Raw genomic sequence first — 57,671 nt, 5'->3', positions numbered from 1 at the left:
GGCCAGCAGCTTTGCCGAGCGCGAGCGCCTGTTCAATCTGCCGCGCTCGTCGTGGACCGATTACGACACCAGCATCATGTCCGCTGGCGGCGGGATCTTCCCGCGCAGCCTCAAGAGCATCGCCATCACCGAACAGATGAAGGCACGCTTCGACATCAAGGCCGACAAGCTGACCCCGACCGAGCTGCTGCACGCGCTGCTCAAGGCGCCGGTTGATCTGTTGTGGAACGGCGGCATCGGTACGTACGTCAAGTCCAGCGAAGAGTCACATACCGATGTCGGCGACAAGGCCAACGACGCGCTGCGTGTCGACGGCAACGAGCTGCGCTGCAAGGTGGTGGGCGAGGGCGGCAACCTGGGCATGACTCAGTTGGGTCGTGTCGAGTTCGGCCTCAATGGCGGCGCAACCAACACCGACTTCATCGATAACGCCGGCGGCGTGGATTGCTCCGACCACGAAGTGAACATCAAGATCCTGCTCAACGAAGTGGTGCAGGCCGGTGACATGACCGAGAAGCAGCGCAACCAGCTGCTCGAAAGCATGACCGACGAAGTGGGTCATCTGGTGCTCGGCAACAACTACAAGCAGACCCAGGCACTGTCGCTGGCCGCACGCCGTGCGTACGAGCGGATTGCTGAATACAAGCGTCTGATGAACGACCTGGAAGCGCGTGGCAAGCTCGACCGCGCCATCGAGTTTTTGCCTGCCGAAGACCAGATTGCCGAGCGGGTTGCGGCCAAACAGGGCTTGAGCCGGGCCGAGCTGTCGGTGTTGATCTCCTACAGCAAGATCGACCTCAAGGAAGCGTTGCTGGAATCGCGTGTGCCGGATGACGATTATCTGACCCGCGACATGGAAACCGCATTCCCGCCGTCGCTGGGTGCCAGGTTCTCCACGGCCATGCGCAGCCACCGTCTGAAGCGGGAGATCGTCAGCACCCAGATCGCCAACGACCTGGTCAACCACATGGGCATCACCTTTGTGCAGCGCCTCAAGGAGTCGACCGGCATGAGTGCTGCGGCTGTGGCCGGTGCTTATGTGATCGTGCGAGACATCTTCCACCTGCCGCACTGGTTCCGTCAGATCGAGTCGCTGGACTACAAGGTTTCGGCTGAAATCCAGTTGGCGCTGATGGACGAGCTGATGCGTCTGGGGCGTCGTGCCACACGCTGGTTCCTGCGCAGCCGTCGCAACGAGCTGGATGCCGGTCGTGACGTGGCGCACTTCGGTCCGCATCTCGCTGCGTTGGGCCTCAAGCTTGATGAACTGCTGGAAGGTCCGACCCGCGAGATCTGGCAGACGCGTTATCAGGCTTATGTCGAAGCCGGCGTGCCGGAATTGCTGGCGCGCATGGTTGCCGGGACGACTCACCTGTACACACTATTGCCGATCATCGAAGCCTCCGACGTCACCGGGCAGAACGCTGCCGATGTGGCCAAGGCGTACTTCGCCGTAGGCAGCGCGCTGGACATCACCTGGTACTTGCAGCAGATCAGCAGCCTGCCGGTGGAAAACAACTGGCAAGCCCTGGCGCGTGAAGCGTTCCGTGACGATATCGACTGGCAACAGCGGGCGATCACCGTTTCTGTCCTGCAAATGGCTGACGGCCCGTCAGACATCGAAGCGCGTCTGGCCTTGTGGCTGGAGCAGCATTCGCTGATGGTCGAGCGCTGGCGCGCCATGCTGGTCGAGCTGCGTGCAGCCAGCGGCACGGACTACGCCATGTATGCCGTTGCCAACCGCGAACTGCTGGACCTGGCCATGAGCGGGCAGAGCCTCACGGTCTGATCCGCTTGTAACCGGTAGAGCCATAAAAAACCGCATCGAGAGATGCGGTTTTTTTTGTGGTGCGCCAAGCTGGTGACTTGCAAGTGCAAGTCCTCTACACACCCGGCAAGGGGAAGTGTTAGCCGGAGGCAAGGGTGTCGCGGGTGACTGCGAATCTGAAGGAAGCCCGAGGCAAAATGCCGGACTGACGAACAGGAGGCGGATGAGGCGGCACAGTGGGTAGGGCGACCACAATCGTCAAAGCCCGATACTTGCACGGAACGTTGTGACGTAGATCCGACAGGCGCAAGCAGGAAGGTCGCGCGAATCACCCTGGGAGATCTGCACGCTTGCCATTGTGCTACCGAGCGTCGAGAGGCGCCGGGATGAGCGTGCAGGAGTCAGCTGAAGCCTTAGTAAGTGACGAATAACCCCGTCATAAAGAGCTGAACAGGTTATGCCGCCAGTATGCCTTCACTCCATGTCTGGGGCGGTACTGTAAGCGCTTCGTCCATGATCATCTTGGCCGTGACGCTTCCTTTAGGGTGTGGTCTGGGTTCTACTTGGTGGCTGTCGGCTATAAAAGAGGTCGATGGTAATGAATAATCCTGCGTTGCTGCCTGCCTGAAAGCGTCCGGATGGCCGTGGAATCGGTGTCCGGATGGTCGTGGAATACGCCGGCTAACCCAGTGAATTCGGGGCTATGGGCACGCCTCGGGGACCATAACGTTTGACACTTACGGTTCTGGAGTGCCGGTTAAGGTCGGAAGGGGTCTGGTCGCCCCACACACTGTTTCAGACGAGCAATGACGTCAGGCGTCGTTTTGGTTGTGTCAATCCTGCCGATATCATCAAGATAGATGTCTATCGTACTTCCCCATTCAGGCGTGATGTCGATGCACCTCTGAAAACCCTTGTCGGTCCACCAATCGAACATCATGAAAAAGTCCTTGTCAGGGAATATGTAGCTGAACTCTACGGCTGAGCCGCCCCCTTTGGGCATGTCACCCTTATAGATTCGATGCTGCGTGTTCCAGATGTACCGAAATTCTTCCTTTCCTTCATGTGAAAAATTGACAGCTACGACCGGAGATGCCAAGTACCAAAATGCAATTGGGCAGATCAATAAGGCGCCAAGCACCCATCGGCCATATCTGAACTTAGCGTTATTCGCTTTTTTTTTCACTGGTGCCTTCCCCCCCCCCCCGTCCTTCTCGCGTTATTGCAATAAACTCAGTTGTTGCCGTCGTGCGGTAATGTTTCCGTAAGGAAGTCTCGGTTTGCATGGTGGCCGTGCTGATTGTCTTTTTTGTGTTGCTGGCAGGGCGCTTTAGGGCCGAAAGGGGTCAGATTCACCCACGCATTGCTTCAACCGGGCAATAACCTTAGGAGATGTTTTTTCGATATCGACCCTACCAGCCCTATCAAGGTAGATGTCTATCGTTGCCCAGCGCTTAGGTGTGATGTCGATGCATTTTCGTAAACATCTGTCGGTCCACCAAAAGAACACCATGAAGAAGTTCTCATCAGGAAATACATGACCAAACTCCGATGTCGCTTCCCCCGGTAGCATTCGCTGCCGTGTAATCTGGTCGTGAGTGTTCCAAATTAAGCGCAGTTCGTCCGTGGCTTCTTTAGGGTAGTGGACAATTACGCCGGGAGCAGCAAAATACCAAGCCACCAGCGGAGCTATCAATAGGAAAAGGAACAAGTAACAGACCTTAATTTTTTTCATTTGTGCTCAATAACACGTACTCTCCATTCTTGGGCGGCTGGTTGGGCACCTTAAGGCCGGAAAGGATCAGCGTCACCCTCACATCTTTTCAAGCGAGCAATAACGTCAGGGCCAGTTTTAGCAGTTTCGATGCGGCCTTTGCCATCGAGGTAGATGTCTATCACGCCGCCCCATTTTGGCGTAATTGCTATACACCTCCGCAGACTCTTTTCATTCCACCAATCAAAATTCATAAAGAATTTCTCATTGGGGAAAATATGCCCGGTATCGTATGTGCCCTGACCCGGTAGCATTCCTTCTTTATGGATGTTGTGCTGGGTGTTCCAGATCACACGAAGCTCGTTTGTAGCTTCTTTAGAATAATGGACACGAACAACTGGGGTCGCCACGTACCAGAACAGCGCTGGAACAACTATGAATGCCCCAATAAGATACCGGGCCTTAATATTTTTCACAGACATGGACACTGGCGCCATCTCCCCATTCTGACGGTGTGACAACGAGTACTTTGTCCATGATCATTCTTGCCGTGACGCCTCCGTTTGGATTCTCATAGAAGAGTTTAACGCCAATGCTAATAGAAATCCGATCCGGGACGTCATCCCATGCGCGCATCCCTTCTACGCCCTCAGTGGCATGAGGCCCTTTGAATCTCTGATCTTCTTTGGCTTCGAATATCTGCTCTCCCCACCGTCGTAATTGATCTGAAACAATCTGCTCGACACCTGCGCCGTCTAAAAGGACGCTCTCACTGAGCCCACCGGCCATGCCCACATAGCCGTAATGAATGTTGGACCAGATATCGTAGTAGTAGTCGTACTTGCCTTGCCTATGGCGATACCTGCCAAACTTCGCGTGGATCTTTGGTTTGTGGTCCCAATCACGACCTTGGCCTACTCGCTCAGTCCAAAGGATCATGGCTGCCGCCATGTTTGAAGCGCCGATAGCTTGAGGGCTGGTGTTCCCTATTTGGGCGTACCAAGGCAGGTCCATTTTTTTACGAGTCTCTTCCGCAACGTCATAGTTGAGCAGCTTATTCATCTTCAAGACGGAGGAATGGTGGATATTGTTGTTCATCTCGTCTGCGATGTAGGTCGCCAGCTTCTCCATCATGTTCGGATGCGTACAGCCTTCAGGTCCATCATTTGGTACATCTTCCTCTTCAGGTTTCTCATGGGCCGCATTTGGATTTACCAAAGCGTTCGCCGCCAAGGCTTTCTCCGTGAGCTTCGGGTCAGCCAACAAGGTCGCCATCTTCTCGTCGTCCACGGAACCGTCTGGTCGTAAGGCCCCCAGCGCCATGAAGTTAATAATGGTCGCGCCACCAGCGTCACCCATGACGAAGCCGCCACCAACATTATTGGAGCCCGTGATGATTGTCCCGCCGTGACTGGTTGGGCTTCCCAGGTGGGCCATAGGACGGCCATTCACTTGAATAGAGGGGAAACCTGAAGTGATGACCGCCCCGCAACCGCAGGTATCACCCACACGTGCTGCGCCCATGCCGTTGATGTTGACGTCACCGGATGCAGAAGCGATAGGCGTTGTACCGTGACCCGGCAATGGGCAGGCGTGCTTGTCGCCCAATCGAGCTGAAAAAATCATTGCAGGCCGTCCTTATGTCTTTGATCCGTAAACAATAACCAGCGTTTAGTTGACGCATGGGAGGCTATCGGAAGCGTGAAAGGCGGTCTGTAGGAGAAGTCTTGATTTTCGCGAAGTGCCCTGAGAATCTGATCGGGATGTCATCTATATTTCTGGCTGTGGTGGGTGACATCGTCGTAGTGGTAACAAATCTTAGTGCCTGAAAGGGTCTGGCCTGCCGGGGGGGGGCGGTGGTGTGAGAGGACGGCGGGTGTGAACCCGCCCCCTACTCGATTCTGCGTTTATAGGTCTCGGGCCGTCAATCAGGCCGCTGCAGACAAGTGCTCATAAAGAATCGTTGCGCCGACCACGATCAGCACGATACCGCCAACGATTTCAGCGCGCTTGCCGACTATCGTGCCGAGTACCCGTCCCAGCATTACGCCAATGGTGACCATTACGGTGGTGGCCAGGCCGATGGCCAGCGCAGCGACCATGATATTGACGTCGACAAACGCCAGGCCCACGCCGACCGCCAGTGCATCGATACTGGTGGCGAAGGCGGTGACTGCCAGAATCCAGAAAGAATGTGAGCCAGGTTTTTTCTGCTCTTCTTCGTCGTCATGCTTGAGGCCGTTGTAGATCATGTGCAGGCCTAGCACCAGCAGCAGCGTGAAGGCGATCCAGTGGTCCCAGCTCTCGGCGAAGCGCGCAGCCACCTGGCCGATGCCCCAGCCGATGACCGGGGTGATGGTTTCGATGGCACCGAATATCAGGCCGGTACGTAACGCTTCGATAAAGCGCGGTTTGTGCAGGCTTGCTCCTTTACCAAGGGCCGCAGCAAAGGCGTCCGTGGACATGGCAAGCGCAAGAAAGAGGAGGGAAATCGGGTTCACGGTTATATCCAGTCGGGCTATGAGTCAACGACGCAACCACACGCCCGACTTTAGGCATGGATGCATCGTTGGTCTCGCCAACCGGAAGGTGTTCGTACCACGGCATGCTGCCGAGAATGTTGATACGAACGCTCTGTGACCAGGGTCACGAGCAGGCTACTCCCCAACAAGGGCGGTCACTATAGCCATCCAAATGTGAAAAATATAGGTAAGCGCAGGCTTTTAATCCAAAAAAAAACCCATCACGAGGATGGGGTTCTTTTAACGCTTTGTGCGGTGATTACACTTGCAGTGCCGGGATGTTGGCGTTTGCAGCGGCTTCACGGAACTCGGCGATCTGATCGAAGCTCAGGTAGCGGTACACGTCCGCGGCCATTGTGTCGATCTGGTTGGCGTAGCCCATGTACTCTTCGACGGTCGGCAGACGACCCAGAATCGAAGCAACGGACGCCAGTTCGGCCGAAGCCAGGTAGACGTTCGCGCCGTCACCCAGACGGTTCGGGAAGTTACGGGTCGATGTCGAAACAACGGTGGAGTTCGGCTCGACGCGTGCCTGGTTACCCATGCACAGCGAGCAGCCCGGCATTTCCATGCGTGCGCCAGCTTTGCCGTAGATGCCGTAGTAGCCTTCTTCGGTCAACTGGTGAGCATCCATCTTGGTCGGCGGCGACAGCCACAGACGCGTCGGCAACTGGCCTTTGACCTGTTCCAGCAACTTGCCCGCAGCGCGGAAGTGGCCGATGTTGGTCATGCACGAACCGATGAACACTTCGTCGATTTTCTCGCCCTGTACAGAAGACAGCAGGCGGGCATCGTCCGGGTCGTTCGGCGCGCAGAGCACAGGCTCCTTGACGTCGGCCAGGTCGATTTCGATGATTTCAGCGTACTCGGCGTCTGCGTCGGCTTCGAGCAGCTCAGGATTGGCCACCCAGGCTTCCATCGCCTGAGCACGACGCTCCAGGGTGCGCGGATCGCCGTAACCCTGTTCGATCATCCAGCGCAGCAGGGTGATGTTCGAGTTCAGGTATTCGATGATTGGCTCTTTGGCCAGCTTGATGGTGCAACCGGCAGCCGAACGTTCGGCCGATGCGTCGGACAGCTCGAAAGCCTGCTCGATGCTCAGGTTATCAAGGCCTTCGATCTCCAGAATGCGACCGGAGAAGGCGTTCTTCTTGCCTTTCTTCTCTACGGTCAGCAGGCCAGCCTGAATCGCGTAGTAAGGAATGGCGTGAACCAGGTCACGCAGGGTGATGCCAGGTTGCAGCTTGCCCTTGAAGCGAACCAGAATCGACTCGGGCATGTCCAGCGGCATGACGCCAGTGGCCGCGGCGAATGCAACCAGACCGGAGCCGGCCGGGAACGAGATGCCGATCGGGAAGCGGGTGTGCGAGTCGCCACCTGTGCCGACGGTGTCCGGCAACAGCATGCGGTTCAACCAGCTGTGGATGATGCCGTCACCCGGACGCAGCGATACTCCGCCACGGGTCATGATGAAGTCAGGCAGCGTGTGGTGCGTCTTGACGTCGATCGGCTTCGGATAGGCAGCGGTGTGGCAGAACGACTGCATGACCAGATCGGTCGAGAAGCCCAGGCACGCGAGGTCTTTGAGCTCGTCGCGGGTCATCGGGCCAGTGGTGTCCTGGGAACCGACGGTGGTCATTTTCGGTTCGCAGTAAGTGCCCGGACGGATACCGGCTACGCCGCACGCCTTGCCAACCATCTTCTGCGCCAGGGTGAAACCCTTGGTGCTTTCAGCTGGCTGGTCTGGGGTCTTGAACAGGTCGAACGCAGGCAGGCCCAGTTCGGCGCGCGCCTTGCTGGTCAGCCCGCGACCGATGATCAGCGGGATACGGCCGCCAGCGCGAACTTCGTCGAGCAGCACCGGGGTCTTCATTTCGAAGGTGGTGATGACTTCGTCGCTGTCGTGCTTGCAGACCTTGCCTTCGTACGGGTAAACGTCGATCACGTCGCCCATGTTGATGTTCGAGACATCGAATTCGATTGGCAGAGCGCCAGCATCTTCCATGGTGTTATAGAAGATCGGGGCGATTTTGGTGCCAAAGCAGAAACCACCGGCACGCTTGTTCGGCACGTAAGGAACGTCGTCGCCGAAGAACCACAGCACCGAGTTGGTTGCCGATTTACGCGAAGAACCTGTACCGACCACGTCACCGACGTAGGCGATAGGGAAGCCCTGGTCGCGCATTTCTTCGATCTGCTTCATCGGGCCGATGGAGCCCTGTACGTCCGGAACGATGCCGTCACGGGCCATTTTCAGCATGGCCAGGGCGTGCAGCGGGATGTCCGGGCGCGACCAGGCATCAGGTGCCGGGGACAGGTCGTCGGTGTTGGTTTCGCCCGTCACCTTGAAGACGCGCAGGCTGATCTTGTCGGCCAGGGTCGGACGCTTCTTGAACCACTCGCCGTCAGCCCAGGACTGCACGACAGCCTTGGCGTGAGCGTTGCCGCTCTTGGCTTTTTCGGCGACGTCGTGGAAGGCATCGAACATCAGCAGAGTGTGCTTGAGTTGTTCGGCAGCGACCGGGGCCAGGGTGGCGTCGTCGAGCAGTTCGACCAGCGTGACGATGTTGTAGCCGCCCTGCATGGTGCCCAGCAGCTCGGTTGCGCGTTTTTTGTCGATCAAAGGAGAAGTGGCTTCGCCCTTGGCCAGGGCGGACAGGAAGCCGGCCTTGACGTAGGCAGCTTCGTCAACACCCGGTGGAATGCGATTGGTGATCAGGTCGACAAGGAAAGCTTCTTCGCCAGCCGGGGGATTTTTCAGCAGCTCGACCAGGCCTGCGGTTTGTTCGGCGTTAAGCGGCTGGGGCACGATACCCTGGGCGGCACGCTCTTCGATGTGTTTACGGTAGGCTTCAAGCACAGTATTAACCCTCATCAGTGGTCCCAAATGGGTGTCCGGGACGCTCATCCAGAAATCGTACGCACCCACGCAAGGCTTATTGAGCCTTGTTGGCAGGGTGTCGGCGATTCCTAACAGAAGCTGTTTTCAAAGTTTTACGCCTGCAGAACGGGGGGAGGGACGGTCGACACGGCCATTCTTGATGAGGGAATGGCCCGTCGACGCCGCAATGCGGGGTTAACCTGACTGTGCTCGTGACGCTTTGAAAACAGCTTCCAACGGACATTGGCGCCTTTAAAAGGCTCGCTGATTCTACGCCAAAACTTCGCTAAAGGTAAGTTAGCCCCTACATCTTCGGGGGTGAACTTGCTTAGACAAAGGGCTAACATACGCGCTTGTTTCGCCTTCCCCAGTCCTGCCTGACATGCCCGATTACATCATCAAGACACCCTGCGTCGGCCTATGCTCCACTGTTTACGGGGATCTGGTGTGCCGTGGCTGCAAACGGTTCCACCACGAGGTCATCCACTGGAACGGCTACAACGAAGACGAAAAAAGAGCCGTCTGGTTGCGTCTGGAACAATTGCTGGTTCAGGTGATGACCGCCAAGCTTGAAATTTTCGATGCTGGCAAGCTGCGTGCGCAGCTCACCCAGCGCAAAATCCGCTTCGTGCCGCATCAGTCCGAATATTGCTGGGCCTATCAGTTGATCGCACGCGGCGCGCGGGTCATCAGCCAGGTCGAGGCCTACGGGTTTGTGTTGTTGCCGGAGTTTCGCAACTGGACGCTGCCAGAACTGCGCGACGCGATCGACCGCGAATTCTTCCTGCTGTCCGAGGCGCACTACCAGCGCTACATCGCGCCGGGCTTTCTGAAGGATGCATTCGGCGCCTGACCGGGTGTTTGTGCTTTTGTGTCGCGAGTCCCTGTTGCTGCTCGTATAATGCCGGGCTTTGCCTCTCTGTCATCTGTGAGCTTATGTACCCGATCCCTGAAATCGAAGCCTTTCTGCTCTGCCGCACGCCCGACAGTTGGGTCCAGGCTGCACTGCGCAACCTGGACATCCTGCTGATCGATCATGCGAACAACGAGAAGAAGGCCGCAGGGGCGGCGTTCCAGTTCATGTTCCAGTACAATGACAAGTTCGATCTGTTGAGCAAGATGTCGCGCCTGGCCCGCGAAGAGCTGCGCCATTTCGAGCAGGTGATCAGCATCATCAGAAAGCGCCAGATCCCGATGGCCAACATCAGCTCGGCGCGTTACGCCGGAGCGCTGCGCAAACTTGTGCGCAATCACAACCCGTACCGGCTGACCGACGCGTTGATCGTGGGCGCCATCGTCGAAGCGCGTTCTTGCGAGCGTTTTGCTGCCCTGGTGCCGCATCTGGATGAAGAGCTGGCCAAGTTCTACGGCGGCCTGCTCAAGTCCGAAGCGCGGCACTTTCAGGATTATCTGAAGCTGGCTTACAGCTATGGCGACAAGGCGGACGTAGACGCCAAGATCGAGGAAATCCGCTTGGCCGAGCGCGAGCTGATCGAGAGCCCGGACGAAGAATTCCGCTTTCACAGTGGCGTACCTGCTGGCGTACCTGCCGCCGCCTGATGCTCGTAGCGCATAAAAAACGACCGCCTCACCAGCGGTCGTTTTTTTATGCGCATTTAGTAAGCAAGCTAATAAATGCTTTGACAATGGCTGCCTAGGCAGTAATATTTTTCAATCACTGCCTAGGCAGCTATCTGGGTGAAACCTTGAAACATTTCAGCTCCGAGAATTTCGATTCCAGCCTGATCGGGCTGCTGGTCGGCCGCACCAACGCGCTGAAGGATCGCATGCTGGACAAGTACCTGCTGCCTTATGACGTGACATTTGCGCAGTTCAAGGTGCTGATCATCATTTCCCAGTTTTCCAGCGACACGCCGGTGGAATTGTGTCGGCACCTGTCGCTGGACAGCGGTTCGATGACCCGCATGCTGGATCGTCTGGAGCAAAAGGGCCTGATTGCGCGGACGCGCTCGGCGACCGATCGTCGTCAGGTACGTCTGGTGCTCACCGAACAAGGGCAGACCCTCAGCGACCTGTTGCCGCAGATCGGTGTCGATGCCATGAACGAGATTTTCGCCACGCTGGACACGGAGGAGGTTGCGACCCTGCAACGGATTCTGACCAAAGTGCTGGTGGCCGCAGATGACCACATCACGCTGACTCGCTTGAGCTTCACCCCCAAAGCCAAAAGCTGAACGGTACGACACGGCGAGCCTGCTCGCTGACCACGGCCCTGAACGGGCATTGGCAACTGTCCCACCGTCGCTGACTACAAGGTAATCGTCATGGCCACTGCCGCCACTGAAAACACATCTGCAGCGTCACAGGAAAAAAAACCGAATTCCGGCAAGCGCAAATTGCTGCTCACCGGGCTGGCGATCATCGTTGTGCTGTGCGGTCTGGCCATCTGGGGCTGGTACCATTTTTATGGCCAGTGGAATGAAGAGACTGACGACGCCTACGTGAATGGCAACGTGGTCGAGATCACGCCGTTGGTCACCGGCACGGTCATCAGTATCGGCGCCGATGATGGCGATCTGGTCCACGAAGGGCAGGTTCTGCTGCAATTTGACCCGAGCGACGCAGCGGTTTCGCTGCAAAGTGCCGAGGCCAATCTGGGCAAGGTCGTGCGGCAGGTGCGTGGCCTTTACAGCAATGTCGATGGTATGAAAGCGCAACTGGCCGCACAGCGCACTGCCGTGCAGACCGCGCAGGACAATTACAACCGTCGTCGCAGCCTGGCAGCGGGCGGTGCGATTTCGCAGGAAGAGCTGTCTCACGCCCGAGACAGCCTGACCAGCGCGCAAAGTGCATTGAACAACATTCAGCAGCAGTTGAGCACCAGCGTGGCGCTGGTCGATGACACGGTGGTGTCCTCACACCCTGACGTCAAGGCGGCTGCCGCCCAGTTGCGTCAGGCCTTTCTGGCCAATGCACGCAGTACGCTGGTAGCGCCGGTCACCGGTTACGTCGCCAAGCGCAGCGTGCAACTGGGCCAGCGCATTCAGCCGGGCACCGCGACCATGGCCGTCATCCCGCTGGATCAGTTGTGGATCGACGCCAACTTCAAGGAAACCCAACTGGGCAAAATGCGCATCGGCCAGCCCGTGGAAATCAGCTCCGACCTGTATGGCAGCGATGTGAAATACAGCGGCACCATCGACAGTCTGGGCGCTGGCACCGGCAGTGCCTTCGCGCTGTTGCCTGCACAGAATGCGACGGGTAACTGGATCAAGATCGTCCAGCGTGTACCGGTCCGGGTGCACATCAATCCTGAAGAGTTGGCTCAGCATCCGTTGCGCATTGGCCTGTCGACCACGGTCGAGGTCAATCTGCACGATCAGAGCGGTCCGGTACTGGCGCAGCAATCGCGCAAACAGGCGGCGTTCAGCACCCAGGTGTACGCCGAGCAACTGGCCGACGCCGATGCGCTGATCACTCGCCTGATTCACGAAAACAGTGCTGCCAGCGGCAAGACTTCCGCGCAGCGCTGAACCGCACTTGTTTTCAGGAATTTGCGATGAGCAACAATGCCCCCGCTTCTTTTACGCCGCCCAGCTTGTTGCTCTGCACCATCGGCCTGTCGCTGGCGACCTTCATGCAGGTGCTCGACACCACGATTGCCAACGTGGCGCTGCCGACCATCGCCGGTAATCTGGGGGTCAGTTCGGAGCAGAGCACCTGGGTGATCACCTCGTTCGCGGTCAGCAACGCCATTGCCTTGCCGTTGACCGGCTGGCTCAGCCGTCGCTTTGGTGAGGTCAAGCTGTTCCTGTGGGCCACCATTCTGTTCGTGCTTGCGTCGTTTCTGTGCGGGGTCTCTCGGTCCATGCCAGAACTGGTGGGGTTTCGGGCTTTGCAGGGCATGGTTGCCGGGCCGCTCTATCCGATGACCCAGACCCTGCTGATAGCGGTGTATCCGCCTGCAAAGCGGGGGATGGCGCTGGCGTTGCTGGCGATGGTTACGGTGGTTGCGCCCATCGCCGGGCCGATTCTCGGTGGCTGGATCACCGACAGTTACAGTTGGCCGTGGATCTTTTTCATCAACATCCCGATCGGCCTGTTCGCCGTGCTGGTGGTGCGCTCGCAGATGGCTAAACGGCCGGTCAGCACCGCGCGTCAACCGCTGGACTACATCGGCTTGCTTGCCCTGATCGTCGGCGTCGGGTCGTTGCAAGTGGTGCTCGACAAAGGCAATGATCTGGATTGGTTCGAGTCGAATTTCATCCTGTTCGGCTCGTTGATTTCGCTGGTCGCACTGACGTTTTTCGTGATCTGGGAAATGACCGACAAGCATCCGATCGTCAACTTGAGGCTGTTTGCCTACCGCAACTTCCGGATCGGCACGCTGGTCATGATCGGCGGTTATTCGGGTTTTTTCGGCATCAACCTGATTCTGCCGCAGTGGTTGCAAACACAAATGGGTTACACCGCCACCTGGGCGGGTCTGGCCGTGGCACCCATCGGTATCCTGCCGGTCCTGATGTCGCCGTTTGTCGGCAAATATGCGCATAAGTTCGACCTGCGGCTGCTGGCAGGGCTGGCTTTTTTTGCCATGGGCTTGAGCTGCTTCATGCGCGCCGGGTTCAATACCGACGTGGATTTCGAGCACGTGGCGATGGTGCAACTGTTTATGGGTATTGGCGTGGCGCTGTTCTTCATGCCGACCCTAAGCATTCTGCCGGATCAGATCGCCGATGGCTCGGGGCTGGCGACATTCCTGCGGACCCTGGGCGGCAGCTTCGCGGCGTCGCTGACCACCTGGATCTGGATCCGTCGCGCCAACCAGCATCATGCCTACCTGAGCGAAAATATCAGCACATTCGACCCCACCACCCGCCACGCCCTCGACAGCCTTGGCGGCGCGAGCCCACAGGCCTACGCGCAACTGGAGCGCACCCTAAACGCCCAGGCCTACATGATGTCCACGGTGGACTACTTCTACCTACTGGGCTGGATTTTTGCAGGCCTCATCCTGCTGGTCTGGCTGGCCAAACCCCCGTTCGGCGCCAAGGCCGGGCCAGCGGCGGGGGGCGGGCATTGATAGGTGTTTCTCCCGTGGCAACGAGGTGGCATGCGGTTTGTGACCGCTTTTGATGTGCTTTTTTACGCGATGGCACTGACGACGCCGATTGCGCCGAGGGGCGAAAAGGTGCCTCGAGCCGTAAACAAACATCGCTGACCTCGCCGAACCGCCGTGCGACGCAGAGCGCCACAAACACAAAGAGGACGCAGAGCGTCCAGAACGGCATGCCGACGCGGAGCGTCGGCACGATAGTCAGTTAGATTTGTGTCAGTTAGATTTTTGTCTAACGCTGAGCGCGGTGGAAATAATCATCAAAGCCCACTTTTCGGGCCGTCAATTCAGCAAAGCAACCGTCTCCGGCAAAAAATCGAACGAGCTGAGGCTCATGCCCTGTTCATCGACCTGCAGCACCCAGCCCTGACGGTCCCAGTCGCCCAGCACAATGCGCCTGGCAGCCTGGTCGCCGATCTGCAGCTTGTGAATCGCCGGACGGTGGGTGTGGCCGTGGACCAGCGTGCGGACACCGAACTGCTGCATGATCCTCGGCACTTCGTCCGGGGTCACATCGACAATGTCGTTGGCTTTCATGCGCGTCTGGGCGCGGCTTTCGTTGCGCAGCTTGCGCGCCAGCTTGTGGCGGGTGCTCAACGGCAGATGACGCAAGATGAACAACGTCAACGGGTGGCGCAGGTAGTGGCGCATCCGCATATAACCTTCATCGCGGGTGCACAGGCTGTCGCCGTGCATCAACAGCACCGGCTCACCGTTCAACTGCACGACGCTGGGGTCGCTCAACAGCGTGCAACCTGCTGCCTTGCAGAAACCCTTGCCGATCATGAAGTCGCGGTTGCCGTGCATGAGAAAAATTCGTGTGCCGCTGTCGCTCAGTTCGCGCAGGGCCTTGCAGATCGAAAGCTGGAACGGCGACATGGCATCGTCACCTATCCAGGCTTCAAAGAAATCCCCGAGGATATACAACGCTTCGGCCGTACGGGCACGGCCAGCGAGCAGAGCCAGAAACGCCCGGGTAATGTCCGGGCGCTCCTGCTCAAGGTGCAGATCAGAGATCAGCAGTATCACTCAACGATCTCGGCTTTCTCGATGATCACGTCTTCTACAGGTACGTCCTGGTGACCGGCTTTGCTGGCGGTAGGGACGCGCTTGATCTTGTCGACGACGTCAGTGCCTTCGATCACTTCGGCGAATACCGCATAACCCCAGCCCTGAGTGGTCTTGGCGCTGTGGTTCAGGAAGGCGTTGTCAGCCACGTTGATGAAGAACTGCGCAGAAGCCGAATGCGGCTCCATGGTGCGCGCCATCGCAACGGTGTACTTCTTGTTCGGCAAGCCGTTGTCAGCTTCGTTCTGGATGCTTGGGCGCTTGTCTTTCTTTTCTTTCATGCCAGGCTCGAAACCGCCGCCCTGGACCATGAAGTTACCGATTACACGGTGAAAAACGGTGTTTTCATAGTGGCCGGCGTTAACGTATTCGATGAAGTTGGCTACGGTCAGTGGCGCTTTTTCTGCGTTCAGTTGCAGAACGATGTCGCCGTGGTTGGTGGTCAGCTTTACTTTGGACATGTGGAAAGTCGCTCTCTAGTCATGCATGAGTGGGCATATTATGACCCTGACGCGCAGTTTACAGGCGAGGTAACATTTTTCAGCGTTTTTGCAGCTTTTATGACCTCAAATGTGCAGTCTGTTGTCAGGGGCTTGACAGCTTCGGCTATGATAAGCGCTTTGATTTAGTCGGCCTACCCTGGCCGCGCACGTATGTCCAAGGATCCTATGAGCAAGCCCACTCCAGAACCCGCTGCCCATTCAAAGGCAGGCCCAGCCGTACCGACCAACTTCCTGCGTCCGATCGTGCAGGCAGACCTGGACTCGGGCAAGCACAGTAAAATCATCACGCGCTTTCCGCCCGAGCCCAACGGTTATCTGCACATCGGCCATGCCAAGTCGATCTGCGTGAACTTTGGCCTGGCCAACGAGTTTGGTGGCGACACGCACTTGCGTTTCGATGACACCAACCCGGCCAAGGAAGACCAGGAATACATCGACGCCATCATGAGTGACGTCAAATGGCTGGGCTTCGAGTGGGCCGGTGAAGTGCGCTACGCCTCGCAGTATTTCGACCAGTTGCACGACTGGGCGGTCGAACTGATCAAGGCCGGCAAGGCCTATGTGGACGATCTGACCCCCGAGCAGGCCCGCGAATACCGTGGCACCTTGACCGAGCCGGGCAAGAACAGCCCGTTCCGTGAGCGCAGCGTCGAGGAAAACCTCGACCTGTTTGCGCGCATGAAAGCTGGCGAATTCGAGGACGGCGCCCGTGTACTGCGCGCCAAAATCGACATGGCCTCGCCCAATATGAACCTGCGCGACCCGATTCTGTACCGCATTCGTCATGCACATCACCACCAGACCGGTGACAAGTGGTGCATCTACCCGATCTACGACTTCACCCACGGGCAGTCGGATGCCATCGAGGGGGTCACCCACTCGATCTGCACCCTGGAGTTCGAAAGCCATCGTCCGTTGTATGACTGGTTCCTCGACAACCTGCCGGTGCCGTGCAAACCGCGCCAGTACGAGTTCTCGCGCCTGAACCTGAACTACACCATCACCAGCAAGCGCAAGCTCAAGCAATTGGTTGACGAAAAACACGTCAACGGCTGGGATGACCCGCGCATGTCGACGCTGTCGGGTTTCCGCCGTCGTGGCTACACGCCCAAGTCCATTCGCAATTTCTGCGAAATGATCGGCACCAACCGTTCCGACGGCGTAGTCGATTTCGGCATGCTCGAGTTCAGCATTCGTGACGATCTGGACCACAGCGCCCCGCGTGCCATGTGCGTGCTGCGCCCGCTGAAAGTCGTGATCACCAATTACCCGGAAGGTCAGGTCGAGAAGCTGGAGCTGCCGCGCCACCCGAAAGAAGACTTGGGCATGCGCGAGCTGCCGTTTTCGCGGGAGATCTACATCGATCGCGACGATTACATGGAAGAGCCGCCAAAAGGCTATAAGCGTCTTGAGCCCAACGGCGAAGTGCGTCTGCGTGGCAGCTATGTGATCCGTGCCGACGAAGCGATCAAGGACGCCGACGGCAACATCGTCGAGCTGCGTTGCTCCTACGATCCGGACACCTTGGGCAAGAACCCCGAAGGCCGCAAGGTCAAAGGCGTGGTGCACTGGGTGCCGGCGGCCGAGAGCGTTGAATGCGAAGTGCGTCTGTACGATCGCCTGTTCCGCTCAGCCAACCCGGAAAAAGCCGAAGACGGCGCGAGCTTCCTGGACAACATCAACCCCGATTCCCTGCAAGTGCTGACCGGTTGTCGTGCCGAACCTTCATTGGGTCATGCGCAACCGGAAGACCGTTTCCAGTTCGAACGCGAAGGTTACTTCTGCGCGGACATCAAGGACTCGAAACCCGGTCAACCAGTCTTCAACCGCACGGTCACGTTGCGGGATTCCTGGACCTGAGATGTCCGAGGGGCAGATAGTGCTTTCTATTTACAACACGCTCACCAAGAGCAAAGAAGTTTTCAAGCCGCTGGATGGCAACAAGGTGCGCATGTACGTCTGCGGGATGACCGTGTACGACTACTGCCACCTTGGGCACGGCCGCAGCATGGTGGCGTTCGATCTGGTTACCCGCTGGTTGCGCTTCAGCGGCTATGACCTGACGTATGTGCGCAATATCACCGACATTGACGACAAGATCATCAACCGTGCGCGTGACAACGGCGAGTCGTTCGACGTGCTGACCGCGCGCATGATCGATGCCATGCATGAGGACGAGGCGCGCCTCAACATCCTCAAGCCGGACATGGAACCGCGTGCCACCGACCATATCCCCGGCATGCATGCCATGATCCAGACGCTGATCGACAAGGGCTATGCCTACGCGCCGGGCAACGGCGATGTGTATTACCGGGTCGGCAAGTTTCAGGGTTACGGCAAGCTGTCGCGCAAGAAGATCGAAGACCTGCGCATCGGCGCGCGCATCGAGGTGGACGAGTCCAAGCAGGATCCGCTGGACTTCGTGCTCTGGAAAGGCGTCAAGCCCGGCGAGCCGAGCTGGGAGTCACCGTGGGGTGCGGGTCGCCCGGGCTGGCACATCGAATGCTCGGTGATGTCCACCTGCTGCCTGGGGGATACTTTCGACATTCATGGCGGCGGCAGCGATCTCGAGTTTCCGCACCATGAAAACGAAATCGCCCAGAGCGAAGCGGCCACCGGCAAGCCTTACGCCAACGCCTGGTTGCACTGCGGGATGATCCGCATCAATGGCGAGAAGATGTCCAAGTCCTTGAACAACTTCTTCACCATTCGCGACGTGCTGGAAAAATACCACCCGGAAGTGGTGCGTTACCTGTTGGTGTCGAGCCACTACCGCAGCGCCATCAACTATTCCGAAGACAGCCTGCGTGAGTCCAAGGCAGCTCTGGAGCGCTTCTATCACGCGCTCAAAGGCTTGCCGGCTGCCGAGCCTGCAGGTGGCGAGGCGTTCGTCGAGCGTTTCACTGCCGCGATGAACGATGACTTCGGTACACCGGAAGCCTGCGCTGTGCTGTTCGAGATGGTTCGTGAGATCAACCGCCTGCGTGAAACTGACGTCACGGCAGCGGCGGGTCTGGCGGCGCGTTTGAAGCAACTGGCCAGCGTGCTGGGTGTGTTGCAACTGGAAGCCGACGACTTTTTGCGCGCCGGCGCGCAAGGGCGAGTGGATGCAGCAGAGGTAGAAGCACTTATTCAGGCGCGTCTGGCAGCACGTGCAGCCAAAGACTGGGCCGAGTCCGACCGAATCCGCGACCAGATCACCGCCATGGGCGTGCTGCTGGAAGACGGCAAGGGCGGCACGACCTGGCGTCTGGGAGACTGATTAGATAAGGCAGCCTGAACTCCGCAGTGGCTTGCACTGGGTGACGCGGAGCGTCCAGAACAGCATGCCCACGCGGAGCGTGGGAACGATAAAGGACTATCCCTGAAACACTATCGTGCCCATGCTCCGCGTGGGCATGCTGTTCTGGACGCTCCGCGTCCGATCTTCGATGTGCGGCCTGCCGAGCGTCAAAAGCTAAACAATCCGCTGTTCCCGCAACCGCTTGTACAGCGTATTACGGCTCACCCCCAGCTGTTTGGCCAGCAGTGAAATATTTCCGCCCGCCGCCTGCAGCTGGTGGCTCAGGTCTTCCGTCGATGACTGTCGGTAGGGTGATTGACGGGCTTGCACCGGCTCCCGGCATTCCTCATCCATGCCCATATCCAGCAGAAAGTCCTCCGGTAGGTGTTCGGCACTGATCGGCTGCTCGTCCGCCAATGCCAGTGCCACCTGAATCACGCTGTTGAGCTGGCGAATATTGCCCGGCCAGGGGTGATGTTCAAACAGCTCAAGCACCTCTCGGGAAAACCCCGTCCGTTGATGCGCGTCGCGATGCCGTTCCCAGATACGCTGGATGAGTGCATGTTTGTCGGTGCGCTCGCGCAACGGCGGTAACTCGATGTTGAGCCCGCTGATTCGATAATAAAGGTCCTGACGAAAATGCCCGGCCTGCACCTGATCACGCAGGGTTCGGTTGGTGGCGGATATCAAGCGTATGTCCACCGGATACAACTCGCTGCTGCCCAGTGGTTGAACGCAGCGCTCCTGCAACACCCGCAGCAACCGCGCCTGTACCGGCATCGGCATGTCGCCGACCTCATCGAGAAACAGCGTGCCTTTATGGGCCTTGCGTATCAGCCCGATGCTGCCTTTCTGGTTTGCACCGGTAAACGCGCCCCTCTCGTAGCCAAACAGCTCGGCCTCGACCAGCTCGGCCGGAATTGCCGCGCAGTTCACGGCGATCAGTGGCTCGTTGGCGCGTGAGCCGGCCTGGTGCAGTGCTTTGACGAACACCTCTTTGCCAACCCCGGTTTCCCCGTGGATCAGCAGCGGTATGTCTTTTTCCAACAGGCGCTGCGCCTGGAGCACGGCTTTTTCGATTTTCGCATCGCCAAGGCTGATCGCTTCCAGGTCAAGGCTTCGTGGCGCAACAGGCGCCTGAACGGGCTGAACGCTGTGTAGCTTGAGCGGCTTGCGAGTCGGACGCTTGAGCAGGCATTGAAAGCGGTTGTTGCCAAACGCATGCAGCGCGAACGGACGTGCTTCCGTCTCGCTCAGCAGTTGCAGAATCGGGCACTTGAACAGCGTCTCGATGTTGACCCCTGAAAGCCGGGTGCCCAGTAAATTGTCGGCGCGGCGATTGGCGCAAAGAATCCGGCCGCTTTCGTCGAAAATCAGCAGGCCTGCCCACTGGCTGTCGAGGTTGTTCAGGCCTGTATTGAAGATCAACTGGAAATGCGTGTCGCGGAACTGATCGAGGATCAGGCGGTTTTCCACCGACTGGCTCATCATCTTGACCATGCCTAGCGTGTGCGAGGGGGGCAGGAAGCTGTCACTCGATACATCCAGCACGGCAATGATGCGCCGATCGGCATCGAGGATCGGCGAAGCAGAGCCGGTCATGAACCGGTTGGCTTTGAGAAAGTGTTCGTCCGGCTCGATATGAATCGCCTGCTCGCAGGCCAGCGCCGTGCCGATGGCGTTGGTGCCGGTGCCACGTTCGCTCCAACTGGCCCCGGCCATGAAGCCCTGGGTTTGCGAAGCCTCGACGAAACGCTGATTGCCCCACGATTTGAGCAACTGGCCATGAGTGTCGGCCAGCATGATCAGGCAATTGGAGTTGCTGAGGATGTTTTCATAGACCGGCAACACCTCCTGATGGGTGGTTTGCACCAGCCCGTGATGGCGTTCCAGCAGTCGGGAGACTTCTGCGCCCGGCAACTGGCCGAACGATGGGCGCGTCTGGTGGCTGAGACCGAAGTCCCGGCAGCGAGTCCATGAATCCTGAATGATGATGTCGTGAGCAAGCGAAGCGCTGGGTTGAGACATGAGGATGCCTGCGAATGTGACGTATTGTTTTTGTTTTTAGGTCCCGTCGGCGTGACCATCCTTGCCCGCAACGTCCGCCCAGTGTCGTTCAGATTCGCTCAAAGTCAATGTTCATTTTGTTCAAGTGTTCAATATTTCTGTTCATTTTTGTTCAGCTGCGAAACTCGTTTGACGCCGTAAAACCGGGCGAATGCTCTGGCTCGGGCTTCTGCACCAAAGTGCCAGAACTGGCACGAATGTCGCTATCTGCAAAGTGTCACGCATTTACCCTTATGAAAAAAACAACAAAGGGCACGCCATGTCACTCACGCTGGAGCATGTCAGTCGCACAGTCGATGGCCAGATCTGGATCGACGACGCTTCCCTGAGCTTTGAGCCAGGATCATTTAACGTTCTGCTGGGGCGAACCCTGTCAGGCAAAACCAGCCTGATGCGCCTGATGGCCGGGCTGGACAAGCCCGACAGCGGGCGAGTGCTGATGAACGGGGTCGATGTCACACAACGACCGGTTCGTCTGCGCAACGTCTCGATGGTTTATCAACAGTTCATCAATTACCCCAGCATGACGGTGTTTGAAAACATCGCATCGCCGCTGCGCCAGGCGGGTCTGTCCAGGGACGTGATCCAGAGTCGGGTGCAGGAAACCGCGAAGATGCTGCGCATCGAAAAATTCCTGCAACGCCACCCGCTCGAATTGTCTGGCGGACAGCAACAGCGCACGGCAATGGCCAGGGCGCTGGTCAAGGATGCCGAGCTGATTCTATTCGACGAGCCGTTGGTCAACCTCGACTACAAGCTGCGCGAAGAGCTGCGCCAGGAGATGCGCGAACTGTTTGCAGCTCGCCACACCATTGCCATTTACGCCACCACCGAGCCCAACGAAGCGCTGGCGCTGGGCGGGACCACGACCATCCTGCACGAAGGCCGGGTGGTGCAGAGCGGCAAGACCCCCGAGGTTTATCACCGGCCAGCCACCGTATTGGCGGCCGAGTTGTTCTCCGAGCCGCCGATCAACCTGATGCCGGGGCGCATTGAAGGCAACGAGGTCAGTTTCGCCAACTTCGTGCATTTCCCGCTCAACGTTGATTTGCGTGCCGTTGGCGATGGCGAATACCGCTTCGGCGTGCGCCCCAGCCACCTGAGTCTGGTGCCCTCCAATGATGACGATCTGGAACTGGCCGTTACCGTGGAGCTGGCTGAAATCAGCGGTTCGGAAACCTTCCTGCATGTGCGCAACGAGTTGTTCTCGCTGGTCCTGCATTTGCCCGGCGTGCATGCCTACGACGTTGACGCATCGATTCGGGTGTACATCCCTACTCATAAATTATTTGTATTCGATCAGCAGGGCGGCCTGATTCAGGCACCGGGCCTGCGTATGGCGAGGGTTGCCTGATGGCCGAGATTCGATTGCAGAACCTGGCGCACAGCTACAGCGCCAACCCTGGCCCCGAGGATTACGCGATCCGGGAAATGAGCCACATCTGGGAGCAGGGTGGTGCTTATGCGCTGCTCGGGCCGTCCGGTTGCGGCAAATCGACGTTGCTCAACATCATCTCGGGTTTGCTCAGCCCGTCTCAAGGGCAGGTGCTGTTCGATTCAAAAGTGGTCAACGAGCTGCCGCCGGAGCGCCGCAACATCGCGCAGGTTTTCCAGTTTCCGGTGATCTACGACACCATGACCGTGTTCGATAACCTGGCCTTCCCGCTGCGTAATCAGGGCATGGACGAGGCGCGGATTCTCACCAAGGTCAACGAGATCGCCGACGTACTCGACTTGCAACCGCTGCTTAAAAAGAAAGCGCGCAACCTGAGTGCCGACGAAAAGCAAAAGGTCTCGATGGGCCGCGGCCTGGTGCGTGATGACGTGTCGGCGATCCTTTTCGACGAGCCGTTGACGGTCATCGACCCGCATTTGAAGTGGAAGCTGCGCCGCAAGCTCAAGCAGATTCACGAGCAGTTCAACATCACCATGGTCTACGTCACCCACGATCAACTGGAGGCTTCGACCTTCGCCGACAAGATCGCGGTGATGTATGGCGGGCAGATCGTGCAGTTCGGCACACCTCGCGAACTGTTTGAAAAGCCTTCGCACACCTTTGTCGGTTATTTCATCGGCAGCCCGGGCATGAACCTGATCGACGTCACGCCGCAGCCGGGTGGGGTCGGTTTTGCCGACATCCGTTTGCCGCTGTCTGAATCGCTGCAGCACAAGCTCGCCAATACCTCGTGGAAAAGTCTGAAGGTGGGCATTCGCCCGGAGTTCGTGCACGTCTGGGACGGGCCTTACGACGACGCTATGTGTGCTGACGTGACCTACGTCGAAGACTTGGGAACGTACAAGATCATCACCCTGAAACTGGCCGGCCAGTTGCTGAAAGTGCGTCTGCAGGAAGACAAGCCGGTGCCGCAAGGTCAGGCCTGGATCAGTTTTCCGGGGCAATGGCTGATGCTGTACGCCGACGATTACCTGCTTGAAGCCGGTCCTGCGAGTGAGGTGCCCCATGCGTAAGGTGCAGAACAACAAAGCCTGGTGGCTGGTGATGCCGGTGTTTCTGCTGGTGGCCTTCAGCGCAATCATTCCGATGATGACCGTGGTCAACTATTCGGTGCAGGACATCTTCGATCAGTCCAGCCGCTACTTCGTCGGCACCGACTGGTTCAGGCAGGTCTTGCAGGACCCACGTCTGCACGATTCGCTGTTGCGCCAGTTCATCTACTCAGGCTGCGTGCTGCTGATCGAGATCCCGCTGGGCATCGCGATCGCCCTGACCATGCCCACCAAAGGCCGCTGGTCGTCGCTGTGCCTGATCGTGATGACTATTCCGTTGCTGATTCCGTGGAACGTGGTCGGCACTATCTGGCAGATCTTCGGCCGTGGCGACATCGGTTTACTTGGGTACACGCTGAACAACGTGCTGGGCATCAACTACAACTATGCCGCCAATGCCTCGGACGCCTGGGTGACGGTGCTGGTCATCGACGTCTGGCACTGGACCTCGCTGGTCGCGTTGCTTTGCTATTCGGGGCTGCGGGCCATTCCGGATGTTTACTATCAGGCGGCACGGATCGATCGCGCGTCGGGCTGGGCCATCTTCCGGCATATCCAGTTGCCAAAAATGAAGAGTGTGTTGCTGATCGCGGTGATGCTGCGCTTCATGGACAGCTTCATGATCTACACCGAGCCGTTCGTGCTCACCGGTGGCGGTCCGGGCAACTCCACGACGTTCTTAAGTCAGACCCTGACCACCATGGCGCTCGGTCAGTTCGACCTGGGGCCTGCGGCGGCGTTCTCGCTGGTGTATTTCCTGATCATTCTGTTGGTGTCATGGGTGTTCTACACCGCCATGACTCACAGCGAAAAGAATTGAGGGGCTGGTCATGAGTCTGCGCAAAATAATACCGCTGTGGATTTACCTGCTGTTCCTGCTGGTGCCGATCTACTGGCTGGTCAACATGTCGTTCAAGACCAATACCGAGATTCTCGGCGGGCTGACGTTGTGGCCGCAGGATTTCACCCTGGCCAACTACAAGGTGATTTTCACCGACGAGAGCTGGTACAGCGGCTATCTTAATTCGCTGTATTACGTGTGCCTGAACACGGTGATATCGCTGAGCGTCGCATTACCGGCAGCCTACGCGTTTTCACGCTATCGTTTTCTCGGCGACAAGCACCTGTTCTTCTGGCTGCTGACCAATCGCATGGCACCACCGGCGGTGTTTCTGCTGCCGTTTTTCCAGCTGTATTCGTCCATCGGGCTGTTTGATACGCACATTGCCGTCGCTTTGGCGCATTGCCTGTTCAACGTCCCGCTGGCGGTATGGATTCTGGAGGGCTTCATGTCCGGCGTTCCGAAGGAAATCGACGAAACGGCCTACATCGACGGTTACAGTTTTCCCAAGTTCTTCGTGAAGATTTTCATCCCGTTGATTGGCTCGGGAATCGGTGTCACGGCGTTTTTCTGCTTCATGTTTTCCTGGGTCGAGCTGTTGTTGGCGCGCACCCTGACATCGGTCAACGCCAAACCGATTGCTGCGGTGATGACCCGTACGGTCTCCGCATCCGGTATCGATTGGGGCGTGCTGGCAGCGGCGGGGGTGTTGACCATCCTGCCGGGCATGCTGGTGATCTGGTTTGTTCGCAACCACGTGGTCAAGGGCTTTGCTCTTGGTCGTGTCTGAGGAGTCGAGAAAATGGAGTGGATGTCCTGGACACTGCCGACTGCGGCTTTCTTTATCAGTATCGGGTTGTTGCTGGTGGGTATGACGGTATGGGAATTGCGCTCGGCGAGCATTGAGCGCCGCGGTTTCCTACCGATTGTCACCACGCGTGGCGACCGCTTGTTCATTGGCCTTCTGGGCAGCGCCTACCTGCATTTGCTGGTCATTGGTGTGACTGACTGGAATATCTGGGTCGCTTCAGGGATCTCCCTGGTGTGGCTTGTGGTGGTGATGCGTTGGGGTTAGGCGGCGGTCGGGCGTGATCATCAACGTGATCCGCTCGGCAGTATTCGAAAAGCGGGACTACATAAAAGCAACATTGGAGATGACTATGTTCAATAAGAAAAACAAGCTGCAACATAGCGTGACGCTGGCAACCATGATCATGCTCAGCGGATTGAGTGTTTCAGCCTGGGCGGATCAGTACGAAGATGCGGCGAAGAAGTGGGCGGCCAGTGAGTTCAAGCCGAGTACGCTTTCCGATGCCGAGCAATTGAAAGAGCTTGAGTGGTTCATCAAGGCTGCCGAACCGTTCCGTGGCATGGATATCAAAGTGGTGTCGGAAACCCTGACCACCCACGAGTACGAGTCGAAAACCCTGGCCAAGGCGTTCACTGAAATCACCGGCATCAAAGTCACCCACGACCTGCTGCAGGAAGGTGATGTCATCGAGAAGCTGCAAACGGCCATGCAGTCTGACAAGAGCATCTATGACGGCTGGGTCAACGACTCGGACCTGATCGGTACGCACTTTCGCTACGGCAAGGCCATGTCTCTGACCGATCTGATGGCCAGCCCTGAAGGCAGCAAAGTCACGTCTCCAACCCTGGACCTGAAAGACTTCATCGGCACCTCGTTCACCACCGCGCCGGACGGCAAGCTCTATCAACTGCCCGACCAGCAATTCGCCAACCTGTACTGGTTCCGTGCCGACTGGTTCGAGCGTCCTGACCTGAAAAAGAAATTCAAGGACAAATACGGCTACGAGCTGGGCGTTCCGGTCAACTGGTCGGCTTATGAAGACATCGCCAAATTCTTCAGCGAAGACGTCAAGGAGATCGACGGCAAGAAAGTCTTCGGGCACATGGATTACGGCAAGAAAGACCCGTCGCTGGGCTGGCGTTTCACCGATGCCTGGTTCTCCATGGCGGGCAGCGGCGACAAGGGCTTGCCTAATGGTCTGCCGGTGGACGAGTGGGGCATCCGCGTCGAGGATTGCCATCCGGTCGGCTCCAGCATCACCCGCGGTGGCGACACCAACGGGCCTGCGGCGGTCTTCGCCACTCAGAAATACATCGATTGGCTGAAAGCCTATGCACCGCCGGAAGCGGCAGGCATGACCTTCTCCGAATCCGGCCCGGTGCCTTCGCAGGGTAACGTTGCGCAGCAGATCTTCTGGTACACCGCCTTCACTGCCGACATGACCAAGCCGGGTCTGCCGGTCATGAACGCCGATGGCACGCCGAAATGGCGCATGGCACCGTCGCCAAAAGGCCCTTACTGGAAAGAAGGCATGAAGCTGGGCTATCAGGACGTGGGTTCGTGGACCTTCCTGAAGTCTTCCGACGAGAAAAAACGTCTGGCGGCCTGGCTGTATGCGCAGTTCGTGACATCGAAAAGCGTTTCGTTGAAGAAAACCATCGTCGGCCTGACGCCGATTCGCGAGTCGGACATCAACTCCAAGGAGATGACCGCACTGGCACCGAAACTGGGTGGTCTGGTGGAATTCTATCGCAGCCCGGCGCGCATTCAGTGGTCGCCAACCGGCACCAACGTGCCTGACTATCCGAAGCTGGCGCAACTGTGGTGGAGCCACGTTGCCGAGGCGGTCACTGGCGAGAAGACCGCGCAGCAGGCGCTGGACGGTCTGGCCAAGGATCAGGATGCAATCATGACGCGCATCGAGCGTTCCAAGGTGCAGGAAGCCAGCAAATGTGCACCGAAGATGAATCCTGAGACGTCGGCCGAAGAATGGTATTCCAAGGCTGAGAAAAGCGGTGGCAAGTTCCTCGCGCCACAACGCAAGCTGGCCAACGAGAAACCGAAGGGCGAAACCATCGCCTACTCCGACCTGCTGAAAAGCTGGGAAGCCGGCAAGAAGTAAGGTGTTGAAGAGGTAACAAAAACGGCACCCTTGAGGTGCCGTTTTTTTTGCAGCCAACAGGCTGATCAGTCGTGCAGGGTTTCGGCTGCGTACAGCGTGTTTTCCAGCAGGCAGGCGCGGGTCATCGGGCCAACGCCGCCAGGGACCGGAGTAATCCAGCCAGCGCGGGGCAGGGCGGTCTCGTAAACCACGTCGCCGACCAGCTTGCCATCGTCCTGACGGTTGATGCCCACGTCAATCACGATAGCGCCGGGCTTGATCCATTCGCCCTTGACCAGGCCGGGCTTGCCCGCGGCAACCACCACCAGATCGGCGCGGCTCACATGGCCTGCCAGATCCTTGGTGAAGCGGTGGGTGACAGTGACGGTGCAGCCCGCCAGCAGCAATTCCATCGCCATCGGGCGGCCGACAATGTTCGACGCGCCCACCACCACGGCATCCAGGCCATACAGATCGACACCGGTACTTTCCAGCAGGGCAATGATGCCTTTTGGCGTGCACGGACGCAGCAGCGGAATACGCTGAGCCAGACGCCCGACGTTATAAGGATGGAAACCGTCCACGTCCTTGTCCGGGCGAATGCGCTCCAGCAGCAGCGACGCGTCCAGGTGAGCAGGCAAAGGCAACTGCAGCAGGATGCCGTCGACAGCCGCGTCTTCATTGAGGCGGTCGATCAGATCAGTCAGCGCCACCTGGGTGGTCTCGGCGGGCAAGTCGTAGGCCTGGGAGATAAAGCCGACTTCCTCGCAGTCCTTGCGCTTGTGAGAAACGTACACCTGGGAGGCGGGATCGCTGCCGACCAGAATCACCGCGAGGCCCGGCGTGCGCAGACCTTGCTGGCTACGTTCGGCGACGCGTTTGGCGATCTGCTGGCGCAGGCTGGCGGCGATCGCCTTGCCGTCGATTAGTTTTGCAGTCATGACGCGTGATTAACCATCGAGAGGAAATAAAATGAGCGCGCATTCTCGCATGACATGGCGCGAGGGCAAAGGCGCTTGCTCTGCATATTCAGCTAACTCCTTTATCTAGCTGAATTTTTTTCAAAAAAAGGTTGACGACCCCAGGGGCCGTCTATAAGATTCGTCGCACTTGCCGGGCAGAGCCCAGCACTGGTTAAGCTAGCACTGGTTGATTAGGTCAGGCAGAGTTGCAAATCAGCTCGGTGTGATTGAAAGCCCTTTAGTTTGTTATCGCAAGAATACAAATTATATAAGTGCCCGTAGCTCAGCTGGATAGAGCATCCGCCTTCTAAGCGGATGGTCGCAGGTTCGAGTCCTGCCGGGTGCGCCATTAAAGGCAGCTTTGGCACAGCAAGTAAGATGCACCGTCACATGCAATATGGTGGGCGTAGCTCAGTTGGTAGAGCACAGGATTGTGACTCCTGCGGTCGTGGGTTCGAACCCCATCGTCCACCCCATATTAAGAAGGGCGCCAGATTCATAATCTGGCGCCTTTGCTTTAAAAGTCTGAAATGCGGATGTGGTGGAATTGGTAGACACACTGGATTTAGGTTCCAGCGCCGCAAGGTGTGAGAGTTCGAGTCTCTCCGTCCGCACCAGATGTACTTTCGCCGGGTTCCACTGAAGGCCGCGAAAGCCAAGAGAAGCCCGCCAAGTGCGGGCTTTTTGTTGTGTTGAGTTTCATGAGTATTCACCGGTGTCTGGATTTTTTAAGTACGTTAATAAGTACATCCTGAATTGGCTTGCTGGCGATGTACCCATGCTTCCCTTTCACTGACCTGCCGTCTGGCAATCGAAACGCACTGACAAAGGCAGGAGCGCTGGGGCGGGGTGTTCGCGAGAGACTAATGAATGCGGCAGCTGCTTGGCAGTAGTGGGTCATCAAGACGTCATTTAGCCATTACTCCCTTTGTGCATGCGTAGGAAAGGGGGCAAAAAAACCGGCCATCGCGTCGGTTTTCTGGTTGGCGAGTCAATAAGGACATCGTAATGCGGGCTGTCACTTTCGTAACTTTTTTTGCTGTAGCGCTTACTGGTTGCTCCGGAATACCTTCAGTACCCTACGAAGAGCCTGCTCAGTCAGGAGACTTGGCACGTGTTCGCGTTATCACGAACTCCAGTGTGTATGGCGATAGCATTACGGGTAGTTGTGCCCCTGCTACCCGCCATAAGATGGCTGATGCTGGACGTTTCGGGCGAGACGGCACGGTAAATATCAACTATCCGCAGTACCCCCTGACATCGGCAAGCGTTGGCATGCCGAAGCGAGTTGCCCCCACGCTTACTGAATACGTCCCGGCCACCCGGATGGGTGAAGGTGTCTATAAAGAGGTTGTGACCGAGTATCGCGTCAGGACTGATCTCCCTTTTCAAATTGCAACCCTGGGCGCGACGATTGGTGGCAATGGCAGCACTTACTTGTCCTGTGTTGGCCAAGCGGTCGTTTACAAGCTGGAACCAGGGAAGGACTACGAGGCTTTAGTAGGGGTACGTAGCAGATCAAGCAACGATGGTGAGCAAGCGCTTCATTGCATGTTTGGAGTCATCGAGCTCGTGTCTCTGCCCGGAACTTCAATCGTGATTCCCCAAAAGCTGACACCTGCGGCACCTCCGCAGGTGGTCTGCAAGAACTGACCAGCACCGCCCGTCATTGGGTGGTTTTTGCATCTGTCAGAAACCAAAAAGCCCCAGCGGCCGGGGCTTTTGCGTTGAAGTGGAAAAGAGAGCTAACAGATTGTCGAGGCTCAGTCTCGCCGTCAGGCTTTCTGGCTATTCGATAACAAGCAGCACCTTGGCCTGACACAGAAGAGACGAGTTCGCTCCGGGGATCTCGAGCACTACGTTGTAGCCGCCGGATTCCATTGACGATAAATCTGCGGTGAACGAAAAACCTGACTTCAGGAGTTTTTCGTTGTTGTACGTCTTCACCAGGTCAATGCGATCAACGATGGCGGGGTCCTTGAACGTAGTAGGCTTCCCTTTGTAGCCGGTCAGGCGAAGTCTGATTTCTTTCGGAGCGTCCTGATTCGCAGTGTCGATCACCCAGCCGTTGAACACTGCGACGCCCCGCGGTACGTAAATGCTTGCTCCTGTCCCCGGGCTGATCTTTCCGGCAATTGAGTCAATGTTGCATTTGTCGGAAGAATAATAAGTGGTTTTAGTGGCTGCTGCGTTTTCCGTGCTCCCCTCTTTGTCGTTGCACCCCGTCAGTGTTGCTGAAGTGATGGCGAGAAAAGTAAGTGCAGCAATCATCTTGTACATGGTTTTTCCTGACGGGTTTCAATGTTTAAGGGCATTGATTTCTTGGCGTGTAAGAGCTCGGGCGATGCTGCTGGCGTGGTGCGAAAACAGTGCAGTTCATTCGTGGCGCAGGCTTCATTATTGTTGCCGGCAGCGGTGAAATCAGTGGTCGGATTATGTAGCGGATGGCTAAGCAGTACAAGGGTGCGGCGGGGGTGCCGGCTCTCGTCAGGCCTTGCTGTGCCGCAAGGTTGGCGGGTGCCGGAGGCCGGTATGGTCACGCGGAAGATGGTCGGTTTTCGGCGTTGTGTCTGTTTTAAGGTGAGGCGTCATGGTCTGGCGTTGGCAGGTCCGCATGATTGCGGTCGTGCCGAGTGTGTCGCTGTGGTGTTTGCTTCTTCAGTCATTAATCTTTTTTAATCATGGCGTCGTGCAGAGTTGCAGGTCAGAAGCGCTGCCTCGGTAAGTTGCAATGCCTTTCCGTGGCGCGCAGTGTGGCTGCTACCGCAAGGTGTTTGAGCGTACGCCAGCTTTTGCCTCTGGTGGGTGACAAGTTGTAGGACTTATCCGAGAGTAAAATTGTCAGGCGCGTCAATTGCTTGCAATGGGTGGCGCGCGTGGGTTGCGTTGTGTACGATGCGCGCCGGATTGAATAAGGCTGCAAGCAGCCCGGCGCTATGGAATCAGCAGCGCAAAATGTGCGTTGATTCATCAGGCTTCGAGGTTGAAGCCTTGCATGGCAGGTGTGCGGAGATTTCTTTGTGCGCTCTCCGTTCGCCAGAGCAGAAGTGATTCAAGCGAAAGCCCGGGTCGCTGCAAGCCGCGTGAAGCGGTTTTTTTGTTTCAGCGTATTCGCTTTACCGCCTCGCGGGTCCGGTGGCTTGCCGCCGTCGGTCGAGTGGGGCGTGCTACGTGGATGGAGTCGGTCGTCTCCGGCGCTGATGCTTCTTTATATAGAGGCCGTGCCAGACGCGTCGCCGAGGGTGTGAGGCTTTTTTCTTCCTTGCGCTGCAGCGCTCCGCTTTCGTCCTATAAATCCACCCTTTTTCAGTAGGGTGACTTCTTGAGTTTGACCCACTAGAATGCATGCCCTTGATTCTGGGGTCGGAAACGGCCGGCTAACGTCTGTGCAACGAGGAATATCCATGCAAGTTTCTGTTGAAAATACTTCCGCTCTTGAGCGCCGCATGACCATTGGCGTGCCTGCCGAACGCATCGAGACTGAAGTCAACAAGCGTCTGCAGCAGACTGCACGTAAAGCCAAGATCCCGGGCTTCCGCCCTGGCAAGGTGCCGATGAGCGTGATTCGTCAGCGTTACGAAGACGGCGCGCGCCAGGAAGCACTGGGCGATCTGATTCAGGCTACGTTCTACGAAGCTGTCGTCGAGCAAAAGCTGAACCCGGCGGGCGCTCCTGCTGTAGAGCCAAAATCGTTCGAAAAAGGCAAAGATCTGGAATACGTGGCTACTTTCGAAGTATTCCCGGAATTCACCGTTGCCGGTTTCGACACCATCGCCGTAGAGCGTCTGTCCGCCGACGTCGCTGACAGCGATCTGGACAACATGCTGGAAGTGCTTCGCAAGCAGAACGTTCGCTTCGAAGTGGCCGACCGTGCCGCCCAGAACGAAGACCAGTTGAACATCGATTTCGTGGGCAAGGTCGACGGCGAAGTATTCGCTGGCGGTTCCGCCACCGCCACCCAGCTGGTTCTGGGTTCCGGCCGCATGATCCCTGGTTTCGAAGACGGTCTGGTTGGCGCCAAGGCCGGTGAAGAGCGCGTTCTGAACGTGACCTTCCCCGAGGACTATCAGAACCTCGACCTGGCCGGCAAGGCTGCCGAGTTCACTGTCACCGTCAACACCGTTTCCGAGCCAAAGCTGCCTGAGCTGAACGAAGAGTTCTTCAAGCAGTTCGGCATCAAAGAAACCGGTATCGAAGGCTTCCGCACCGAAGTTCGCAAGAACATGGAGCGCGAGCTGCGTCAGGCGATCAAGTCCAAGGTCAAGAATCAGGTCATGGACGGTCTGCTGGCCGCCAACTCGATCGAAGTGCCTAAAGCGCTGCTGGAAAACGAAGTCAACCGTCTGCGCGTCCAGGCTGTTCAGCAGTTCGGCGGCAACATCAAGCCAGACCAGCTGCCTGCAGAGCTGTTTGAAGAGCAGGCCAAGCGTCGCGTAGAGCTGGGTCTGATCGTTGCCGAGGTGGTCAAGCAGTTCGACCTGAAGCCTGACGATGCTCGCGTTCGTGAAATGATCCAGGAAATGGCGTCCGCCTATCAGGAACCTGAACAGGTTGTTGCCTGGTACTACAAGAACGAGCAGCAAATGAACGAGGTACGTTCTGTTGTGCTTGAAGAGCAAGTTGTAGATACTGTTTTGCAGAAAGCTAGCGTGACCGACAAATCGGTCTCCTACGAAGAAGCTGTCAAGCCGGTGGAAGCTGCAAAAGCCGACTGATTCTCTTTTTCGTGCGAAAACACCCACAAGCCAGCCTTCGCGCTGGCTTGTGCGTATTCAAGACTCGACTATTTGGGAGTGAATGCAGGACATGTCCCGCAATTCTTATATTCAGCAGAACTCTGACATCCAGGCCGCTGGCGGCCTGGTCCCGATGGTTATCGAGCAGTCCGCCCGTGGCGAACGCGCCTATGACATCTATTCGCGCCTTCTCAAGGAGCGAGTCATCTTTATGGTTGGTCCGGTAGAGGACTACATGGCCAACCTTATCGCAGCGCAACTGCTTTTCCTTGAAGCGGAAAACCCGGACAAGGATATCCATCTCTACATAAACTCACCGGGCGGTTCGGTCACTGCAGGCATGTCGATCTACGACACCATGCAGTTCATCAAGCCGGACGTTTCGACCATCTGTATCGGTCAGGCGTGCAGCATGGGTGCATTCCTGCTGGCTGGCGGCGCAGAGGGCAAGCGTCACTGCCTGCCCAACTCGCGGATGATGATTCACCAGCCGTTGGGCGGTTTCCAGGGTCAGGCGTCGGACATCGACATCCATGCCAAGGAAATCCTGCACATTCGTCATCGCCTGAACTCGTTGCTGGCGCATCACACCGGTCAGAGCCTCGAAACCATCGAGCGTGATACCGAGCGTGACAACTTCATGAGCGCAGAGCGTGCGGCGGAATACGGCCTGATCGACTCCGTGATCAACAAGCGTCAAATGCCTGCCTAAGCGACTCAAAATGTAGGGGGTCGGCACAACCGACCGCCTGCGGACTTGAAAAAGCCCGCAATAGCCTTCATCTTGTGTTGCAAGCCTACCGGATTGGATCGATCGAATGACTGACACCCGCAACGGCGAGGACAACGGCAAATTGCTCTATTGCTCCTTCTGTGGCAAAAGCCAGCATGAAGTGCGCAAATTGATTGCCGGCCCCTCGGTCTTTATCTGCGACGAGTGCGTCGACCTGTGCAATGACATCATCCGCGAGGAGGTGCAGGAAGCACAGGCAGAAAGCAGCGCGCATAAATTGCCTTCGCCTAAAGAAATCAGCGGCATCCTTGACCAGTATGTAATCGGTCAGGAACGTGCCAAAAAGGTTCTCGCAGTAGCGGTGTACAACCACTACAAGCGTCTGAATCAGCGTGACAAGAAGAACGACGATGTCGAGTTGGGCAAGAGCAACATCCTGCTGATCGGCCCTACGGGCTCCGGCAAGACGCTGCTGGCTGAAACACTGGCCCGCCTGCTTAATGTGCCGTTTACCATTGCCGACGCCACCACCCTGACCGAAGCCGGTTACGTGGGTGAGGACGTCGAAAACATTATCCAGAAGCTGTTGCAGAAATGTGATTACGATGTCGAGAAGGCCCAGATGGGTATTGTCTACATCGATGAAATCGACAAGATTTCGCGCAAATCCGACAACCCTTCGATCACTCGTGACGTTTCCGGTGAGGGCGTGCAACAAGCCTTGCTGAAGCTGATCGAGGGCACTGTGGCTTCCGTTCCGCCTCAAGGTGGTCGCAAGCATCCGCAGCAGGAATTCCTGCAGGTGGACACGCGCAACATCCTCTTTATATGCGGTGGCGCCTTCTCGGGCCTGGAAAAGGTCATTCAGAACCGTTCCACCCGTGGCGGCATCGGCTTCAACGCTGAAGTTCGCAGCAAGGAGGAGGGCAAGAAGGTGGGCGAGTCCCTGCGTGAAGTCGAGCCTGACGATCTGGTCAAGTTCGGTCTGATCCCGGAATTCGTCGGTCGTCTGCCGGTGCTTGCAACGCTGGACGAGCTGGATGAGGTTGCTTTGATTCAGATCCTCACCGAGCCGAAAAACGCTCTGACCAAGCAGTATGCCAAGCTGTTCGAAATGGAAGGTGTGGACCTCGAGTTCCGCACCGATGCGCTGAAATCGGTTGCCCGTCGTGCGCTGGAGCGCAAGACCGGTGCCCGTGGCCTGCGCTCCATCCTCGAAGGCGTGCTGCTCGACACCATGTACGAGATCCCGTCGCAAAGCGACGTGAGCAAGGTGGTGATCGACGAGAGCGTGATCGATGGCACGTCCAAACCGTTGCTGATCTACGAAAACAGCGAGCCGCCCGCCAAGGTTGCTCCTGACGCGTAAAGCACTTAGGTGCGTTTGCGTGTGAAGTGACACAAAAGGGGGCCTTTTCGGCCCCCTTTTGCATTTTTGGCCAGTCCATTCGTTCTGTATGAAGAAACTGATCTTGGCGTGGTGCTTCTCTAGAGCTTGTTTTTTTTGAACGCTACCCCCATCTTGGCTTCAAGCTAATTCCATCTGTCCCGGCCAACTGGCCGCCGTAGAGGCGAAATCATGAAGACCACTATTGAATTGCCTCTCTTGCCATTGCGTGATGTCGTGGTTTATCCGCACATGGTTATCCCGCTGTTCGTGGGGCGCGAGAAGTCTATCGAAGCCCTTGAAGCGGCGATGACAGGCGACAAGCAGATCCTGCTGCTCGCGCAAAGAAACCCGGCTGACGACGATCCTGACGAAAAGGCTCTGTACAGCGTCGGCACCATCGCCACCGTACTGCAGCTGCTCAAATTGCCGGATGGCACCGTCAAGGTGCTGGTTGAAGGTGAGCAGCGTGGTTCGGTAGAGCGTTTCATCGAAGTCGATGGCCATTACCGTGCCGACGTGGCGCTGATCGACGAAGTCGATGCCCCAGACCGTGAATCGGAAGTGTTTGTGCGCAGCTTGCTGGCTCAATTCGAGCAGTACGTGCAACTGGGCAAGAAAGTCCCCGCAGAAGTCCTCTCGTCGCTCAACAGCATCGATGAGCCGGGCCGCCTGGTAGACACCATGGCGGCGCATATGGCGCTGAAAATCGAGCAGAAGCAGGAAATCCTCGAGATTATCGACCTGTCAGCCCGTGTCGAACACGTGCTGGCCTTGCTGGATGCCGAAATTGACCTGCTGCAGGTTGAAAAGCGCATCCGCGGTCGCGTGAAAAAGCAAATGGAGCGCAGCCAGCGCGAGTACTACCTGAACGAGCAGATGAAGGCCATTCAGAAAGAACTTGGCGACGGCGACGAAGGCCACAACGAAATCGAAGAGCTGAAAAAGCGCATCGACGCTGCAGGCCTGCCCAAGGACGCTCTGGCCAAGGCAACTGCCGAGCTGAACAAGCTCAAGCAGATGTCGCCTATGTCGGCTGAGGCGACCGTTGTGCGCACCTACATCGACTGGCTGGTTCAGGTGCCGTGGAAGGCGCAGAGCAAAGTTCGTCTGGACCTTGCGCGTGCCGAAGCGATTCTCGACGCCGACCATTATGGTCTGGACGAGGTCAAGGAGCGCATTCTTGAATACCTCGCTGTGCAGAAGCGCGTGAAGAAAATTCGTGGTCCTGTGCTGTGTCTGGTCGGGCCCCCAGGTGTCGGTAAAACCTCCCTGGCCGAGTCCATTGCCAACGCAACCAATCGCAAATTTGTGCGTATGGCGCTGGGTGGCGTGCGTGACGAGGCTGAAATTCGAGGTCATCGCCGGACGTATATCGGTTCGATGCCAGGAAGATTGATACAAAAGATGACAAAGGTGGGCGTTCGCAACCCGCTGTTCCTGCTCGATGAAATCGACAAGATGGGCAGCGACATGCGTGGCGATCCGGCCTCGGCATTGCTTGAGGTCCTGGACCCCGAGCAGAACCACAATTTCAACGACCACTACCTTGAAGTCGACTACGACCTTTCGGATGTGATGTTCCTCTGCACCTCGAACTCGATGAACATCCCGCCAGCCTTGCTGGACCGGATGGAAGTCATTCGTTTGCCGGGCTACACCGAAGACGAAAAGATCAACATCGCCGTCAAATACCTCTCGCCCAAGCAGATTCAGGCCAACGGCTTGAAGAAAGGCGAGGTCCAGTTCGACGAGGAAGCGATCCGCGACATCATCCGTTACTACACCCGGGAAGCGGGCGTGCGCGGGCTCGAGCGCCAGATTGCCAAGGTTTGTCGCAAGGCGGTCAAAGAACACACCATGGAAAAACGCTTCTCCGTGCAGGTCACGGCCGAGATGCTGGAGCACTTCCTGGGAGTGCGTAAATTCCGTTACGGACTGGCCGAGCAGCAGGATCAGATCGGGCAGGTAACCGGTCTGGCGTGGACGCAGGTGGGCGGTGAATTGCTGACCATAGAAGCCGCAGTAGTCTCGGGCAAAGGGCAGTTGATCAAGACCGGTTCGCTGGGCGATGTGATGGTTGAATCGATCACTGCCGCGCAGACCGTGGTACGCAGCAGGGCCCGTAGCCTGGGCATTCCAGCGGATTTCCACGAGAAACACGACACGCATATCCACATGCCTGAGGGCGCTACGCCGAAGGACGGTCCGAGCGCCGGTGTGGGCATGTGTACCGCTCTTGTGTCAGCGCTTACACAGATCCCGGTGCGTGCCGATGTGGCAATGACCGGCGAAATCACCTTGCGCGGGCAGGTTCTGGCGATTGGTGGCCTGAAGGAAAAACTGCTCGCTGCGCATCGCGGTGGCATCAAGACGGTGATCATTCCGGAAGAAAACGTGCGTGATTTGAAGGAGATTCCTGACAACATCAAGCAGGATCTGCAGATCAAGCCCGTTAAATGGATTGACGAAGTCCTGCAAATTGCGCTGCAATACGCGCCGGAGCCGTTGCCGGACGTGGCTGCTGATCTGGTCGCAAAGGAAGAAAAACGCGAATCTGACTCTAAGGATAGAATTAGCACGCATTAAGACTGGCCGGGCTTCCTTGACAGCTTTTTAGAGCCCTTGTTATAAAGCGGCTCTTCAAAGCAATCACCAGCAAGCCTTCCAGCGCTCGTTTTGCTTAACACCTAAAACTTAGAAACATACTCAATATAGAGATAAGGGGACTTAGAGTGAACAAGTCGGAACTGATTGATGCTATCGCTGCATCTGCTGATATCCCGAAAGCTGCTGCTGGCCGTGCGCTGGACGCAGTGATCGAATCCGTCACTGGCGCTCTGAAGGCTGGCGACTCGGTTGTTTTGGTTGGCTTTGGTACGTTCTCCGTGACTGATCGTCCTGCTCGCATCGGTCGCAATCCTAAGACCGGTAAGCCGCTGGAAATCTCTGCTGCTAAAAAACCAGGTTTCAAAGCCGGTAAAGCCCTCAAAGAAGCTGTCAACTAAGCCTTTTGATGCTTTTGCCCGCTGGGTCAGACCCGTTCTGATCCAGTAGCGGAGCGGTGGTGCATTCGGTTGCGACACCGAAGGGTTCGAGCCCTACCGCTTCGTCAGTTACGAGAAGGCGCATCCTCGGATGCGCCTTTCTTCTATCCGCTTTCTACCCACGCTCCGCGGTTGGTTAGTCAGTTCAACCGTTTTGGGGGACGCAATGCTGCAGAACATCAGGGACAATTCACAAGGCTGGATTGCCAAGACAATTATCGGAATCATCATCGCTCTGATGGCCTTCACCGGCATCGAGGCAATGTTTACCGCAACCAGCAACAAACAGAACGCAGCTGAGGTCAACGGCGAGGACATCACTCAGAATGAGTTGAGTCAGGCCGTGGACATGCAGCGCCGCCAGTTGGCTCAGCAGCTCGCGCAGCAGTTGGGCAAGGATTTCGATCCTGCGATGCTCGACGAAAAACTGCTGCGTGAATCGGCCCTCAAAGGCCTGATCGATCGCAAGCTGCTGCTGCAAGGTGCAGGCGATGCCAGGTTCTCGTTTTCCGACGCCGCACTGGATCAACAGCTGTTGCAGACGCCTGAGTTTCAGGTTGATGGCAAGTTCAGTGCTGACCGATTCGACCAGGTGATTCGTCAGCTCGGTTACAGCCGCATGCAATTCCGCCAGATGCTGGGTCAGGAAATGCTCATCGGTCAGGTGCGTGCGGGTGTCGCGGGCAGTGCCTTCGTGACCGACGCACAGGTTGACGCTTTTGCCCGTCTGGAAAAACAGACGCGCGATTTCGCTTCGTTGACGCTGCCGGCCGATCCTACTGCGGTCAAAGTGACCGACGACGAAGTCAAGGCTCACTACGACCAGCATGCCAAGGAGTTCATGAGCCCTGAGCAGGTTGTGCTTGATTACATCGAATTGAAGAAATCGTCTTTCTTCGACAAGGTGACGGTCAAGGACGAAGACTTGCAGGCGGCCTATCAGAAAGAAATCGCCAACCTGTCGGAACAGCGTCGTGCTGCACACATCCTCATCGAAGTGAACGACAAGCTGAACGACGAGCAAGCCAAGGCAAAGGTTGAAGAAATTCAACAGCGTCTGGCCAAGGGTGAGAGTTTCGCGGCGCTGGCCAAAGAGTTCTCGCAGGACCCGGGTTCGTCCAGCAAGGGCGGTGATCTTGGGTTTGCAGGCAAGGGCGTCTACGACCCGGCTTTTGAAGAGGCGCTGTATGCCTTGAACAAGGACCAGGTTTCGCAGCCCGTGCGTACAGACTTCGGCTGGCATTTGATCAAGCTGCTGGGCGTCGAAGCACCGTCGGTGCCGACCTTTGCCAGTTTGAAAGAAAAGCTGAGCAACGATCTGAAATCGCAGCTGGTCGAGCAGAAGTTTGTCGAAGTGACCAAGCAGCTGGAAGATTCTGCGTTTGAATCTTCGGATCTGACTCAACCGGCACAGGACCTGGGCCTGAAGGTTCAGACCACTGCGCCATTCGGTCGTGAAGGCGGTGAAGGCCTGACGGCCAACCGCGCGGTCATCCAGGCTGCCTTCAGCCCGGAAGTTCTGGAAGAAGGTTCCAACAGCAACACGTTGGAGCTGGACCCGGAGACCGTCGTGGTTGTGCGCTCCAAAGAGCACCTGCAACCGCAGCAACTGCCGCTTGAGAGCGTTGCCAGCTCGATTCGCGCTCAACTGGTCAAGGAGCACGCCACGGCTGCTGCGAAGACCAAGGGCGAGGCTCTGCTGGCCGGACTGCGTGATGGCAAGATCCCGTTGGCTGCGAAGCAGGACGGTCGTGACTGGAAATCCATGGAAGCGGTTTCTCGCAGTCAGGAAGGTGTTGATCCTCAAGTTCTGCAGGCGCTGTTTCGCATGCCCAAGCCTGTTGCCAAGGACAAGCCGGAATTTGCCAGCATTACCGCAGCCGATGGCAGCTTTGTGATTGTGCGTCTCAATGGCGTGAATCAGGCCGCTGCACCGACTGATGCGGAAAAGGCGCAATATCGCCGCTTCCTCGCGTCGCGTGCCGGCCAGCAGGATTTCGCGGCCTACCGTGCACAGTTGGAAAGCAAGGCGAAGATCGAGAAGTTCTAAGCTCGAAACCTGCCCAAAAAAGAAGGCCGCTCAGTGAGCGGCCTTCTTATTGAGTGCGGGAAAGTGCCGCTCGCGAGGAGCGGCGCTTGCCGTCTTACTCTTCCATGCTGCCCATCGCGGTGGTGTTGAAGCCGCCGTCGACGTACATGATCTCACCGCTGATGCCCGACGCCAGGTCCGAGCACAGGAACGCGCCGGCATTGCCGACTTCGTCGATGGTCACGTTGCGGCGCAGAGGGGTCTGCGCTTCGTTGGCTGCCAGCATCTTGCGGAAGTTCTTGATGCCCGAAGCGGCCAGGGTGCGGATCGGACCTGCCGATACGGCGTTGACGCGAGTGCCTTCCGGACCGAGGCTGCCAGCCAGGTAACGAACGCCGGCTTCCAGACTGGCCTTGGCCATGCCCATGACGTTGTAGTTAGGCATGGTGCGCTCTGCGCCCAGGTACGACAGGGTCAGCAGGCTGCCATTGCGACCTTTCATCATTTCGCGACCGGCCTTGGCCAGGGCCACGAAGCTGTAGGCGCTGATGTCATGAGCGATGCGGAAACCTTCGCGGGTGGTGGCGTTGGTGAAGTCGCCATCGAGCTGGTCGCCCGGCGCGAAGCCAACCGAGTGAACGATCACGTCCAGGCCGTCCCACTTCTTGCTCAGCTCTTCAAAGACCTTGTTGATCTCTTCGTCGCTGGCCACGTCGCAAGGGAAGCACAGTTCAGGGCCTGAACCCCAGCCTGCGGCGAACTCTTCGACACGACCCTTGAGTTTGTCGTTCTGGTAGGTGAAGGCAAGCTCAGCGCCTTCACGATGCATGGCGGCGGCGATACCGGATGCGATGGACAGTTTACTGGCGACACCGACGATCAGTACGCGCTTACCGGCGAGAAAACCCATATGTTGTTCCTCTTCAGGTTCAGGTTAATCGACAGCTACGGGGGCCAGAAAAGCGGCCTCCAGCAGCTGCTGTGTATAAGGATGTTGCGGTGCGGCGAAGATTTCCCGCGCTGCACCCTGTTCGACCACTTGGCCTTGCTTGACCACCATCAGTTGGTGGCTCAGCGCTTTGACGACAGCCAGGTCATGGCTGATGAACAAATACGTCAGGTTGTACTTGGTTTGCAGCGAGCGAAGCAACTCGACCACCTGGCGCTGCACGGTCCGGTCGAGGGCCGAGGTCGGCTCGTCCAGCAGAATCAGTGCCGGTTTCAAGACCAGCGCACGTGCAATGGCAATTCGCTGCCGTTGACCACCGGAAAACTCATGGGGATAGCGGTGCCGGGTGTCCGGATCCAGGCCAACCTCCCTGAGTGCTTCGATGATCGCCGTCTGCTGCTCGCCTGGCGTACCCATGCCGTGAATGCGCAAGCCTTCGCCGACGATTTCACCCACCGACATGCGCGGGCTCAAACTGCCAAACGGGTCCTGGAACACCACCTGCATCTGCCTGCGCAGCGGACGGATCTGCTGTTGCGACAGAGATTCTAGCGCGTTGCCCTTGAAGCGTATGGTGCCCTGGCTGCCGATCAGTCGAAGAATCGCCAAGCCCAGCGTCGATTTGCCCGACCCGCTTTCACCCACGATACCCAGTGTTTGCCCTTGCGGCAGACTGAAGCGAATGCCGTCCACCGCCTTGACGTGGTCGACCGTGCGCTTGAGCAGGCCTTTCCTGATCGGGAACCAGACTTTCAGGTCCTCGACTTCAAGCAGCGGGGCGCCCGCGGGGTTGGTCGATGGACCGCCGCTGGGCTCTGCGCTAAGCAACACTTTGGTATAAGGATGTTGCGGCGAACGGAACAATTCTTCGCACGATGCCTGTTCGACGATGCAACCGCGCTGCATGACACATACTCGGTTGGCTATTTGCCTCACCACGTTCAGGTCGTGGCTGATCAGCAACAGAGCCATGCCCAGTCGAGCCTGTAATTGCTTGAGCAATTCGAGGATTTTCAGCTGTACCGTGACATCCAGCGCAGTGGTCGGTTCGTCGGCAATCAGCAGCTCGGGTTCGTTGGCCAGCGCCATGGCAATCATGACGCGCTGGCGCTGGCCGCCTGACAGCTCGTGTGGCAGGGCTTTGAGGCGTTTATGTGGCTCGGGGATGCCGACCAGTTCCAGAAGCTCCAGCGTGCGTGCCGTGGCCGCCTTGCCGGTCAGACCCTTGTGCAGGCCCAGCACCTCGTTGATCTGCTTTTCGACCGAATGCAGCGGGTTCAGTGAGGTCATCGGCTCCTGGAAGATCATGGCAATGCGGTTGCCACGGATCGAGCGCAGTTTTTTCTCTTCTACTTTCAGCAGGTCTTCGCCCGCATAGTGAATGGTGCCGCTCGGGTGGCTGGCGATGGGGTAGGGCAGCAGACGCAGAATCGAATGCGCGGTGACGGATTTGCCCGAGCCGCTTTCGCCTACCAGCGCCAGGGTTTCACCGCGACGAATATCGAAGCTGATGTTCTCGACCACCCGTTGCCGCGAGTCGCCCGTCACGAACTCGACCGCCAGATCGCGGATTTCGATCAGATTGTCAGTGTTCATCTTATTTCCTTGGGTCGAATGCATCGCGGGCGGATTCGCCGATAAACACCAGCAAGCTCAGCATGATGGCCAGCACCGCAAACGCGCTGATGCCCAGCCAGGGTGCCTGCAGGTTGGATTTGCCCTGTGCGACCAGCTCGCCCAGCGAGGGTGAACCGGCGGGCAGGCCGAAACCGAGGAAATCCAGTGCCGTCAGGGTGCCGATGGCGCCAGTGAGAATGAACGGCAGGAAGGTCATGGTCGAGACCATGGCGTTGGGCAGAATGTGGCGGAACATGATTGCGCCGTTTTCCATGCCCAGCGCCCGAGCCGCCCGCACGTACTCCAGGTTGCGACCGCGCAGGAACTCGGCACGCACCACGTCCACCAGGCTCATCCAGGAAAACAGCAGCATGATGCCCAGCAGCCACCAGAAGTTGGGCTGCACAAAGCTGGCCAGGATGATCAGCAGGTACAGCACCGGGAGGCCCGACCAGACCTCCAGAAAGCGCTGGCCCAGCAAGTCGACCCAGCCGCCGTAATAGCCCTGCAAGGCACCGGCAATCACACCGATGATCGAACTGAGGATGGTCAGGGTCAGGGCGAACAGCACGGAAATCCTGAAGCCGTAGATCACTCGCGCCAACACGTCGCGGCCCTGATCGTCGGTGCCCAGCAGGTTTTCCCGGGACGGTGGCGCAGGGGCGGGTACTTTCAGGTCGTAATTGATGCTCTGGTAGCTAAACGGGATCGGCGCCCACAGGGTCCAGCCATCTTTCGCAGCCAGCAGCTCCTTGATGTACGGGCTCTTGTAATTGGCTTCCAGCGGGAATTCGCCGCCGAAGGTGGTTTCCGGGTAACGCTCGATCACCGGAAAATACCACTGGCCGTCGTAGCGCACGGCCAGCGGTTTATCGTTGGCGATCAGCTCGGCGCCCAGGCTCAGGCCGAACAGGATCAGGAACAGCCACAGAGACCACCAGCCGCGTCGGTTGGCTTTGAAACGTTCGAAACGGCGGCGATTGAGAGGAGACAACTTCATATCAATGCTTCCTGCTTTCGAAATCGATGCGCGGGTCTACCAGGGTGTAGGTGATGTCGCCGATCAGCTTCACCACCAGCCCCAGCAGGGTAAAGATGAACAACGTGCCAAAGACCACCGGGTAATCGCGGTTGATGGCGGCTTCAAAGCTCATCAGGCCCAGGCCGTCCAGCGAAAAGATCACCTCCACCAGCAGCGAACCGGTGAAGAAAATCCCGATGAATGCCGATGGGAAGCCGGCAATCACCAGCAGCATCGCGTTGCGGAACACGTGACCGTAAAGCACCTTGTGATTGCTCAGGCCTTTGGCTTTGGCGGTGGTGACATACTGTTTGCTGATCTCGTCGAGAAAGCTGTTCTTGGTCAGCAGGGTCATGGTGGCGAAGTTGCCGATCACCAGCGCGGTGACGGGCAGCACCAGGTGCCAGAAGTAATCGAAGATCTTGCCCAGCGTGCTCAGCTCCTCGTAGTTGTTGGAGGTCAGCCCGCGCAACGGGAACCAGTTGAAATAGCTGCCACCGGCAAACACCACGATCAACAGGATTGCAAACAGAAAGGCCGGGATGGCGTAGCCGACGATGATTGCCGAGCTGGTCCAGACGTCGAACTGGCTGCCATGGCGCGTGGCCTTGGCGATGCCCAGCGGGATCGACACCAGGTACATGATCAGCGTGCTCCATAACCCCAGGGATATAGACACGGGCATCTTCTCGACAATCAGGTCGATCACCTTGGCATCCCGAAAGAAGCTGTCGCCGAAATCCAGCGTGGCGTAGTTCTTGATCATGATCCACAGGCGTTCCGGTGCCGATTTGTCGAAACCGTACATCCGTTCGATTTCCTTGATCAGCGCCGGGTCCAGGCCTTGCGCACCCCGATAGTTGGAGCCCGCCACCGAGACTTCCGCGCCACCACCGGCAATCCGGCTGGTGGCCCCGTCGAAGCCTTCGATCTTGGCGATCATCTGTTCCACCGGCCCGCCGGGGGCCGCCTGAATGATGACGAAGTTGATGATCAGGATGCCGAGCAGGGTCGGGATGATCAGCAGCAGCCGCCGCAGAATATAAGCCAGCATGTTATTGCTCCGCGTTCGCAGGCTTGGCCTGATCAGTGGCTGACGGGGTCGCGGTCACGGGTTTGACATCCGGTTTGGCCCACCAGGTTGTCAGGCCGACGTCGGAAAGCGCCTTGGCCTTCGGGTGACCGATGTGATTCCAGTACGCCACCCGCCAGGTCTTGATGTGCCAGTTGGGGGCCACATAGAAACCCCACAGCAATACCCGGTCAAGGGCCTTGGTGTAGTTGATGAGGCTGGCTCGTGAGTCGGCGTTGATCAGGCCGTTGACCAGTGTGTCGACTGCCGGGTCTTTGAGGCCCATGAGGTTGCGACTGCCCGGATTGTCGGCGCTCGACGAATCGAAGTACACACGCTGTTCGTTACCGGGCGAGCTGGACTGCGGGTAGCCGCTGACAATCATGTCGTAGTCCCGCGAGCGCAAACGGTTGATGTATTGCGACACGTCGGCACGGCGGATCACCAGTTCGATACCCAGATCACTCAGGTTGCGCTTGTAGGGCAGCAGAATGCGCTCGAATTCGGTCTGGGCGATCAGGAACTCCAGCTTCACCGGGTTGCCTTGGGTGTCGACCATCTTGTCATCGACGATTTTCCAGCCGGCTTCCTGCAATAGCTGGAACGCCCGACGCTGTTGCGGGCGAATCATGCCGCTGCCGTCGGTAACCGGTAACTGAAAAGCTTCGGTGAATACCCGATCCGGAATCTTGCCGCGCAGCGGTTCGAGGATTTTCAGTTCCTCGGCAGAGGGCAGGCCGCTTGAGGCCATTTCCGAGTTATCGAAATAACTTTTGGTGCGGCTGTAGGCACCGTTGAAGAGCTGTTTGTTGGTCCACTCGAAATCCAGCAACAGGGTCAGCGCTTCGCGCACCCGCACGTCCTGGAATACCGGTTTGCGCAAGTTGAAAACGAACCCCTGCATGCCGGTCGGATTGCCGTTGGGCAGCTCTTCCTTGATCAGTCTGCCGTCCTTGACGGCCGGTGTGTTGTAAGCGGTGGCCCAGTTTTTGGCGCTGGTTTCAATCCAGTAGTCGAACTGTCCGGCCTTGCCGGCTTCCAGCGCAACGGTGTTGTCGCGGTAATAGTCGGTGGCCAGCACATCGAAATTGTAGAAGCCCTTGTTGATGGGCAGGTCCTTGGCCCAGTAGTCCTTGACCCGCTCGTAACGCACCGAGCGCCCGGCCTTTACATCGACCACCTTGTAAGGCCCGCTGCCCAGCGGGAATTCCAGATTGCCCTTGCTAAAGTCGCGGTCCGCCCAGAAATGTTTTGGCAGCACAGGCAACTGGCCAAGAATCAGCGGCATTTCGCGGCTGCCCTTGTGCTTGAACTTGAACAGCACCCGCAGCGGGTCTTCGACGATGACCTGATCGACGTCGGCGTAATAGCCCTTGTACATGGGCGAGCCGTGTTCCATCAGGGTCTTGAAGCTGAACTCCACATCTTCGGCACGGATCGGGTGGCCGTCATGGAAGCGCGCTTCGGGACGCAGGTAGAAGCGCACCCAGCTGTTATCCGGCGCTTTCTCGATTTTACCGGCAACCAGCCCGTATTCACTGAAGGGTTCGTCCAGGCTGGCGCGAGCCAGGGTGTCGTAGATCAAGCCGATATCATCTGCCGGCACGCCCTTGTTGATAAACGGGTTGAGGCTGTCGAAGCCGCCAAAGCCTGCCTGGCGAAACGTGCCGCCTTTGGGCGCATCCGGGTTCACGTAGTCGAAGTGCTTGAAGTCGGCCGGGTATTTAGGCGGTTCGTCGTACAGCGTGACGCCATGCTGAGGCGCCGCCTGTACCGTGCAAGCGAGGCTGGCCAGCAGCAGACCGGCCGCTTGCGCGCGCAGGGAATGCAATGGGTTCATCGGGGCTTCTCCAGAGTCTTGAGCCACCACGCACGCAGCCCCAGGGTGTAGGGCGGGGTAGTGACCATGGCGAATCGGTTGCGATAGGCAAGCCGGTGATTGTTCAGGTACCAATTGGGAATGCTGTAGTGCTGGGACAGCAACACGCGGTCCAGCGCCCGTGCGGCGGCGATCTGTTCGTCACGGGTCTGCGCGGCCAGCAGTTTGTTCAGCAGCGCATCGACCACCGGGTTGGCGATACCGGCGTAGTTCTTGCTGCCATTGATCGTGGCCTGACTGGAGTGAAAGTATTGCCACTGCTCAAGACCTGGGCTCAGCGTCTGTTGCAGGGTCATGAGGATCATGTCGAAGTCGAAGCGGTCCAGGCGCTGTTTGTACTGTGCACGGTCAACGGTGCGAAGGCCGACATTGATGCCCAGACGGCGCAGGTCCTCGATGTAGGGCTGCAGGATGCGCTCAAGGTTGGGGTTGACCAGCAGTATCTCGAAGCGCAGCGGTTGTTTGTTCGCGTTGAGCAACCCTTGATCGGAAAGCGTCCAGCCTGCGTCGGTCAGAAGTTTCAGGGCTTTGCGCAGGGTATCGCGCGGGATGCCGCCGCCATCGGTCTTCGATGGTGCAAACGGTTGGGTGAACAGGCTGGGTGGCAACTGATCGCGGTAAGGGGCGAGCATCAGCCATTCAGCGCCGGTCGGCAGGCCCGTCGCGGAAAATTCGCTGTTGGGGTAGTAACTGAGCGAACGGGCGTAGGCGTCGCTGAACAGCGTGCGGTTGGTCCACTCGAAATTGAACAGCAGCCCCAGCGCTTCACGCACGCGAATGTCGGCGAAGGCCGCGCGCCGGGTGTTCATGAACAGGCCCTGGGTCTGGGTCGGTATGCGGTGCGGGATCTGCGCCTTGATCACCTGGCCGTTGGTGACCGCTGGAAAGTCATAGCCGGTGGTCCAGTTTTTGGCCTGGTGTTCGATGTAGATATCGAACTCGCCCGCCTTGAACGCTTCGAACGCCACGTCACTGTCGCGGTAGAACTCGACCTCGACCCGGTCGAAATTGTATTTGCCGCGATTGACCGGCAAGTCCTTGCCCCAGTAATCCTTGACCCGCTCGAACACCAGTTGGCGTCCGGGCTTTACGCGCGTGATGCGGTAGGGGCCGCTGCCCAGTGGCGGCTCGAAGGTCGTGGCCTTGAAGTCTCTGTCTTTCCAGTAATGCTGGGGCAGCACCGGCAGTTCACCCAGACGCAGGATCAGCAGCGGGTTGCCGGAACGCTTGAAGACGAAGCGGATGCGGTGCCGACTGAGGATGTCGACGCGCTGCACTTCCTGCAGGGCAGTGCGGTACTGAGGGTGACCGTCCTTGAGCAGGGTCCGGTAGGAAAAGGCTACGTCGTAAGCGGTGATCGGCTTGCCGTCGTGAAAGCGAGCTTGCGGGCGCAGGTTGAACACCACCCAGCTGCGGTCCTCGCTGTATTCGACTGACTGGGCAATCAGCCCGTAACTGGACGTCGGCTCGTCGCCGGAAGGGTCGTACTGGCCAGTGCCGACCATGAGCGGTTCGTTCAGCTCACTGACGCCATATTGCAGGAAGTTTCCGGTCGAGACCGGGCTGCTGCCCTTGAAGGTGTAGGGGTTGAGCGTATCGAACGTGCCAAACGCCATCATTCTCAAGGTGCTACCTTTCGGCGCCTCGGGGTTGACCCAGTCGAAATGAGTGAAGCTGGCCGGGTACTTGAGCACACCAAACTGCGCGTAGCCATGACTTTCGGTAATGGCTGCGTTGGCGCAGAAGCTCAAGGCCAGGCTGAGGATTAGCAGGAAGGGACGTATCACTATCCAGACGACCTGGGCTTTCGGGTCGCTAACAGTAACAGCTTGTTCCCGTTGGAAAAAGACCGCTGGTGAGGGCGTGGCCAGGACTGCGCTGGCCACCCGCCCCAAGGTCATTGAAGGGCAAGTGGCCGAGGTCATCAGTGCGGCAGGTAAACGGTCAGGGTCTGGCCCGGTTTGAGGGCCTGCCCGCTACGTGGGTTCCAGCGCTTGAGATGTTGCATCTCGACGTTGAAGCGCTTGGCGACCAGGTACATCGAGTCGCCTTTCTGGATCTTGTACTGCATGGATTTCTTTTCGCTGTCTTTGCTGCTGGCGCTGGCGACCGCCTTGCTGCCAGCTTTGCCGGTGTCCTGCATGACCAGCGCCTGACCGACCTTGAGTTTCTTGCCGGTGAGCTTGTTCCAGCGTTGAAGGTCTTCGACATCCACCTTGTTGGCTTGCGCGATGGTGGTCAGGTTGTCGCCGCTTTTGACTTTATAGGTGCGGGTGCGTGTCGGCTTGTCGTTGCTGGCCAGTGCTTCAAACACCGGTTGCGAGGGGCGTGTTCCAGGCTGGACCGGAATGCTCAGGGACTGGCCGACTTTCAGTTTGTTGCCTGCCAACTTGTTATTGCTTTTGAGCGAGCTGGTCGTGACCTGATAGCGACTCGCCAGGCTTTCAAGTGTGTCGCCCTTGCGCACGCGGTAAGGCTGCCAGGCGACCAGTTCTTCCTGCTTCATGGTCAGCAGGCTTGCGGTCAGCAGTTGCGCCTTGGACGTAGGCACCAGCAGGTGCTGGGGCCCATCAACGGTCAGGCGCTTCTTGTAGGCCGGGTTGAGCTGAATAAGCTCGTCTTCGTCGATGTCGGCGGCGCTGGCCACTTTGGACAGGTCGACGCGCTTGTTGAGTTCGACGACTTCGAAATAGGGCTGATTGGCGATCGGATTGAGGTTGACGCCATAGGCTTCCGGCGACAGCACCACCTGAGACAAGGCCAGCAGCTTGGGCACGTAGTCGCGGGTTTCCTGCGGCAGTGGCAGGTTCCAGTAGTCGGTCGGCAGGTTGAGCTTGTCGTTGCGTTCGATGGCACGGCTGACTGTGCCTTCGCCTGCGTTGTAGGCGGCCAGGGCCAGCAACCAGTCACCGTTGAACATGTCGTGCAGACGGGTCAGGTAATCCAGTGCGGCAACCGTGGAAGCCTGAATGTCACGCCGCCCGTCATAGAAACTGGTCTGGCGCAGGTTGAAGTAGCGCCCGGTAGACGGGATGAACTGCCAGAGACCTACCGCTTGGCTGCGTGAAACGGCCATGGGGTTGTAGGCGCTTTCGATCACCGGAAGCAGGGCAAGCTCCAGCGGCATGTTGCGCTCTTCAAGGCGCTCTACGATGTAATGCATGTACAGGCTGCCGCGCTCGCCAGCGTTTTCCAGAAAGGAAGGGTTGTTGGCGAACCACAGGCGCTGTTGATCGATACGGGGGTTCTGGTCGTTGCCTTGTTGCAGTTGAAAGCCCTGACGCATGCGCTCCCACACATCTTGTGGCGGGGCGAGGGGCGTGGTGGGCTTGTGAGACAGAAAAATCGGCTTTTGCTTGATACCGGCGGCCAGATTCGGCGTGCGGTGGCTGCTGACTGGGTCGACGCTGGCAGTGCTCTGGCAACCGGCCAGAAGCGCGCTCGCGGTGACGGCCATGGCCTGAGCCAACCGAGTCAATGCGTCCGAATGTGAAGGCTTGCTGATAGATGACGACATTGTTCGGGGGGTACATCCAGACGAAAATGTCGGGCGATTCTAGGAACCAGCCTGCCGTCGGTCAACCTTTCAGAATTTTATTGCGGTTTCAGGGTCCGGTCAGAACTTATCTTTCCATGCCCTCAAGCTGGCAAAGACCGCACTCTGCGAGGTGTTTTGCCCGCCGCTCCGTTCGTCCGCTTTTTCTTTAACGGATGTTTCACCAGTGCGCAGAAAGGGGTTTGTGCGTTTTTCCTGCGCCAGGCTGGAAGGTAGGCTGATGCGGTTTTCGCTGCGCAAAAGCGTCACTTGAGCGAGTCGCTCGGCGATGTTCTGATTGTCGGGCTCGACGGCCTGGGCGAAACGCAGATTGCTCAGGGTGTATTCGTGAGCGCAGTAGATCAGCGTGCTGTCCGGCAATGCCGCGAGGCGTTCCAGCGACGTATGCATCTGCTCGGGCGTGCCTTCGAACAGGCGTCCGCAACCTGCGGCAAACAATGTATCGCCACTGAACAGCAGCGGCGCGGTCGCGTTTTCATGGTAGAAGGCAATGTGGCCCAGGGTGTGGCCGGGCACCGCATGCACGACGAGCTCGAGGCCCAGCACGGTGAGCCGGTCATGGTCGGCCAGCGCGACATCGCGGGCTGGAATGCTCTCTGTCGCGGGCCCCAGCACGCGCGCCCGGGTTGCCTGCTTGAGCTCGACCACGCCGCCGACGTGATCATTGTGGTGATGGGTAATGAGGATGTCGGTCAGTCGGCAGTACGGGTTTTGCGCCAGCCATTCCAGCACCGGCGCGGCGTCGCCCGGATCGACCACCACGCACTGCTGGCTCGAAAGGTCTTGTAACAACCATATGTAGTTGTCATTGAAAGCAGGGAGGGCATGGATCTGTATCATGGCGCAGTTCGCTTAGCGGCGGACAATGGTGCATCTTAGAGTCTGTTGCCGCTGTACGCGAGCACCTCCGGAGGAGAACTCATGACCGATGAAGCGTTCGCTCAGGCTGATCCTGAGTGGCTTGCATTGATCCGCGCTGCCCGTGAATGGCTTTCGGGGCCGTTGGGGCAGCTTCTGCTCGAAGAAGAACGGCGGGTTCTCGACGAAGAGCTGGGGCGTTATTTCGGCGGATATCTGGTGCATTACGGGCCGTCTGCGCAAAACCCGCCCGTGGCCCCTCAAGTGCAACGCAATGTGCGGCTTGGTGCGCCGTTGCCGGGCGTCGAGATTGTCTGTGAAGAACAGGCCTGGCCCTTGAGTGAGCACGCAGCCGATGTGGTCGTGCTGCAGCATGGCCTGGATTTCTGCCTGTCGCCCCACGGGCTGCTACGCGAAGCGGCGAGCAGCGTGCGGCCGGGCGGGCACTTGCTGATCATCGGTATCAACCCCTGGAGCGCCTGGGGCGTGCGGCATGTGTTCGCGCGGGATGCGTTGCGCAAGGCGCGTTGCATTTCCTCGTCGCGGGTCGCCGACTGGCTGAACCTGCTGGGCTTCGCGCTGGAGAAACGGCGCTTCGGATGCTATCGTCCGCCCCTTGCTTCAGCAGCATGGCAGTCACGTCTTGCGGGGCTCGAAAGCCTCGGCGAGGGACGGCAGAGCCCCGGTGGCGGCTTCTATCTTCTGGTTGCGCGCAAACTGGTGGTAGGCCTGCGGCCCGTGCGTCAGGCGCGCCGCGACCCCATCGGCAAACTGATCCCGATGCCCATGGCCAAGGTCAGTCGCAACACTCAGGATTGTTCCTGAGCCATGCCATGCTGCAGTTGAAGCCCATCATTCTGGAAAGGTCGTAATGAGCGATAGCGTTGAACTCTTCACCGACGGCGCCTGCAAGGGCAACCCTGGCCCTGGCGGCTGGGGCGCCTTGCTGATCTGCAAGGGCGTCGAGAAAGAGCTGTGGGGCGGCGAAGCCAACACCACCAACAACCGGATGGAGCTTACCGGCGCCATTCGCGGGCTTGAAGAGCTCAAGCGCCCGTGTGAAGTCACGCTGGTGACCGATTCGCAATACGTGATGAAGGGCATCACCGAGTGGATGGTCAACTGGAAGAAGCGCGGCTGGAAAACCGCCGCCAAGGAGCCGGTTAAAAATGCCGATCTCTGGCAGTTGCTCGACGAGCAGGTCAGCCGTCATACGGTGAAATGGCAATGGGTACGTGGCCATATCGGGCACCCTGGCAACGAGCGTGCCGACCAGTTGGCCAATCGTGGCGTCGATGAAGTTCGCGGCATCAAGCGCGCATAGCCAGCCGCAGGCTCGCAACGGTTGCGGCGTGTTAGAATCGCCGCCTGTAGATGAGGCAACAGTCAATGACAGCGCAAAACCTGGACAACAGATCGATCGTTCTCGACACCGAAACCACCGGTATGCCGGTGACCGATGGTCACCGTATCGTCGAGATCGGTTGTGTCGAACTGATCGGCCGCCGCCTGACCGGGCGGCATTTTCATGTCTACCTGCAACCCGACCGCGAAAGTGATGAAGGCGCAATCGGTGTTCACGGTATTACCAACGAGTTTCTGGTCGGCAAGCCGCGCTTTGCCGAAGTCGCCGATGAGTTCTTCGAGTTCATCAAGGGCGCGCAGCTGATCATCCACAACGCAGCGTTCGACGTTGGTTTCATCAACAACGAATTCGCCTTGATGGGGGCGCAGGACAAAGCCGACATCACCCGGCACTGTAAAATTCTCGACACCCTGATGATGGCCCGTGAGCGCCATCCGGGGCAGCGCAACAGCCTGGATGCGCTGTGCAAACGCTATGGCGTCGACAACTCGGGTCGTGAGTTGCACGGCGCATTGCTCGACTCCGAGATTCTGGCCGACGTCTATCTGGCGATGACCGGCGGGCAGACCAGCCTGTCGCTGGCCGGCAATGCCTCGGATGGCAACGGCTCCGCTGAGGGCTCCGGCAATCGCGGCAGCGAAATCCGCCGCTTGCCGGCTGATCGCAAGCCTTGCCGGATTATTCGTGCCTCGGAAAGTGAACTGGCCGAGCACGAAGTCCGTATGACCACCATCGCCAAGGCTACCGGTACGCCTGCCCTGTGGGTACAAATGCTGGAAGCCGGGGCGTAGGCCTCTTCCTGACCGTAATCGGCAAATGGTGACATGACCGTGGCAAATCCTGCTTTGAGCATTCGGGTTGCAGACGAATGCTTCGAGGACTACATCCTCAACAGCGAATTTACCTTTACCGTGCTCGGCTATGCCCAGCCGCGCATTGGCGAAAGCGTTGACTCATGGCAGGTCGAGCTGGTCGAGCCCTACAGCAAGAATTACGGTATCGACTCTCAGGAGTTCGCCGACCATCGCGACGCCGCGACCAGCACGGTGATGGTCGCCTGGCTGGACGACTGTCCGGTCGGCCATATCGTGATGAGCACTCACTGGAGCGGTTTTGCCTACATTGATGAGCTGGCCGTGGACGAGCTGGCACGGCGGCATGGCGTAGGGCGCTCGTTGCTTGATGTCGCTGAATTCTGGAGTCGCAAGCGCAACTTGCCGGGCATCGTTCTGGAAACCCAGAACAACAACCTGGGTGCCTGCAGATTGTATGAGCGTTGTGGCTACGTGGTAGGCGGGGTGGATCATATGCGCTACAAGGGCATTGATCCCAATACTCGCGAGACGGCGATTTTCTGGTATCGGGTCTTTCAGGACTGACGACTTCCCGCCGGCAACAGTGGCCAGGGCGGGAGTAATGCCTGCGTTACGTGGGTGTGCGAGTGATCTTCACGCCGGATTGCACCAGTTGAAAGTCTTCACCGCCCAGATGCTTTACCCGGTCGCCGATCGCCAGTCGGTAGGTGATCACCGGCTGCCCGTCCTGCGCCTCACCCGGCTGCGATTCCTGGAACTCATGCACCGGGTAGACCCGACCTTCGGCGTCTCTGGCATGAAATTGTCCGACGAGAACTGAAGCCATTTGCTCTGTAACCTCTGAAACTGAATATAACTGCTGGTTTACGAATCCATCGAGGCTAGTAGACCACTGATTTATAGGGGAGTTTGCCTTGTTGAAAAAAATAATCCAGGCGCTTGCAGTGTTCAGGGGGAATTGAGTGGCGCCGACGTCGTCTAAATCTGGCTTCTGTTCTATACCTAACCCTTCCTCCACCAGATGACGGATATTTTCATGAGCCAGGTTCATACCATTGCCGTATTGGTCGGCAGTCTGCGAAAAGAGTCCATCAACCGCAAGATCGCGCTGGCACTCGCCGAGTTGGCCCCAGCCACGCTGAAGCTGAACATCGTCGAAATTGGTGATCTGCCGCTGTATAACGAAGACATCGACGGCGACTCGCCACCGCCGGCCTACAGCGCTTTTCGCGAGCAACTGGGTGCTGCCGACGGCGTGCTGTTTGTAACCCCTGAATACAATCGCTCGGTGCCCGGCGCACTGAAAAACGCCATCGACGTGGGCTCGCGTCCTTACGGTAAAAGCGCGTTCAGCGGCAAGCCCGGTGCAGTGATCAGCGCTTCACCCGGTGCGGTCGGCGGCTTTGGTGCCAACCATCACCTGCGCCAGTCGCTGGTATTTCTGGATGTCCTGTGCCTGCAGCAGCCTGAAGCCTATCTGGGCGGTGCCGGGAGCTTTTTTGATGAGGCGGGAGCATTGTCCGACAAAACCCGTCCGTTTCTGGAGAAGTTCATCAGCGCTTTCGCCGTCTGGGTTGAAAAGAACGCCAGGGCTTGAGTCGGGCGACCTGATCAACCTTCCGATAGGCAGGGGCTGTTGATTAATTGCTTTATGTAACGCAACCGCTGCCGTCCCTCTCAATAAACTGTTTCTTTTGTCCTCAACCTCTCTGTGCTGATTTAGTGCGGTGTGAGGTTGAATAGAGGAAACAGCAGATGTCAGAAACACCTCCGTATTTTTTCAGCGATGCGCTTCGCACGCGATACATCCAGAATATTCATCATGCAATCGCCGGAGGGCGTGTCAGCAGTAGCGAGGGCGTATGGCTTCTTGCACTGGTTGCGGACACTCCCGAGACTGGCGAAGAGGTGGTTCGGCCCCGGGCTGACAGGTTGGTCATGAGCGACGGCTCTTTTACCAGTGCCGAGCTGGCAGGCGCTTTGCTGATAAGTGACCCGGATGACAGTCGCGCGCCGGTCTACCTGAGCACGCTATCCTTCGGCATCGAGCGCTTCGAACAGCGCACCGCGTTGCTCGCTGCGCTGCAACAGCGTTTCGATGAGATCGGTACGACCTCGATTGTGGAAGCCGAGCGGGTTGAAAAGCCTGTGTTCGCAGAGCAGATGCGTGCAGTCATTGAGCAGCAGGCTCGACACTTGGACGACTTGTCGGTGCAACTGGATAACCTTCCGGATTTGCGAACGGCATTAGGCAGGGCGTTGCAGGCCAGTCAACCTGAGCCTGATTCCGGAGGCAGCATCGATGTCTACCACGACTTTTTACAGATCATCGCTACAACGTCCCCTGCCGAGTTCAATCTGACCCCGGTGGCCGGTACGCTGTCCCTGGTCGATGCTGCCATGGACGACTTCGTCCACTCGCCAGCACTGACAAACCTGTACCGGCAGTTTCTGGACGCTCGTGGTCAAGCCCTGTCTGAGGATCACGCCCGTGCCCGTCAGCAGTCCATCACCGATGCGGTCTCCACGGTCGGCACTCATTACGAGCAGCTACTGGCGGACTATTGGACGTCAGAACGACAGAACGGAGTGACCGTACTGGAGTTTTTCATCAGAGCGCTGGCCGAGTCTTTTCGTCAGCATCTGCTGGCGAGCCGCGAAAATGGCTTGCTAAGTGAAGAAGAGTGTCGCCACCTTTTCTCATTGCTGCCGTCGCATGCTGCGGCATCAAGTGGTCAGGCGACCACAGTCAAGGTCCATAGGCTGGCCGTGGTCGTTGCAGGGCAGGACCCCGTCAAGTTGATCGGCCTGTTTCTGGTCGAGTTTCTGATCGACAAGCCTTCGGGTGTTTACCTGTACTCATCCCAGCAGGGGTTCAAGTATTTTGAAAACCTTGAGCAGCTGGCAGCACATTTCGTGCCAGCGCAGGCACGAGCCGAACTGCGCTTCTACTCGTCCTTGAATGATCACTCACTCGTCAATGCACAGGGAGGTGTCGAGCTCTACCATGAGGTCGTCAGCGCTCCGTTTTTCACTGACTATCTGGATTCGATCATCGCCTGGCAGAGGCGAAACTTACGCTATGTGCTGGAACTGCCCGTACTGACTTACGAGAAAACTCCGGTCAGGATCGATGACGCACTGGATATCCGGGGGGTGCTCGACGGGCGATTGCTGAGCTTGCATGACGGCGGACGTTGGCACCCCGAGTCAATGGCCTTCGATGAAATATGGGGCGTCCCTGCACCGGCTGCAGATGTACCCTTCAATCCAGGTCCTGCGCTTCTGGACACTTGGGCGGAAAAGCTGAGGAAAATGGAGTCGTTGCTTGAACGCACCAATTCTCTGCATGCGGGGGTCGATGGCTGCATGCGCCGCGCACTGAATCGTTACCTGGCGCTTATCGAGGGGCCGAGGCTGGATGCACGAGCGCTATGGATAGCATCACAGACGGCTAATGAACCTCCAGTGCACTTGCTGACGCTGGCGCTGGGTCGGGCCGGCGGTAACTTGCAGTCTCCGCTCCCCAGTGGCCGGGTCATGGAGGGATTGCTGGCGCAGACGTCAACTATTTCGGCACAACGCTTACCCCTGATTTTGCTTGAACAGATGCTGCAGTGCGTACTGGCCGATTTCCCGCAACGTTTTGATCGGCAGGTGCTCGAGTTCCACTCCCGATCGGCGCGCAGGATCAATACTCAAGTGCGACCCTATGCGCTGTACAGTCTGATTCGCGAATATGCGTTGCGTCTTGAAATGATCATGGAAAAGCGCGAAAGCGAGCTTCCTGAATGGGTTCTGCAGAGCGTCCAGCAAGTATTGGACAGACCGTTATCGGGCTTGAGAGAGCCGCTGGGCGCTGACCGGGTGGACGGGTTTTTGCTGTCGATTCATTGTGATGCCTCTACGCCTGCCATCACGCTGAGCAATGCGTTTGTGCTGTGCAACGCCGGTCATGCCGGTGAGCCTATTTTGTGGGCGCTGGGCATAGGGCTTAAGGTTTTCGACTCCATGCAGGCGTTGGAGCAGTCAATCAAAGGCCTATTGACAGGTGCCGGAGTCAATCCAAAGTTTCTGAACCTATTGGCTGATCCGGACAGGCAGTTATTGCTTGATTATGACCGTGAGTCGACCAGAGTTGATATCAGGATTGAGCTGCGGTCAGTGAGCGGACATTTCATTGAGGCGTTGCAGGATGAAGAAATCGAGCGTCAGCGTCGTACCGTTTCCGATCTTTATCAACAAGCGGTGGCATGGCAGGTGCCCTCTGCACTTTTCAAACACCTGATTAATGCTGCCGAGTGCGACGACCGAAACCGTCAGAATTTGAGTGACCTGGGTGGTGCCATTCAGCTTGTCGTCTATAAGACGATTGTTCCAGCTTGGGTGCTTGAAGCGTCTAGTGTACTGTTTTCGAAATAAGTTACCCATAACCTGCAAGCTAAGCTATTGATAAGATTTGAATTTTCCGTTAGTTGGTGGCTGATTTTTTCGAAAACA

At 57.9% G+C, this 57,671-nt stretch carries 47 protein-coding genes, 3 tRNA genes and 1 riboswitch (1 of these 51 running past the window's edge); of the genes, 30 read left to right on the top strand and 20 right to left on the bottom strand.

From position 1 onward, the window contains the following. Nucleotides 1–1,789, top strand: partial view of an NAD-glutamate dehydrogenase gene (locus DW49_RS0109195; RefSeq protein WP_005619600.1) — the 3' portion only. 3,068 nt of this gene lie to the left of the window's left edge; only the last 1,789 of its 4,857 coding nucleotides appear in the window; its start codon lies beyond the left edge, outside the window; its stop codon occupies nt 1,787–1,789. 736 nt (nt 1,790–2,525) lie between these two features. Here DW49_RS0109195 and DW49_RS0109190 read toward each other — a convergent pair. The 6 genes from DW49_RS0109190 to acnB all read right to left on the bottom strand — a co-directional run bounded on the left by DW49_RS0109190 (nt 2,526) and on the right by acnB (nt 8,864). Continuing rightward, the gene (locus DW49_RS0109190) at nt 2,526–2,954 is read right to left on the bottom strand and encodes a hypothetical protein (protein WP_024421222.1); all 429 of its coding nucleotides are present in this window, start codon (nt 2,952–2,954) and stop codon (nt 2,526–2,528) included. A gap of 144 nt (nt 2,955–3,098) precedes the next feature. Then, nucleotides 3,099–3,503, bottom strand: a complete 405-nt coding sequence (locus DW49_RS0109185; RefSeq protein WP_029768687.1) for a hypothetical protein — start codon at nt 3,501–3,503, stop codon at nt 3,099–3,101. Nucleotides 3,504–3,553: 50 nt separating this feature from the next. Continuing rightward, a complete protein-coding gene (locus DW49_RS0109180) occupies nt 3,554–3,964 on the bottom strand; it encodes a hypothetical protein (protein WP_024420435.1) in 411 nt (136 codons plus the stop codon). Next, nucleotides 3,945–5,108: a polymorphic toxin type 44 domain-containing protein gene (locus DW49_RS0109175; protein WP_005619599.1), complete on the bottom strand. Its 1,164-nt coding sequence runs from the start codon at nt 5,106–5,108 to the stop codon at nt 3,945–3,947. The genes DW49_RS0109180 and DW49_RS0109175 overlap by 20 nt, the downstream gene beginning before the upstream one ends. Nucleotides 5,109–5,410: 302 nt before the next feature. Next, nucleotides 5,411–5,983 carry a manganese efflux pump MntP gene (mntP, locus tag DW49_RS0109170; RefSeq protein ID WP_003376294.1) on the bottom strand — a complete coding sequence of 191 codons (573 nt, stop codon included), beginning with the start codon at nt 5,981–5,983 and terminating at the stop codon, nt 5,411–5,413. A gap of 6 nt (nt 5,984–5,989) precedes the next feature. After that, nucleotides 5,990–6,160, bottom strand: a riboswitch (yybP-ykoY riboswitch). A 103-nt stretch (nt 6,161–6,263) separates the two neighbouring features. Further along, a complete protein-coding gene (gene acnB / locus DW49_RS0109165) occupies nt 6,264–8,864 on the bottom strand; it encodes a bifunctional aconitate hydratase 2/2-methylisocitrate dehydratase (protein WP_024420437.1) in 2,601 nt (866 codons plus the stop codon). A 403-nt stretch (nt 8,865–9,267) separates the two neighbouring features. On the opposite strand from acnB, the gene DW49_RS0109160 reads away from it, so the two are divergent. From DW49_RS0109160 to DW49_RS0109140, 5 genes are all read left to right on the top strand, one after another. Then, nucleotides 9,268–9,738 carry a DUF1289 domain-containing protein gene (locus tag DW49_RS0109160; protein ID WP_017683340.1) on the top strand — a complete coding sequence of 157 codons (471 nt, stop codon included), beginning with the start codon at nt 9,268–9,270 and terminating at the stop codon, nt 9,736–9,738. A gap of 83 nt (nt 9,739–9,821) precedes the next feature. After that, on the top strand, nt 9,822–10,445 hold the full coding sequence (locus DW49_RS0109155) for a MiaE family protein (protein WP_005619593.1): 624 nt from the start codon (nt 9,822–9,824) through the stop codon (nt 10,443–10,445). 146 nt (nt 10,446–10,591) lie between these two features. Beyond that, complete coding sequence (locus DW49_RS0109150; protein WP_005619591.1) at nt 10,592–11,080, top strand: MarR family winged helix-turn-helix transcriptional regulator; 489 nt, start codon at nt 10,592–10,594, stop codon at nt 11,078–11,080. A 90-nt stretch (nt 11,081–11,170) separates the two neighbouring features. Further along, the gene (locus tag DW49_RS0109145) at nt 11,171–12,379 is read left to right on the top strand and encodes an HlyD/EmrA/EmrK family protein (protein WP_005619589.1); all 1,209 of its coding nucleotides are present in this window, start codon (nt 11,171–11,173) and stop codon (nt 12,377–12,379) included. A 26-nt stretch (nt 12,380–12,405) separates the two neighbouring features. Continuing rightward, entirely contained in the window at nt 12,406–13,929 is a 1,524-nt protein-coding gene (locus DW49_RS0109140; protein WP_024420585.1) for a DHA2 family efflux MFS transporter permease subunit, read from the top strand. Nucleotides 13,930–14,244: 315 nt separating this feature from the next. On the opposite strand, the gene lpxH is transcribed toward DW49_RS0109140, so the two are convergent. Further along, the gene (gene lpxH, locus DW49_RS0109135) at nt 14,245–14,991 is read right to left on the bottom strand and encodes a UDP-2,3-diacylglucosamine diphosphatase (protein ID WP_024420912.1); all 747 of its coding nucleotides are present in this window, start codon (nt 14,989–14,991) and stop codon (nt 14,245–14,247) included. After that, nucleotides 14,988–15,491 carry a peptidylprolyl isomerase gene (locus DW49_RS0109130; RefSeq protein ID WP_005619581.1) on the bottom strand — a complete coding sequence of 168 codons (504 nt, stop codon included), beginning with the start codon at nt 15,489–15,491 and terminating at the stop codon, nt 14,988–14,990. The genes lpxH and DW49_RS0109130 overlap by 4 nt, the downstream gene beginning before the upstream one ends. 207 nt (nt 15,492–15,698) lie before the next feature. Between DW49_RS0109130 and DW49_RS0109125 the strand changes: the two genes are divergently transcribed. Beyond that, nucleotides 15,699–17,393: a glutamine--tRNA ligase/YqeY domain fusion protein gene (locus tag DW49_RS0109125; protein WP_005619579.1), complete on the top strand. Its 1,695-nt coding sequence runs from the start codon at nt 15,699–15,701 to the stop codon at nt 17,391–17,393. Nucleotides 17,394–17,412: 19 nt separating this feature from the next. Continuing rightward, entirely contained in the window at nt 17,413–18,795 is a 1,383-nt protein-coding gene (cysS, locus tag DW49_RS0109120; protein WP_024420913.1) for a cysteine--tRNA ligase, read from the top strand. 195 nt (nt 18,796–18,990) lie between these two features. Here cysS and DW49_RS0109115 read toward each other — a convergent pair whose 3' ends face one another. Continuing rightward, complete coding sequence (locus DW49_RS0109115; RefSeq protein ID WP_005619577.1) at nt 18,991–20,844, bottom strand: sigma-54-dependent Fis family transcriptional regulator; 1,854 nt, start codon at nt 20,842–20,844, stop codon at nt 18,991–18,993. Nucleotides 20,845–21,142: 298 nt separating this feature from the next. Between DW49_RS0109115 and DW49_RS0109110 the strand changes: the two genes are divergently transcribed. The 6 genes from DW49_RS0109110 (at nt 21,143) to DW49_RS0109085 (ending at nt 27,165) form a co-directional block, all read left to right on the top strand. Next, nucleotides 21,143–22,237 (top strand): ABC transporter ATP-binding protein, encoded by a 1,095-nt coding sequence (locus DW49_RS0109110; RefSeq protein WP_024420706.1) that lies wholly within the window; start codon nt 21,143–21,145, stop codon nt 22,235–22,237. Next, nucleotides 22,237–23,352 (top strand): ABC transporter ATP-binding protein, encoded by a 1,116-nt coding sequence (locus tag DW49_RS0109105; RefSeq protein ID WP_005619574.1) that lies wholly within the window; start codon nt 22,237–22,239, stop codon nt 23,350–23,352. Before DW49_RS0109110 ends, DW49_RS0109105 begins: the two co-directional genes overlap by 1 nt. Then, nucleotides 23,345–24,211: a carbohydrate ABC transporter permease gene (locus tag DW49_RS0109100; RefSeq protein ID WP_002552729.1), complete on the top strand. Its 867-nt coding sequence runs from the start codon at nt 23,345–23,347 to the stop codon at nt 24,209–24,211. The genes DW49_RS0109105 and DW49_RS0109100 overlap by 8 nt, the downstream gene beginning before the upstream one ends. 10 nt (nt 24,212–24,221) lie before the next feature. Further along, nucleotides 24,222–25,022 (top strand): carbohydrate ABC transporter permease, encoded by an 801-nt coding sequence (locus DW49_RS0109095; protein ID WP_003376266.1) that lies wholly within the window; start codon nt 24,222–24,224, stop codon nt 25,020–25,022. Nucleotides 25,023–25,034: 12 nt separating this feature from the next. Further along, entirely contained in the window at nt 25,035–25,307 is a 273-nt protein-coding gene (locus DW49_RS0109090; protein WP_003376264.1) for a DUF2160 domain-containing protein, read from the top strand. 85 nt (nt 25,308–25,392) lie between these two features. Further along, the gene (locus tag DW49_RS0109085; protein ID WP_024421221.1) at nt 25,393–27,165 is read left to right on the top strand and encodes an ABC transporter substrate-binding protein; all 1,773 of its coding nucleotides are present in this window, start codon (nt 25,393–25,395) and stop codon (nt 27,163–27,165) included. Between the two features lie 65 nt (nt 27,166–27,230). Here the strand turns inward: DW49_RS0109085 and folD are convergent, their stop codons facing one another. Then, nucleotides 27,231–28,085, bottom strand: coding sequence for a bifunctional methylenetetrahydrofolate dehydrogenase/methenyltetrahydrofolate cyclohydrolase FolD (gene folD, locus DW49_RS0109080; protein WP_005619567.1), 855 nt, complete (start codon nt 28,083–28,085; stop codon nt 27,231–27,233). 293 nt (nt 28,086–28,378) lie between these two features. Between folD and DW49_RS0109075 the strand changes: the two genes are divergently transcribed. From DW49_RS0109075 to DW49_RS0109060, 4 genes are all read left to right on the top strand, one after another. Beyond that, nucleotides 28,379–28,455: transfer RNA gene (locus tag DW49_RS0109075), tRNA-Arg, on the top strand. Between the two features lie 51 nt (nt 28,456–28,506). Beyond that, a tRNA-His gene (locus DW49_RS0109070) sits at nt 28,507–28,582 on the top strand. A gap of 56 nt (nt 28,583–28,638) precedes the next feature. Next, nucleotides 28,639–28,723, top strand: a tRNA-Leu gene (locus DW49_RS0109065). 391 nt (nt 28,724–29,114) lie between these two features. Further along, nucleotides 29,115–29,759, top strand: a complete 645-nt coding sequence (locus DW49_RS0109060) for a hypothetical protein (protein ID WP_024419742.1) — start codon at nt 29,115–29,117, stop codon at nt 29,757–29,759. A gap of 135 nt (nt 29,760–29,894) precedes the next feature. Here the strand turns inward: DW49_RS0109060 and DW49_RS0109055 are convergent, their stop codons facing one another. Then, entirely contained in the window at nt 29,895–30,386 is a 492-nt protein-coding gene (locus DW49_RS0109055) for a hypothetical protein (protein WP_005619566.1), read from the bottom strand. Nucleotides 30,387–31,510: 1,124 nt separating this feature from the next. On the opposite strand from DW49_RS0109055, the gene tig reads away from it, so the two are divergent. The 6 genes from tig to DW49_RS0109025 all read left to right on the top strand — a co-directional run bounded on the left by tig (nt 31,511) and on the right by DW49_RS0109025 (nt 40,059). Beyond that, on the top strand, nt 31,511–32,821 hold the full coding sequence (gene tig / locus DW49_RS0109050) for a trigger factor (RefSeq protein ID WP_005619564.1): 1,311 nt from the start codon (nt 31,511–31,513) through the stop codon (nt 32,819–32,821). A 91-nt stretch (nt 32,822–32,912) separates the two neighbouring features. Then, on the top strand, nt 32,913–33,554 hold the full coding sequence (gene clpP, locus DW49_RS0109045) for an ATP-dependent Clp endopeptidase proteolytic subunit ClpP (RefSeq protein ID WP_002552734.1): 642 nt from the start codon (nt 32,913–32,915) through the stop codon (nt 33,552–33,554). 106 nt (nt 33,555–33,660) lie between these two features. Then, nucleotides 33,661–34,944: an ATP-dependent Clp protease ATP-binding subunit ClpX gene (gene clpX, locus DW49_RS0109040; protein ID WP_024419743.1), complete on the top strand. Its 1,284-nt coding sequence runs from the start codon at nt 33,661–33,663 to the stop codon at nt 34,942–34,944. 210 nt (nt 34,945–35,154) lie between these two features. After that, nucleotides 35,155–37,551, top strand: coding sequence for an endopeptidase La (gene lon / locus DW49_RS0109035; protein WP_005619559.1), 2,397 nt, complete (start codon nt 35,155–35,157; stop codon nt 37,549–37,551). A 146-nt stretch (nt 37,552–37,697) separates the two neighbouring features. Beyond that, nucleotides 37,698–37,970 carry an HU family DNA-binding protein gene (locus DW49_RS0109030; protein ID WP_005619556.1) on the top strand — a complete coding sequence of 91 codons (273 nt, stop codon included), beginning with the start codon at nt 37,698–37,700 and terminating at the stop codon, nt 37,968–37,970. Between the two features lie 205 nt (nt 37,971–38,175). Further along, nucleotides 38,176–40,059: a SurA N-terminal domain-containing protein gene (locus DW49_RS0109025; protein WP_005619554.1), complete on the top strand. Its 1,884-nt coding sequence runs from the start codon at nt 38,176–38,178 to the stop codon at nt 40,057–40,059. A gap of 94 nt (nt 40,060–40,153) precedes the next feature. Here the strand turns inward: DW49_RS0109025 and fabI are convergent, their stop codons facing one another. The 8 genes from fabI to gloB all read right to left on the bottom strand — a co-directional run bounded on the left by fabI (nt 40,154) and on the right by gloB (nt 50,972). Beyond that, nucleotides 40,154–40,948 carry an enoyl-ACP reductase FabI gene (gene fabI, locus DW49_RS0109020; RefSeq protein ID WP_003376248.1) on the bottom strand — a complete coding sequence of 265 codons (795 nt, stop codon included), beginning with the start codon at nt 40,946–40,948 and terminating at the stop codon, nt 40,154–40,156. Between the two features lie 24 nt (nt 40,949–40,972). Continuing rightward, on the bottom strand, nt 40,973–42,583 hold the full coding sequence (locus tag DW49_RS0109015; protein WP_005619552.1) for an ABC transporter ATP-binding protein: 1,611 nt from the start codon (nt 42,581–42,583) through the stop codon (nt 40,973–40,975). Nucleotide 42,584: 1 nt separating this feature from the next. Further along, nucleotides 42,585–43,604, bottom strand: a complete 1,020-nt coding sequence (locus DW49_RS0109010) for an ABC transporter permease (protein WP_005619550.1) — start codon at nt 43,602–43,604, stop codon at nt 42,585–42,587. Between the two features lies 1 nt (nt 43,605). Next, nucleotides 43,606–44,679 carry a microcin C ABC transporter permease YejB gene (locus tag DW49_RS0109005; protein WP_005619548.1) on the bottom strand — a complete coding sequence of 358 codons (1,074 nt, stop codon included), beginning with the start codon at nt 44,677–44,679 and terminating at the stop codon, nt 43,606–43,608. Nucleotide 44,680: 1 nt separating this feature from the next. Next, the gene (locus DW49_RS0109000) at nt 44,681–46,537 is read right to left on the bottom strand and encodes an extracellular solute-binding protein (RefSeq protein ID WP_005619546.1); all 1,857 of its coding nucleotides are present in this window, start codon (nt 46,535–46,537) and stop codon (nt 44,681–44,683) included. Next, the gene (locus DW49_RS0108995) at nt 46,534–48,363 is read right to left on the bottom strand and encodes an extracellular solute-binding protein (RefSeq protein WP_005619544.1); all 1,830 of its coding nucleotides are present in this window, start codon (nt 48,361–48,363) and stop codon (nt 46,534–46,536) included. The genes DW49_RS0109000 and DW49_RS0108995 overlap by 4 nt, the downstream gene beginning before the upstream one ends. A 137-nt stretch (nt 48,364–48,500) precedes the next feature. Further along, on the bottom strand, nt 48,501–50,093 hold the full coding sequence (locus DW49_RS0108990) for a lytic transglycosylase domain-containing protein (protein ID WP_005740080.1): 1,593 nt from the start codon (nt 50,091–50,093) through the stop codon (nt 48,501–48,503). A gap of 99 nt (nt 50,094–50,192) precedes the next feature. Beyond that, nucleotides 50,193–50,972, bottom strand: coding sequence for a hydroxyacylglutathione hydrolase (gloB, locus tag DW49_RS0108985; RefSeq protein ID WP_005619539.1), 780 nt, complete (start codon nt 50,970–50,972; stop codon nt 50,193–50,195). Between the two features lie 81 nt (nt 50,973–51,053). Between gloB and DW49_RS0108980 the strand changes: the two genes are divergently transcribed. The 4 genes from DW49_RS0108980 (at nt 51,054) to DW49_RS0108965 (ending at nt 53,735) form a co-directional block, all read left to right on the top strand. Further along, the gene (locus DW49_RS0108980; RefSeq protein WP_005619535.1) at nt 51,054–51,815 is read left to right on the top strand and encodes a methyltransferase domain-containing protein; all 762 of its coding nucleotides are present in this window, start codon (nt 51,054–51,056) and stop codon (nt 51,813–51,815) included. Between the two features lie 46 nt (nt 51,816–51,861). Continuing rightward, nucleotides 51,862–52,314: a ribonuclease HI gene (gene rnhA, locus DW49_RS0108975; protein ID WP_003376234.1), complete on the top strand. Its 453-nt coding sequence runs from the start codon at nt 51,862–51,864 to the stop codon at nt 52,312–52,314. Between the two features lie 65 nt (nt 52,315–52,379). Further along, nucleotides 52,380–53,147: a DNA polymerase III subunit epsilon gene (dnaQ, locus tag DW49_RS0108970; protein WP_029768465.1), complete on the top strand. Its 768-nt coding sequence runs from the start codon at nt 52,380–52,382 to the stop codon at nt 53,145–53,147. A 33-nt stretch (nt 53,148–53,180) separates the two neighbouring features. Beyond that, nucleotides 53,181–53,735 (top strand): GNAT family N-acetyltransferase, encoded by a 555-nt coding sequence (locus DW49_RS0108965; RefSeq protein WP_005619528.1) that lies wholly within the window; start codon nt 53,181–53,183, stop codon nt 53,733–53,735. 46 nt (nt 53,736–53,781) lie between these two features. Here DW49_RS0108965 and DW49_RS0108960 read toward each other — a convergent pair whose 3' ends face one another. Then, the gene (locus DW49_RS0108960; protein WP_005619526.1) at nt 53,782–53,997 is read right to left on the bottom strand and encodes a hypothetical protein; all 216 of its coding nucleotides are present in this window, start codon (nt 53,995–53,997) and stop codon (nt 53,782–53,784) included. A 210-nt stretch (nt 53,998–54,207) separates the two neighbouring features. Here DW49_RS0108960 and DW49_RS0108955 point away from each other — a divergent pair, with 210 nt between their 5' ends. Both DW49_RS0108955 and DW49_RS0108950 read left to right on the top strand, forming a co-directional pair. After that, nucleotides 54,208–54,768: an NADPH-dependent FMN reductase gene (locus DW49_RS0108955; protein ID WP_024419745.1), complete on the top strand. Its 561-nt coding sequence runs from the start codon at nt 54,208–54,210 to the stop codon at nt 54,766–54,768. A gap of 158 nt (nt 54,769–54,926) precedes the next feature. Beyond that, nucleotides 54,927–57,593 (top strand): dermonecrotic toxin domain-containing protein, encoded by a 2,667-nt coding sequence (locus DW49_RS0108950; RefSeq protein WP_024421220.1) that lies wholly within the window; start codon nt 54,927–54,929, stop codon nt 57,591–57,593. Nucleotides 57,594–57,671: the final 78 nt, after the last annotated feature.

This window comes from Pseudomonas avellanae BPIC 631 (assembly GCF_000444135.1).
Lineage (GTDB): Bacteria > Pseudomonadota > Gammaproteobacteria > Pseudomonadales > Pseudomonadaceae > Aquipseudomonas > Aquipseudomonas avellanae.
The sequence above is the reverse complement of the archived record's forward strand: the minus strand, read 5'-3'. Positions and strand labels throughout refer to the sequence as shown.

Excerpts from the sequence above, each read along its gene's own strand:
- DW49_RS0109090 (WP_003376264.1), top strand. The coding sequence starts at position 25,035 with ATGGAGTGGATGTCCTGGACACTGCCGACTGCGGCTTTCTTTATCAGT.
- DW49_RS0108965 (WP_005619528.1), top strand. The coding sequence starts at position 53,181 with ATGACCGTGGCAAATCCTGCTTTGAGCATTCGGGTTGCAGACGAATGC.
- DW49_RS0109130 (WP_005619581.1), bottom strand. The coding sequence starts at position 15,491 with ATGTCCAAAGTAAAGCTGACCACCAACCACGGCGACATCGTTCTGCAA.
- dnaQ (WP_029768465.1), top strand. The coding sequence starts at position 52,380 with ATGACAGCGCAAAACCTGGACAACAGATCGATCGTTCTCGACACCGAA.
- folD (WP_005619567.1), bottom strand. The coding sequence starts at position 28,085 with ATGACTGCAAAACTAATCGACGGCAAGGCGATCGCCGCCAGCCTGCGC.
- DW49_RS0109025 (WP_005619554.1), top strand. The coding sequence starts at position 38,176 with ATGCTGCAGAACATCAGGGACAATTCACAAGGCTGGATTGCCAAGACA.
- DW49_RS0109160 (WP_017683340.1), top strand. The coding sequence starts at position 9,268 with ATGCCCGATTACATCATCAAGACACCCTGCGTCGGCCTATGCTCCACT.
- DW49_RS0108980 (WP_005619535.1), top strand. The coding sequence starts at position 51,054 with ATGACCGATGAAGCGTTCGCTCAGGCTGATCCTGAGTGGCTTGCATTG.
- DW49_RS0108950 (WP_024421220.1), top strand. The coding sequence starts at position 54,927 with ATGTCAGAAACACCTCCGTATTTTTTCAGCGATGCGCTTCGCACGCGA.
- DW49_RS0109015 (WP_005619552.1), bottom strand. The coding sequence starts at position 42,583 with ATGAACACTGACAATCTGATCGAAATCCGCGATCTGGCGGTCGAGTTC.
- DW49_RS0109060 (WP_024419742.1), top strand. The coding sequence starts at position 29,115 with ATGCGGGCTGTCACTTTCGTAACTTTTTTTGCTGTAGCGCTTACTGGT.
- tig (WP_005619564.1), top strand. The coding sequence starts at position 31,511 with ATGCAAGTTTCTGTTGAAAATACTTCCGCTCTTGAGCGCCGCATGACC.
- rnhA (WP_003376234.1), top strand. The coding sequence starts at position 51,862 with ATGAGCGATAGCGTTGAACTCTTCACCGACGGCGCCTGCAAGGGCAAC.
- fabI (WP_003376248.1), bottom strand. The coding sequence starts at position 40,948 with ATGGGTTTTCTCGCCGGTAAGCGCGTACTGATCGTCGGTGTCGCCAGT.
- DW49_RS0109140 (WP_024420585.1), top strand. The coding sequence starts at position 12,406 with ATGAGCAACAATGCCCCCGCTTCTTTTACGCCGCCCAGCTTGTTGCTC.
- DW49_RS0109185 (WP_029768687.1), bottom strand. The coding sequence starts at position 3,503 with ATGAAAAAAATTAAGGTCTGTTACTTGTTCCTTTTCCTATTGATAGCT.
- DW49_RS0108990 (WP_005740080.1), bottom strand. The coding sequence starts at position 50,093 with ATGTCGTCATCTATCAGCAAGCCTTCACATTCGGACGCATTGACTCGG.
- DW49_RS0109105 (WP_005619574.1), top strand. The coding sequence starts at position 22,237 with ATGGCCGAGATTCGATTGCAGAACCTGGCGCACAGCTACAGCGCCAAC.
- DW49_RS0109145 (WP_005619589.1), top strand. The coding sequence starts at position 11,171 with ATGGCCACTGCCGCCACTGAAAACACATCTGCAGCGTCACAGGAAAAA.
- DW49_RS0109110 (WP_024420706.1), top strand. The coding sequence starts at position 21,143 with ATGTCACTCACGCTGGAGCATGTCAGTCGCACAGTCGATGGCCAGATC.
- DW49_RS0109010 (WP_005619550.1), bottom strand. The coding sequence starts at position 43,604 with ATGAAGTTGTCTCCTCTCAATCGCCGCCGTTTCGAACGTTTCAAAGCC.
- DW49_RS0108960 (WP_005619526.1), bottom strand. The coding sequence starts at position 53,997 with ATGGCTTCAGTTCTCGTCGGACAATTTCATGCCAGAGACGCCGAAGGT.
- lon (WP_005619559.1), top strand. The coding sequence starts at position 35,155 with ATGAAGACCACTATTGAATTGCCTCTCTTGCCATTGCGTGATGTCGTG.
- DW49_RS0109175 (WP_005619599.1), bottom strand. The coding sequence starts at position 5,108 with ATGATTTTTTCAGCTCGATTGGGCGACAAGCACGCCTGCCCATTGCCG.
- DW49_RS0109180 (WP_024420435.1), bottom strand. The coding sequence starts at position 3,964 with ATGTCTGTGAAAAATATTAAGGCCCGGTATCTTATTGGGGCATTCATA.
- clpX (WP_024419743.1), top strand. The coding sequence starts at position 33,661 with ATGACTGACACCCGCAACGGCGAGGACAACGGCAAATTGCTCTATTGC.
- clpP (WP_002552734.1), top strand. The coding sequence starts at position 32,913 with ATGTCCCGCAATTCTTATATTCAGCAGAACTCTGACATCCAGGCCGCT.
- gloB (WP_005619539.1), bottom strand. The coding sequence starts at position 50,972 with ATGATACAGATCCATGCCCTCCCTGCTTTCAATGACAACTACATATGG.
- DW49_RS0109155 (WP_005619593.1), top strand. The coding sequence starts at position 9,822 with ATGTACCCGATCCCTGAAATCGAAGCCTTTCTGCTCTGCCGCACGCCC.
- DW49_RS0109115 (WP_005619577.1), bottom strand. The coding sequence starts at position 20,844 with ATGTCTCAACCCAGCGCTTCGCTTGCTCACGACATCATCATTCAGGAT.
- DW49_RS0109100 (WP_002552729.1), top strand. The coding sequence starts at position 23,345 with ATGCGTAAGGTGCAGAACAACAAAGCCTGGTGGCTGGTGATGCCGGTG.
- DW49_RS0109085 (WP_024421221.1), top strand. The coding sequence starts at position 25,393 with ATGTTCAATAAGAAAAACAAGCTGCAACATAGCGTGACGCTGGCAACC.
- DW49_RS0109125 (WP_005619579.1), top strand. The coding sequence starts at position 15,699 with ATGAGCAAGCCCACTCCAGAACCCGCTGCCCATTCAAAGGCAGGCCCA.
- DW49_RS0109095 (WP_003376266.1), top strand. The coding sequence starts at position 24,222 with ATGAGTCTGCGCAAAATAATACCGCTGTGGATTTACCTGCTGTTCCTG.
- DW49_RS0109055 (WP_005619566.1), bottom strand. The coding sequence starts at position 30,386 with ATGTACAAGATGATTGCTGCACTTACTTTTCTCGCCATCACTTCAGCA.
- DW49_RS0109000 (WP_005619546.1), bottom strand. The coding sequence starts at position 46,537 with ATGAACCCATTGCATTCCCTGCGCGCGCAAGCGGCCGGTCTGCTGCTG.
- DW49_RS0108955 (WP_024419745.1), top strand. The coding sequence starts at position 54,208 with ATGAGCCAGGTTCATACCATTGCCGTATTGGTCGGCAGTCTGCGAAAA.
- DW49_RS0109005 (WP_005619548.1), bottom strand. The coding sequence starts at position 44,679 with ATGCTGGCTTATATTCTGCGGCGGCTGCTGCTGATCATCCCGACCCTG.